Annotated in this window: 50 protein-coding genes, 1 tRNA gene and 1 pseudogene (1 of these 52 running past the window's edge); 29 read left to right on the top strand and 23 right to left on the bottom strand. The window is 69.7% G+C overall.

The window, feature by feature from the left end; translation table 11 throughout:
• Positions 1–68 precede the first annotated feature (68 nt).
• From pknB to ACFQ7F_RS12055, 6 genes are all read right to left on the bottom strand, one after another.
• The gene (pknB, locus tag ACFQ7F_RS12030; protein WP_383269515.1) at positions 69–2060 is read right to left on the bottom strand and encodes a Stk1 family PASTA domain-containing Ser/Thr kinase; all 1992 of its coding nucleotides are present in this window, start codon (positions 2058–2060) and stop codon (positions 69–71) included.
• 168 nt (positions 2061–2228) lie between these two features.
• Positions 2229–3683 carry a peptidoglycan D,D-transpeptidase FtsI family protein gene (locus tag ACFQ7F_RS12035; protein WP_383269516.1) on the bottom strand — a complete coding sequence of 485 codons (1455 nt, stop codon included), beginning with the start codon at positions 3681–3683 and terminating at the stop codon, positions 2229–2231.
• The gene (locus ACFQ7F_RS12040; RefSeq protein ID WP_383269518.1) at positions 3680–5104 is read right to left on the bottom strand and encodes an FtsW/RodA/SpoVE family cell cycle protein; all 1425 of its coding nucleotides are present in this window, start codon (positions 5102–5104) and stop codon (positions 3680–3682) included. The genes ACFQ7F_RS12035 and ACFQ7F_RS12040 overlap by 4 nt, the downstream gene beginning before the upstream one ends.
• Positions 5105–5130: 26 nt before the next feature.
• The gene (locus tag ACFQ7F_RS12045) at positions 5131–6684 is read right to left on the bottom strand and encodes a Stp1/IreP family PP2C-type Ser/Thr phosphatase (protein WP_383269520.1); all 1554 of its coding nucleotides are present in this window, start codon (positions 6682–6684) and stop codon (positions 5131–5133) included.
• 120 nt (positions 6685–6804) lie between these two features.
• Entirely contained in the window at positions 6805–7332 is a 528-nt protein-coding gene (locus ACFQ7F_RS12050; RefSeq protein ID WP_383269522.1) for an FHA domain-containing protein, read from the bottom strand.
• 10 nt (positions 7333–7342) lie between these two features.
• Positions 7343–8245: an FhaA domain-containing protein gene (locus tag ACFQ7F_RS12055; protein ID WP_383269524.1), complete on the bottom strand. Its 903-nt coding sequence runs from the start codon at positions 8243–8245 to the stop codon at positions 7343–7345.
• 415 nt (positions 8246–8660) lie between these two features.
• Between ACFQ7F_RS12055 and ACFQ7F_RS12060 the strand changes: the two genes are divergently transcribed.
• Positions 8661–8747, top strand: a tRNA-Leu gene (locus ACFQ7F_RS12060).
• A 198-nt stretch (positions 8748–8945) separates the two neighbouring features.
• Here ACFQ7F_RS12060 and ACFQ7F_RS12065 read toward each other — a convergent pair.
• Entirely contained in the window at positions 8946–9578 is a 633-nt protein-coding gene (locus ACFQ7F_RS12065; RefSeq protein WP_383269526.1) for a ScbR family autoregulator-binding transcription factor, read from the bottom strand.
• A gap of 153 nt (positions 9579–9731) precedes the next feature.
• On the opposite strand from ACFQ7F_RS12065, the gene ACFQ7F_RS12070 reads away from it, so the two are divergent.
• From ACFQ7F_RS12070 to ACFQ7F_RS12080, 3 genes and pseudogenes are all read left to right on the top strand, one after another.
• Positions 9732–10721 carry a ScbA/BarX family gamma-butyrolactone biosynthesis protein gene (locus ACFQ7F_RS12070; RefSeq protein ID WP_383269528.1) on the top strand — a complete coding sequence of 330 codons (990 nt, stop codon included), beginning with the start codon at positions 9732–9734 and terminating at the stop codon, positions 10719–10721.
• A gap of 41 nt (positions 10722–10762) precedes the next feature.
• Complete coding sequence (locus ACFQ7F_RS12075; RefSeq protein WP_383269529.1) at positions 10763–11083, top strand: LysR family transcriptional regulator; 321 nt, start codon at positions 10763–10765, stop codon at positions 11081–11083.
• A 94-nt stretch (positions 11084–11177) separates the two neighbouring features.
• Positions 11178–11729 (top strand): annotated as a pseudogene (locus ACFQ7F_RS12080) (HAD family hydrolase); the annotation flags it as partial.
• A gap of 67 nt (positions 11730–11796) precedes the next feature.
• On the opposite strand, the gene ACFQ7F_RS12085 reads toward ACFQ7F_RS12080, so the two are convergent.
• Positions 11797–12435: a TetR family transcriptional regulator gene (locus ACFQ7F_RS12085; protein WP_383269530.1), complete on the bottom strand. Its 639-nt coding sequence runs from the start codon at positions 12433–12435 to the stop codon at positions 11797–11799.
• 153 nt (positions 12436–12588) lie between these two features.
• Between ACFQ7F_RS12085 and ACFQ7F_RS12090 the strand changes: the two genes are divergently transcribed.
• Both ACFQ7F_RS12090 and ACFQ7F_RS12095 read left to right on the top strand, forming a co-directional pair.
• The gene (locus ACFQ7F_RS12090; protein WP_383269532.1) at positions 12589–13731 is read left to right on the top strand and encodes an acyl-CoA dehydrogenase family protein; all 1143 of its coding nucleotides are present in this window, start codon (positions 12589–12591) and stop codon (positions 13729–13731) included.
• A 306-nt stretch (positions 13732–14037) separates the two neighbouring features.
• Complete coding sequence (locus ACFQ7F_RS12095; protein WP_383269533.1) at positions 14038–14637, top strand: MarR family transcriptional regulator; 600 nt, start codon at positions 14038–14040, stop codon at positions 14635–14637.
• On the opposite strand, the gene ACFQ7F_RS12100 is transcribed toward ACFQ7F_RS12095, so the two are convergent.
• A complete protein-coding gene (locus ACFQ7F_RS12100; protein WP_383269535.1) occupies positions 14634–15125 on the bottom strand; it encodes an FBP domain-containing protein in 492 nt (163 codons plus the stop codon). The genes ACFQ7F_RS12095 and ACFQ7F_RS12100 overlap by 4 nt on opposite strands.
• 105 nt (positions 15126–15230) lie before the next feature.
• Between ACFQ7F_RS12100 and ACFQ7F_RS12105 the strand changes: the two genes are divergently transcribed.
• Together ACFQ7F_RS12105 and fusA are read left to right on the top strand one after the other, a co-directional pair.
• Complete coding sequence (locus ACFQ7F_RS12105) at positions 15231–16670, top strand: DHA2 family efflux MFS transporter permease subunit (protein WP_383269536.1); 1440 nt, start codon at positions 15231–15233, stop codon at positions 16668–16670.
• 66 nt (positions 16671–16736) lie between these two features.
• Positions 16737–18857, top strand: coding sequence for an elongation factor G (gene fusA / locus ACFQ7F_RS12110; protein WP_383269538.1), 2121 nt, complete (start codon positions 16737–16739; stop codon positions 18855–18857).
• Positions 18858–18938: 81 nt separating this feature from the next.
• On the opposite strand, the gene ACFQ7F_RS12115 is transcribed toward fusA, so the two are convergent.
• The 11 genes from ACFQ7F_RS12115 to ACFQ7F_RS12165 all read right to left on the bottom strand — a co-directional run bounded on the left by ACFQ7F_RS12115 (position 18939) and on the right by ACFQ7F_RS12165 (position 31554).
• Entirely contained in the window at positions 18939–19553 is a 615-nt protein-coding gene (locus ACFQ7F_RS12115) for a dTDP-4-dehydrorhamnose 3,5-epimerase family protein (protein WP_383269540.1), read from the bottom strand.
• A 45-nt stretch (positions 19554–19598) separates the two neighbouring features.
• A complete protein-coding gene (locus tag ACFQ7F_RS12120) occupies positions 19599–20636 on the bottom strand; it encodes an alpha-ketoacid dehydrogenase subunit beta (protein WP_383269541.1) in 1038 nt (345 codons plus the stop codon).
• Positions 20637–20669: 33 nt separating this feature from the next.
• Complete coding sequence (locus ACFQ7F_RS12125) at positions 20670–21647, bottom strand: thiamine pyrophosphate-dependent dehydrogenase E1 component subunit alpha (RefSeq protein ID WP_383269542.1); 978 nt, start codon at positions 21645–21647, stop codon at positions 20670–20672.
• Between the two features lie 26 nt (positions 21648–21673).
• Positions 21674–23155, bottom strand: a complete 1482-nt coding sequence (locus ACFQ7F_RS12130) for an NDP-hexose 2,3-dehydratase family protein (protein WP_383269544.1) — start codon at positions 23153–23155, stop codon at positions 21674–21676.
• Positions 23155–24435: an activator-dependent family glycosyltransferase gene (locus tag ACFQ7F_RS12135; RefSeq protein ID WP_383269545.1), complete on the bottom strand. Its 1281-nt coding sequence runs from the start codon at positions 24433–24435 to the stop codon at positions 23155–23157. The genes ACFQ7F_RS12130 and ACFQ7F_RS12135 overlap by 1 nt, the downstream gene beginning before the upstream one ends.
• Positions 24436–24452: 17 nt before the next feature.
• Positions 24453–25523, bottom strand: coding sequence for a cytochrome P450 (locus ACFQ7F_RS12140; protein ID WP_383269546.1), 1071 nt, complete (start codon positions 25521–25523; stop codon positions 24453–24455).
• On the bottom strand, positions 25511–26806 hold the full coding sequence (locus tag ACFQ7F_RS12145; protein WP_383269548.1) for an FAD-dependent monooxygenase: 1296 nt from the start codon (positions 26804–26806) through the stop codon (positions 25511–25513). The genes ACFQ7F_RS12140 and ACFQ7F_RS12145 overlap by 13 nt, the downstream gene beginning before the upstream one ends.
• A gap of 4 nt (positions 26807–26810) precedes the next feature.
• Entirely contained in the window at positions 26811–28799 is a 1989-nt protein-coding gene (locus tag ACFQ7F_RS12150; RefSeq protein ID WP_383269549.1) for an anthranilate synthase family protein, read from the bottom strand.
• A 4-nt stretch (positions 28800–28803) separates the two neighbouring features.
• Positions 28804–29463: an isochorismatase family protein gene (locus ACFQ7F_RS12155; protein ID WP_383269551.1), complete on the bottom strand. Its 660-nt coding sequence runs from the start codon at positions 29461–29463 to the stop codon at positions 28804–28806.
• A gap of 31 nt (positions 29464–29494) precedes the next feature.
• Positions 29495–30310 carry a 2,3-dihydro-2,3-dihydroxybenzoate dehydrogenase gene (locus ACFQ7F_RS12160; protein WP_383269624.1) on the bottom strand — a complete coding sequence of 272 codons (816 nt, stop codon included), beginning with the start codon at positions 30308–30310 and terminating at the stop codon, positions 29495–29497.
• An 86-nt stretch (positions 30311–30396) separates the two neighbouring features.
• A complete protein-coding gene (locus ACFQ7F_RS12165; protein WP_383269552.1) occupies positions 30397–31554 on the bottom strand; it encodes a 3-deoxy-7-phosphoheptulonate synthase in 1158 nt (385 codons plus the stop codon).
• Positions 31555–31960: 406 nt separating this feature from the next.
• Between ACFQ7F_RS12165 and rfbB the strand changes: the two genes are divergently transcribed.
• From rfbB to ACFQ7F_RS12210, 9 genes are all read left to right on the top strand, one after another.
• Positions 31961–32989 (top strand): dTDP-glucose 4,6-dehydratase, encoded by a 1029-nt coding sequence (rfbB, locus tag ACFQ7F_RS12170; protein WP_383269553.1) that lies wholly within the window; start codon positions 31961–31963, stop codon positions 32987–32989.
• A gap of 35 nt (positions 32990–33024) precedes the next feature.
• Entirely contained in the window at positions 33025–33894 is an 870-nt protein-coding gene (rfbA, locus tag ACFQ7F_RS12175) for a glucose-1-phosphate thymidylyltransferase RfbA (protein ID WP_383269555.1), read from the top strand.
• Positions 33895–33977: 83 nt separating this feature from the next.
• Positions 33978–35186, top strand: a complete 1209-nt coding sequence (locus tag ACFQ7F_RS12180; RefSeq protein ID WP_383269557.1) for an acyltransferase family protein — start codon at positions 33978–33980, stop codon at positions 35184–35186.
• A gap of 71 nt (positions 35187–35257) precedes the next feature.
• Positions 35258–36382, top strand: a complete 1125-nt coding sequence (locus tag ACFQ7F_RS12185; RefSeq protein ID WP_383269559.1) for a nucleotide disphospho-sugar-binding domain-containing protein — start codon at positions 35258–35260, stop codon at positions 36380–36382.
• Between the two features lie 4 nt (positions 36383–36386).
• Entirely contained in the window at positions 36387–36836 is a 450-nt protein-coding gene (locus ACFQ7F_RS12190; RefSeq protein WP_383269561.1) for a VOC family protein, read from the top strand.
• Between the two features lie 50 nt (positions 36837–36886).
• On the top strand, positions 36887–38512 hold the full coding sequence (locus ACFQ7F_RS12195; protein WP_383269563.1) for an FAD-dependent monooxygenase: 1626 nt from the start codon (positions 36887–36889) through the stop codon (positions 38510–38512).
• Positions 38513–38562: 50 nt separating this feature from the next.
• Positions 38563–39333: an SDR family NAD(P)-dependent oxidoreductase gene (locus tag ACFQ7F_RS12200; protein WP_383269565.1), complete on the top strand. Its 771-nt coding sequence runs from the start codon at positions 38563–38565 to the stop codon at positions 39331–39333.
• Positions 39334–39453: 120 nt separating this feature from the next.
• A complete protein-coding gene (locus ACFQ7F_RS12205) occupies positions 39454–40542 on the top strand; it encodes a ketoacyl-ACP synthase III family protein (protein ID WP_383269567.1) in 1089 nt (362 codons plus the stop codon).
• Between the two features lie 14 nt (positions 40543–40556).
• Complete coding sequence (locus tag ACFQ7F_RS12210) at positions 40557–41696, top strand: ThiF family adenylyltransferase (RefSeq protein ID WP_383269568.1); 1140 nt, start codon at positions 40557–40559, stop codon at positions 41694–41696.
• Between the two features lie 225 nt (positions 41697–41921).
• On the opposite strand, the gene ACFQ7F_RS12215 is transcribed toward ACFQ7F_RS12210, so the two are convergent.
• Both ACFQ7F_RS12215 and ACFQ7F_RS12220 read right to left on the bottom strand, forming a co-directional pair.
• Positions 41922–43289, bottom strand: a complete 1368-nt coding sequence (locus ACFQ7F_RS12215) for an aminotransferase class V-fold PLP-dependent enzyme (RefSeq protein ID WP_383269570.1) — start codon at positions 43287–43289, stop codon at positions 41922–41924.
• Between the two features lie 95 nt (positions 43290–43384).
• Positions 43385–44212, bottom strand: a complete 828-nt coding sequence (locus tag ACFQ7F_RS12220; protein WP_383269572.1) for a LuxR C-terminal-related transcriptional regulator — start codon at positions 44210–44212, stop codon at positions 43385–43387.
• A gap of 250 nt (positions 44213–44462) precedes the next feature.
• Between ACFQ7F_RS12220 and ACFQ7F_RS12225 the strand changes: the two genes are divergently transcribed.
• From ACFQ7F_RS12225 to ACFQ7F_RS12270, 10 genes are all read left to right on the top strand, one after another.
• Positions 44463–45941, top strand: coding sequence for a hypothetical protein (locus ACFQ7F_RS12225; RefSeq protein WP_383269573.1), 1479 nt, complete (start codon positions 44463–44465; stop codon positions 45939–45941).
• A gap of 5 nt (positions 45942–45946) precedes the next feature.
• On the top strand, positions 45947–47383 hold the full coding sequence (locus ACFQ7F_RS12230; protein ID WP_383269574.1) for a class I adenylate-forming enzyme family protein: 1437 nt from the start codon (positions 45947–45949) through the stop codon (positions 47381–47383).
• Between the two features lie 23 nt (positions 47384–47406).
• Complete coding sequence (locus ACFQ7F_RS12235) at positions 47407–47679, top strand: hypothetical protein (RefSeq protein WP_383269576.1); 273 nt, start codon at positions 47407–47409, stop codon at positions 47677–47679.
• A complete protein-coding gene (locus ACFQ7F_RS12240) occupies positions 47672–48424 on the top strand; it encodes a dihydrodipicolinate reductase C-terminal domain-containing protein (protein WP_383269577.1) in 753 nt (250 codons plus the stop codon). Before ACFQ7F_RS12235 ends, ACFQ7F_RS12240 begins: the two co-directional genes overlap by 8 nt.
• Positions 48421–49170, top strand: a complete 750-nt coding sequence (locus tag ACFQ7F_RS12245) for a class II aldolase/adducin family protein (protein WP_383269578.1) — start codon at positions 48421–48423, stop codon at positions 49168–49170. The genes ACFQ7F_RS12240 and ACFQ7F_RS12245 overlap by 4 nt, the downstream gene beginning before the upstream one ends.
• Positions 49167–49892, top strand: coding sequence for a 4'-phosphopantetheinyl transferase family protein (locus ACFQ7F_RS12250; protein ID WP_383269579.1), 726 nt, complete (start codon positions 49167–49169; stop codon positions 49890–49892). Before ACFQ7F_RS12245 ends, ACFQ7F_RS12250 begins: the two co-directional genes overlap by 4 nt.
• A 44-nt stretch (positions 49893–49936) precedes the next feature.
• Positions 49937–51070: an acyl-CoA dehydrogenase family protein gene (locus tag ACFQ7F_RS12255; protein ID WP_383269626.1), complete on the top strand. Its 1134-nt coding sequence runs from the start codon at positions 49937–49939 to the stop codon at positions 51068–51070.
• Positions 51071–51113: 43 nt separating this feature from the next.
• Complete coding sequence (locus tag ACFQ7F_RS12260; protein ID WP_383269581.1) at positions 51114–52727, top strand: GMC oxidoreductase; 1614 nt, start codon at positions 51114–51116, stop codon at positions 52725–52727.
• Positions 52724–53710, top strand: a complete 987-nt coding sequence (locus ACFQ7F_RS12265; RefSeq protein ID WP_383269583.1) for an aldo/keto reductase — start codon at positions 52724–52726, stop codon at positions 53708–53710. Before ACFQ7F_RS12260 ends, ACFQ7F_RS12265 begins: the two co-directional genes overlap by 4 nt.
• A gap of 81 nt (positions 53711–53791) precedes the next feature.
• Complete coding sequence (locus ACFQ7F_RS12270; RefSeq protein ID WP_383269585.1) at positions 53792–54568, top strand: class I SAM-dependent methyltransferase; 777 nt, start codon at positions 53792–53794, stop codon at positions 54566–54568.
• A 61-nt stretch (positions 54569–54629) separates the two neighbouring features.
• Here the strand turns inward: ACFQ7F_RS12270 and ACFQ7F_RS12275 are convergent, their stop codons facing one another.
• On the bottom strand, positions 54630–55235 hold the full coding sequence (locus ACFQ7F_RS12275; protein ID WP_383269586.1) for a TetR/AcrR family transcriptional regulator: 606 nt from the start codon (positions 55233–55235) through the stop codon (positions 54630–54632).
• Between the two features lie 219 nt (positions 55236–55454).
• On the opposite strand from ACFQ7F_RS12275, the gene ACFQ7F_RS12280 reads away from it, so the two are divergent.
• Complete coding sequence (locus tag ACFQ7F_RS12280; RefSeq protein WP_383269588.1) at positions 55455–56897, top strand: DUF2252 domain-containing protein; 1443 nt, start codon at positions 55455–55457, stop codon at positions 56895–56897.
• Positions 56898–57034: 137 nt separating this feature from the next.
• On the top strand, positions 57035–57263 hold the start of the coding sequence (locus ACFQ7F_RS12285; RefSeq protein WP_383269589.1) for a hypothetical protein. It continues 650 nt past the right edge of the window; the window shows 229 of its 879 coding nt (coding positions 1–229); it begins with the start codon at positions 57035–57037; the stop codon falls past the right edge of the window.

Consider the following 57263-nt stretch of genomic DNA (forward strand, 5'->3'; position numbering starts at 1 on the left):
GCGGTGACCGGGGCTCTTCCCATGTACTGCAGTAAGTACTGCGGCGGGTCAGGCGGGGGTCAGGCGGTTCAGTCCTCGTCGTGGCGGGAGAAGCCCGCGTTGCCTCCGAGGAAGCCGCCCCCGTCGTTCCCGCCGCCGTTGTCGCCCTGGTTGCCGCCTGCCGTGGTCAGGTTGACCCCGGAGCCGGGGTCGACCTCTTCGTTGGCAGCCGGCTGGGAGAGGACGACAAGGGCGTCGTCGTCCTGCGGGCCCGTGATCGTGCCGACCGTCAGACCGGCGTCCTCGATGGCCTTGCGGGCGTCCTTGAGCTTCTGGCCGGTGAGGGTGGGCACGGTGGCCTTCTCGGCGGCCTTGGCGACCTTCAGCGTGACCGTGGAGTTGGGGTCGGCCTCGGTCTGCGGGGCGAGGCTCTGCGAGATGACCTTGCCTGCCTCGACGTCCGCGCTCTCTTCTTCCTCGCACGTACCGACGAGGTCGTTGCTCTCCAGCTGGGCCTTGGCCTCGTCACACGTCTTGCCGGTGACGTCGGGGACCACGGACTTGGCGGCCTTCTTGGCCACCTCAAGGGTGATCTTGCTGCCCTTCTCCACTTCGGTACCGAAGACCGGGTCCGAGTCGAGAACCTCGCCCGGCGTACCGGAGGACTCCACAGGCTTGGTGCTGACGTCGAACTGGTACTTGTCGCTCTCGAGCTTCTCCGTGGCGGTGTCGACGTCCAGGCCCACGACCTTCGGCACCGCGACCTTCCGCGCCCCCGTAGAAACCGTCACCTTGATCGTGTCGCCCTTGTTGACCGTGGCGTTCGCACCCGGGTCCTGCTTGCAGATCTCGCCCTTCGGGTACTTCTCGCACGGCTTGTGCTCGGAGTCGTCGAGTACGAGGTCCACGTTCTTGGCCGACTGCTTGGCGTCGGCGAGCTTCTCGCCGACGAAGTTCGGTGCCTTGATCGAATCGTCGCCACCGCCCCCGGTGAACGCCCACTTCCCGATCAGGATCGCGCCCACCAGGACAAGGAGACCCGCGAGCACCAGAAGGATCGTGGAGGTATTGCTCTTCTTCTGGCGGCGGCGTGAATGGTCGTCGTAGCCGTCGTCCGGGCCGACCGGCGGCATCATCGATGTCTGGCCGCCGCCGTTCTGCGGGCGCAGCATCGCTGTCTGCTGGTCGTCCGGATGGCCGCCGTAGCCGACCGCGCCCATGGCGGCGGTGGCCTGCACGGGCTGGCCGTCGAGGCAGGCCTCGATGTCGGCGCGCATGTCGTCGGCCGACTGGTAGCGGTAGTCCGGGTCCTTGGTGAGGGCCTTCAGGACGATGGCGTCCATCTCCGGCGTGATCTCGCCGTCGAAGACGCTGGGGGCCTGGGGCTCTTCCCGTACGTGCTGGTAGGCGACCGCGACCGGTGAGTCGCCCACGAACGGCGGGCGAACGGTCAGGAGCTCGTAGAGCAGGCAGCCCGTCGAGTAGAGGTCGCTTCGTGCGTCCACCTGCTCGCCCTTGGCCTGCTCCGGCGAGAGGTACTGCGCGGTGCCGATGACCGCCGCCGTCTGCGTCATCGTCATCCCGGAGTCGCCCATGGCGCGGGCGATGCCGAAGTCCATGACCTTGACCTGGCCGTTGCGCGTCAGCATGACGTTCGCGGGCTTGATGTCGCGGTGGACGATGCCGTTGCGGTGGGAGTACTCCAAGGCCTGGAGGATGCCGATCGTCATCTCCATGGCGCGCTCGGGCAGCAGCTTGCGCCCGGAGTGCAGCAGCTCGCGCAGGGTGGACCCGTCGACGTACTCCATCACGATGTACGGGATGGAGACCCCGTCCACGTAGTCCTCGCCGGTGTCGTAGACCGCGACGATCGCAGGATGGTTGAGCGAGGCGGCCGACTGGGCCTCACGGCGGAACCGGGCCTGGAACGACGGGTCACGCGCGAGGTCGACCCGCAGCGTCTTCACCGCCACGGTGCGTCCGAGGCGGGTGTCGTGCGCGAGGTAAACCTCCGCCATCCCGCCTCGGCCGAGCACCTGGCCCAGCTCGTACCGCCCGCCGAGGCGACGCGGCTCTTCCATAGCTATTCCAGCCCTCTCCGTCGGTCCCGACCGCACCCTTGTGTGGTCCGGCGGTGTGCTGTCCGGGCATACCGTACCCGGCTCGCCTTACGTGACCCGGCCGCCACCGTCACCCGATACAGGACCGGTATCGCAACGTGCACTGATGTGAAGGGGCCGTGACGGGGGTCACTTCTTGCTGTCGAGAACCGCCTGCATCACGTCCTTGGCGATGGGAGCGGCCAGACCACCACCGGAGATGTCGTCGCGGCCGGCCTTGCTGTCCTCGACGACCACGGCGACGGCCACCGGTGAACCGGAGTCGGTCTTGGCGTAGCTGATGAACCAGGCGTAGGGGTTTTCGCTGTTGTCGACGCCGTGCTGGGCCGTACCGGTCTTGCCGCCGACGGTGACGCCGGGGATCTTGGCGTTCTTGCCGGTGCCTTCGTTGACGACCGTCTGCATCATGTCCTGGAGCTTCTGCGCGTTCTCCTCGGAGAGAGGCTGGCTCATCTCCTTGGGCGAGTGCTTCTCGATCACGTCCAGGTTCGGCGCCTGCAGCTCGCTGACCATGTACGGCTCCATCAGCTTGCCGTCGTTGGCGATGGCCGAGGCGACCATGGCCATCTGCAGCGGCGTCGCGGCCGTCTCGAACTGGCCGATGGAGGAGAGCGCGGTCTGCGGCCTGTCCATCTTCTTGGGGAAGACGGAGGCGTTCGAGCGGACCGGCACGAACTGCTGTTCGTTGAAGCCGAACTTCTCGGCCGTCTCGAGCATCTTGTCCTTGCCGAGGTCCGACCCGATCTTGCCGAAGACGGTGTTGCACGACACCCGCAGCGCCTCACGCAGCGAGGCGTTCTTGCAGGGGATGTTGCCCTCGTTCGGCAGCGGCTGCGTGGTGTCGGGCATCGTCCAGGGCAGCGGGGACTTGGTGGGCGCGTCGATGTCGCTGTACAGGTCGTGCTCCAGGGCCGCCGCGGCGGTGACCGCCTTGAAGGTGGAGCCCGGCGGGTACGTCTCGCGCAGCGCGCGGTTCAGCATCGGCTGGTCTTTGTTCTTGTCCAGCTTCTGGAAGGCGGACCCGTCGCTTCCGGCGAAGCTGGAGGGGTCGTACGAAGGAGCGGATGCGAGGGCCAGGATCGCGCCGGTGGAGGGGTCGAGCGCGGCGACCGCGCCCTTGCCGAGGCCCTTCAGACCCTTGTACGCGGCTTTCTGCGCGTCCGAGTTGAGCGTCGTGACGACGTTGCCGCCCTCCTTCTTCTCGCCGGTCAGCAGGTCGAGGCTGCGGCGGAAGAAGAGCCGGTCGTCGTTGCCGGTCAGGATGCCGTCCTCGATGGACTCCAGCTGCGTCGCGCCGACGGTCTGCGAGGCGAAGCCGGTGACCGGGGACCACATGGGGCCCTCTTTGTACGTCCGCTTGTACTTGAGGTCGCTGCCGCCGGTCTCCTTGGAGCCGGTGACCGGCTTGCCGTCCACGATGATGTCGCCGCGTGGCGTGGCGTACCGCTCGATGGTGACGCGGGGGTTCTTCTCGTCCTTGGCGAGCGTGTCGGCCTGGACGTACTGGAGCCAGTTGTCCCGGGCGAGCAGGGCGAGGACGAGAAGCCCGCAGAAGATCGCGATCCGGCGCAGGGGCTTGTTCACGGTCGGACCACCTGCGTCATTTCGGCGTCGGGATTCGGAGCGGGGGCGGGCGCGGGGCGGCGGGCCGTGTCGCTGATGCGGATCAGGATGCCGATCAGCGCCCAGTTGGCGATCACCGATGAACCGCCGTACGCGAGGAAGGGCATGGTCATACCCGTCAGCGGGATCAGGCCCATGACGCCGCCCGCGACCACGAAGACCTGGATGGCGAAGGCGCCGGACAGGCCGATCGCGAGGAGCTTGCCGAACGGGTCGCGCGCGGCGAGGGCCGTGCGCACACCGCGCTCCACGATCAGCCCGTAGATCAGCATGATCGCCATGATCCCGGCGAGGCCGAGCTCCTCGCCGAAGGTGGCGAGGATGAAGTCCGAGTTGGCGGCGAACTTGATCAGGTCGGAGTTGCCCTGGCCGAGGCCGGTGCCGAGGGTGCCGCCGGATCCGAAGGCCCACAGGGCCTGCATGGCCTGCTCGGAGTGCCCGACCACGCCCTGCTGGCTCAGCTCGAACTCGTGCAGGGGGTCGAGCCACGCGGCGACGCGCTGGTTGACGTGCGGCTCGAAGGAGGCGACGCCGACCGCGCCGACCGCGGACATCAGCATGCCGAACACGATCCAGCTGGTGCGCTCCGTGGCGACGTACAGCATGACGACGAACATGCCGAAGAACAGCAGCGACGTACCGAGGTCGGTCTCGAAGACCAGGATCAGGATCGAGATGACCCAGACGACGACGATCGGGCCCAGGTCACGGCCACGCGGCAGGTACAGGCCCATGAAGCGGCGGCTGGCAAGCGCCAGGGCGTCGCGCTTCACCATCAGATAGCCCGCGAAGAAGATCGCGATGACGATCTTCGCGAACTCACCGGGCTGGATGGAGAATCCGCCGACGTGGATCCAGATCTTGGCGCCGAACACGTTCATGCCGAGCCCGGGAACCAGGGGCAACAGCAAGAGGACGATGGAGCCGACCATCGAGATGTACGTATAGCGCTGCAGGACGCGGTGGTCCTTGAGCAGGAGCAGTACGCCGACGAACAGGGCGATGCCGATCGCGGAGTACATGAGCTGGTTCGGCGCGGCAGCGCTGAAGTTGGGAAGGTTCTGCAGCCGCTCCGACTGGTCGAGCCGCCAGATGACCACAAGACCGAGGCCGTTGAGAAGCGTGGCCAGGGGCAACAGCAGCGGATCGGCGTACGGCGCGAATTTGCGCACCACGATGTGGGACACGGATGCGAGCAGCCCGAGACCGCAGCCGTAACCGAGCATGCCGGTCGGCATCTTGCCGTCGATCGCGAGGCCTACGTTGATGTAGGCGAACAGCGGGATGACGACGGCGAACGCGAGGAGCGCGAGCTCGGTGTTGCGCCTGCTCGGCGCTCCGATCGCGCCGATGGTCGACGTGTGTGTAGTGCTACTGCTCATGGCGTGCAAAGGCCCCCAACGGCTGCTTACTGCTTACCGCACAGCGGGACCAGCTTCTCCTCGTCCTGGGAGAGACTGGGGCCGGGTGTGGGAGTCGGTGCGGTCTTGGACTTGTTCTTGTCGGTCGTGCTGTTCTTGTCGTTCTTGTTCGTGTCCGACGGATCGGTGGGATCGGTCGGATCGTCGGTGGGGGCCTTGGCGGCCAGACCGGTGGCACCGCCCGCCTCGCCCTCGCCGGGCTTGGCGTTCTCCCGCTCGGCCTCGCGGCGCTTGGCGTCCTTCTCGCAGGCCGAGGCCTGCAGGCCGAGCTCCTCGATCTTGTTCTTGGCGTCGTCGAGGTTGCCCTCTTCGATGGTCGCCTCGACCTGCTTGCGCTGGTACGGCGGCAGGTACTTGAGTTCGATCTTCGGGTAGTTCTCCTCGACCTTCGACAGGCTGACCCACGCCAGATCCTGGTCGATGCCGCGGTACAGGGCGACATTCTTGTCGCTCGTGCCTACGAAGTACTGGGTCTGGGTCCAGCGGTAGCCGCCGTACAGGCCGCCGCCGATGACCGCCAGGGCGAGCACCGTGTAGAGCGATCTCTTGAGCCACTTGCGGCCGCCGCCGGGCTTCACGAAGTCCTCGTCGCTGTACGCGCCGAAGTTCCCTTCGGGAACGTATCCCGTCGTGTCTCCGCTCCCGGGCGGCCCGAAGCCGCCTCCGGAGGGCTGCGGCGGCACCGGACGGCCGAGGCCGGACGCGCGGCCCGCAGGGGTCTGCATGGCGCCGTCGTCCTGCGACTGGAGCTGGTTCTCGGCGACCGCGCCGACGACCACGGGGGTGTCGGAGAGCTGTCCCGCCAGGGTGTCGCCGCCGTCGATGTCCAGGACATCGGCGACGATCACCGTGATGTTGTCGGGTCCGCCGCCGCGCAGCGCGAGCTGGATGAGCTCCTGGACGGTCTCCTGCGGGCCTTGGTAGCTCGCGAGGGTGTCTTCCATCGTCTGGTGCGACACGACACCGGAGAGACCGTCGGAGCAGATCAAATAGCGGTCGCCGGAGCGGACTTCACGGATGGAGAGGTCCGGTTCGACGTGCTCGCCACTGCCGAGCGCGCGCATCAGCAAGGAGCGCTGCGGGTGGGTGGTGGCTTCTTCCTCGGTGATCCGGCCCTCGTCGACGAGGCGCTGCACCCAGGTGTGGTCCTGGGTGATCTGCGTGAGGACGCCGTCCCTGAGGAGGTAGGCGCGTGAATCGCCCACGTGTACGAGGCCCAGGCGCTGGCCCGTCCACAGGAGGGCGGTCAGGGTCGTCCCCATGCCCTCGAGCTGGGGGTCCTCCTCGACCATCAGGCGCAGTTGGTCGTTGGCCCGCTGCACGGCGGTGCCGAGCGACGTGAGGATGTCCGATCCCGGTACGTCGTCGTCGAGGGTGACGAGCGTCGAGATCACCTCGGAGCTCGCCACCTCACCCGCGGCCTGGCCCCCCATGCCGTCGGCAATCGCGAGGAGACGTGGACCGGCGTAACCGGAGTCCTCGTTCCCCTCCCGGATCATGCCTTTGTGCGATCCGGCGGCGAAGCGCAAAGACAGACTCATGCGCACCTCGCCCGTCGGCTCCGGGTACATCCGCACGGTGCCCACCCTCCGGTCGGGAGCGCGCTGGCGTCCAGTGTGTGGACCGCGTCGGCTCGCTCGCTCCGCTCGCTCATTGTCGTACTACTTCCGCAGCTCGATGACGGTCTTGCCGATGCGGATCGGCGCGCCCAGCGGAACGGGCGTCGGGGTGGTGAGTCGGGTCCGGTCCAGATACGTGCCGTTGGTGGACCCGAGATCCTCGACGATCCACTGACCGTCACGGTCCGGGTAGATCCTGGCATGCCTGCTTGACGCGTAGTCGTCGTCAAGCACGATCGTCGAATCGTGCGCCCGGCCCAGCGAGATCGTCTGGCCCTGCAGGGCGACCGTCGTGCCCGCGAGGATCCCTTCGGATACGACCAGCTTGCTGGGGGCGCCACGGCGCTGCCGCCCGCCCCCTTGCTGCTGGCGCTGGGGAGGTGGTGTTGCCGCCGCCTGCTGTTGCTGGCGAGCGGCTTGCTGCGGTCGCGCGTTCTCACGGCGCGAGCCGCGCTGTGTGACACGTGTTCCAAACAGGTCGCTACGGATGACCTGGACGGCCACGATCACGAACAGCCACAGAACGGCTAGGAAACCCAGCCGCATGACCGTCAGGGTCAGCTCTGACATTGCCCCCGCTTCACCCTTCGGCTTGCCGGTAAACGATGGTGGTTTGGCCCACGACGATCCGCGAGCCGTCGCGGAGCGTAGCGCGGGTGGTGTGCTGCCCGTCTACCACGATGCCGTTGGTAGACCCGAGATCCTGGATCGTCGAGGGCGTTCCGGTCCGGATCTCACAGTGCCGGCGCGATACGCCGGGGTCGTCGATCCGCACATCGGCGTCGGTGCTGCGACCCAGCACCAGCGTCGGGCGGGAGATCTGATGGCGATTGCCGTTGATCTCGATCCAGCGCCGCACCTGTGCACCCGGAAGAGCCCCGGCGCCGGGCCCCTGAGGGCGGCTCGGTGCCGGTGAGGCCCCGCCGGGACGGCCGCCCGGGGGCGGCGCGGCGGGCATGGGAGGAGGCGCGTTGGAGGGCTGAGGGGGCTGTGGGTAGCCATAGCCGCCGCCTGCGCCTCCCGCGGGGGGCCTGGCGGGGCTGTGGCCGGCGCTCGCGGCGCCCGGGCCCGAGGGGCCCGTGGGGGCTTGCTCGGGGCTCTGCGAGGTGCTGGACGCGAGCGTGCGGCTGCGCACTCGGTACAGACCCGTGTCGAGGTCCTCGGCCTTCTCCAGGTGGACCTTGATGGGGCCCATGAAGCTGTACCGCTGCTGCTTGGCGTACTCGCGCACCATCCCGGAGAGCTCGTCGCCGAGCTGTCCCGAGTACGGGCTCAGGCGTTCGAAGTCGGGCGCGCTGAGCTCCACGATGAAGTCATTGGGGACGACGGTCCGCTCGCGGTTCCAGATCGTCGCGTTGTTGTCGCACTCGCGCTGGAGGGCGCCGGCGATCTCGACGGGCTGGACCTCGGACTTGAACACCTTGGCGAAGGTGCCGTTGACGAGACCTTCGAGTCGCTGTTCGAACTTCTTCATGACTCCCATGGGGCACCTCCTCCGTCGTAGTCATCCTGGTACTGCTTACTGATCGTATCCACGCGCCGGGAAATCGGCTGGTTCCCCCTGTCCGCCCAGTCGATGAGTGTCGCCTCTCACAAGGCATGCCCGCACCAGGGTTCCGGGATCCTTCCGGGTTCCTCTCAGGCTCCTCTGACAGGGATCGTAGAGGGGGCCTCAAACCAGTGTCCCGCACCCGGCTGTGCAGCTTCGCCGACTACGGCGGAAGTCGGTCGGTCGGGCCCGTATCTCGCCGGATCACCTGGGCAGGTGCCCCCGAATACGGATGTGAATCCACCCCCGGCAGCGTGCTAATCTTCTGGATGTCGGAAGGCGCTCGCACCGAAAAAGTGTTCGCACGAAGCGGTCACGAAGCGGTGACAGAACCCAAGACAACACCCATGCGCGGGTGGCGGAATAGGCAGACGCGCTGGATTCAGGTTCCAGTGCCCGAAAGGGCGTGGGGGTTCAACTCCCCCCTCGCGCACCATGAAGAACCGATGAGACGGGTCTTCACCAAGGACGAAAGTCCTGGTGGGGCCCGTTTCTCGCGTTCTGGGCGGGCTGCGGCCCGCAGGATGAAGAGACGGGGCCCCGGTGGTGAGCTATCTCACTGCCGGGGTCCTGCTCTGTTGTGCGGGGGTGGGTGCGGCGTCGATGACGGACTCCGGCGGACACACCGGACGGTTCAGGCGACGACGAACCCCTTGAAGAGGACATCGCGCATCTCGGCGTAACGCTCCATGAAGTCGTCGCGCCCCGTCAGTACATCCGAGATGTGCTGCACGCCGAAGAAGGAGGAGACGACGACCCGGGCCAGGGTCTCCGGGTCGGTCTCGGCGCGCAGTTGTCCGGCCTCCTTCGCCGCGGCGATGAATCCGACGAGCAGCTTGGACCACCCGACGTAGGGCTGGGGCAGATCGGCGCCGATCAAGGAGCGCTCGATCTGCAGCCGGGCACCGGCCTGGACGATGCTGTCGGTGTGGAAGGCCTCGGCGGTGCGGTCCAGGATGGCCAGCAGGGTCTGGAGCGGCGGTAGTTCCATGGCCTGCACCTGTTCGACGAGGGGTGGCCAGCGCGCGTAGTGCCCTTCCATGACGGCGATGGCCAGCGCCTGCTTGTTGGCGTAGTGGAAATAGACGGCGCCCTTGGTCATCGAGGCACGTTCGGCGACGGCCTGCAGGGTGACTGTCGGGTATCCCTGTTCCGCGAAGATTTCAGCCGCAACCTGCAGGATCTGGGCCTTGGTGCGTCGTGAACGCTCCTGTTTGGGCTGGCTGGTGGCCTGTTGGGTCGTGCCCGACCCGTTCGTGTTCTGCACCGGCTCCGTCCCTTCCTGAGTCAGCACTCCGGGATCCCGATGAGTGTGCTGCGGTTGCATTGCACCTTGTAATATACATTCGAGAAGGTATATTTTCCTTCCGCTAGCCGATTGGTAGTCCCACATGTTGGGACTGGGCGGGGGGGTTCATCCATGTCGATCAGCACGTTTCCTGAAATCTGTACCGAGGGCGTGAAGCCGGTACGTCATCTGCTCACGTACGACCAGACGGTGCCTCGCACCCTGGTCCACCGTGCGGCCGTGACCGAGGTCTTCCTGACGGACGGGTGCAGGATGGAGGACGCGGAGCGTGTCCTCATAGCCGCACAGTGGCCGCGCAGCCACGCACTGTACGAACCGGACGCGGCGGCGTTCAGTGATCCGGTGCTGCTTGTCGAGACCGTGAGACAGGCGGCCATCTACACCGCACACCGCTTCCACGATGTTCCGCTGGCCCACCGTTTCATCTTCTGCGACCTCGACTTCCAGATCGAGGACCCGGCCCCGCTGCGCGTGGGCGGTGCCCCGCTCCGGGTCGTGCTCGACGGGCGGTTCACGCCCGACACCAACCAGTCCACCAAGCGCTTCGGCGCCCGCTACGAGACCGCGCTCAAAGTCAACGGCCTGCACTGCGGCCGGGCTTCGGTGCGGCTCCTTGCGGTGGGCGACGAGCTCTACGCCACACTTCGTTACCGCAGTACCCCTGCCGGCGGTCTGCTGCCGCCGCGGTCCCGGACCCTGCTCCCGGCCGCCGATGTGGGGCAGGTCCGCCCGGAGAACGTCCTGTTGAGCAGCGAGGGACCGGGGAAGTACGGGATGCACCTGGACGCGAAGCACCCGGGCTACTTCGAGCACGCCAGCGACCACGTTCCCGGCATGGCCCTCGTCGAGGCATTCCGTCAGGCGGGACACCAGCTGCTGCGTCAGTCCGGCGACCCGCGGACCCATCTGATGACGTCGTGCGAGGTCAGCTTCGACTGCTTCGGCGAACTGGACGCGCCCGTCACGGTCGAGGCGCACGAAGGGCTCACGGACGCCGCCCCAGGTGATCGGCTGGTCCGGCTCACGGCCACCCAGGGCGAACGCACCCTTGCCCGCGCCACCTCCGTGTACCGGCCGCACCGCGTCGTGTCGGCCTGTTGACCGGCACCCGGTACCGAGCGCGTATCCCCAGGGGGCAGGCGATGGAACTTCAGCAGCTGCGTGTCTTCCGTGAGGTGGCACGGGAATTGAGCTTCACCCAGGCGGCCAGGAATCTGCACTGCGCCCAGTCCACCGTCACCGGCCAGATCAAGAGTCTGGAGTCCTCGCTCGACGCCGTCCTGTTTCTGCGTCGCGGGCGCTGCCCCATCGAGCTGACACCTGCGGGCGCGGTGCTGCAGGGCCGGGTGGACCAGATCCTCCAGGCGGTCGACACGACGGGCAGGGAGGTCCGTGGAGCGGTCGGCCGCCGTGGCGACCTCGGCCGGCGCCGGGACTGCCATGCGCACCCCTACCCGGTGTAGCGCGCACGGCGTTTCCTCTCCGTCGTTTCCGTTCTCTTCCGTCCGTCCTCTCCTGACTCGATGCCGTCCTTCCGCGGGCGGTGGCAAGGACTCCATGAACGCCGCTTCACCAACCGTCGCATTCTTCGATGTGGACGAGACGCTCATCACCGTCACCAGCCTGTCCCGCTTCCTCGCCTTCTACTGGGAGCGGGTGGGCGAGAACCGGGCCCGCTTCCTGCGGGCCCGCGATGAGCACCTCCGCGATCTGGCGGCCGGTATACCGCGCAGCCGGCTCAACCGGTCGTTCTACCGCCACTTCCGGGGGGCCTCCGTCGCCGAGCTTGACCGGGCCGGACGTGCCTGGTTCGCCGTCGAACAGGCGCAGGGAGGCGTCTTCCACCAGCCTGCCGTCGATGCCTTGCGAAGCCACCGGCGCGCCGGAGCCCTCGTCGCGCTGGTCTCCGGGTCTTTTCTGCCGTGCCTGGCACCGATAGCCGAGGAGCTGCAGGCCGACGTGGTCCTGTGCACCACCGCCGAGGAACACGACGGTGTCCTGACCGGGAACGTGGACACGCCGGTGATCGGGCCGCGGAAGGCGGAGCTGGCCCGATCGACGATGGACGACCACCGGGCGTCGCCACGTGACTGCCACGCCTACGGTGATCACGCCAGCGACGTGGATCTGCTGCGGGCCGTCGGCCATCCGGTGGTGGTCGGCGACGACCCGGTGCTCAACTCCCTTGCACAGCGCGAGGGATGGGGGCGGCTGCCCGGGCCAGGCCCATCACCGGGTGGCGCATGGCGGGCAGCAGTGTCTTCCACAGCTGCTGCGTCTGCCGGCCGTCCTGTTCCGGCGGCCCGGCGGTAACCGTGTGGCACTGCCCGAGGAGCACGGCGAGGAACAGCTGGCTGAGCACCTCGGGCCGGTGGCCCGGGTCGATCCCGCCGCTTTCCTGTGCGCCCGCCACCAAGTGAAGGAGCAGCGCACGCAGTTGCTCGACCTGTTCCGTGCTTGTGCCCTCGGCCCAGCCCTTCTCGGACACCAGCCGCAGGCCCGCACGGAACCGCACATCGTGCTGCGCGTGGTCGGAGAGTTGAGTCAGCAGCAGGTCGAGCACCCGCAGGGGCGGCGCCCCGGAGCCCTTGGCCGCATTGAGCAGCGCCTGCCAGTGCTCCTCGAACTGCCGGGTCAGCTCGGCGGCCAGCTCGGCCTTGGAGGCGAAGTGCCCGTAGAGCGCCCCCTTGGTGAGGCCGGTATGCCGTGCGACCACCTGCAAGTTGGTGGCGGCGAACCCCTGCGCGGCGAACTCCACGGCGGCCGCATCCAAGACCAGCCCGCGTGTACGCCGCGCTCTGTCCTGCTTCCCCATGGCCAGGCCCCCAGTTGGCACCGTCACTCTCTCAAAAATTCCTACGCAACGGAATCTTTTCTTGCGGAGGCGCCGAAGGGCAAGTCGATCCCGTAATTCCGATCATAAATAGCTCCGATTCAGACAATCTGTCTGTAAGAAGGGGGCAGGTTGATGCCCACCACCATCCACGCCGCACTGACGCGCACCGTCCGGACCCACGACATCGCCGCTCTGGGGGCCCGGTACGCGGCGGAGTCGGAGCAGGCGCGCACCCTGCACCCGGCCGTGGCCGACGCCGTGGTCAGGGCCGGCTTCGCGCGCCATTTCGTTCCCGCCGAATTCGGCGGCGCCACCGGCACCTTCGCCGAACTCCTCGACGCCGTCGCCGTGGTGGGAGAAGGGTGTACCTCCGCGGCCTGGTGCGCCGCGCTGCAGGCCGCCCACGGCAGGCTTGCCGCCCACCTTCCCCGCCAAGGGCGGGCCGACCTGTGGGAATCCGGCCCGGACACCCCCATCGCGGCTGCCGTGGTGCCACCTGCCGGGGAGCTCACCGCGACACCCGGCGGCTATCTGCTGACCGGGCGATGGGACTTCGCGAGCGGAGTCGACCATGCGCGATGGATCCTGCTCGCCGCCCCGGAACCCGCCGACGGTGGTCACCGCCAGCGGATCCTCGCCGTGCCCCGCGCCGACTTCTCGATCCACGACACCTGGCGCAACAGCGGCCTGCGGGGCACCGGAAGTCATAGCGTCACGGTCGACGCCACCTTCGTGCCCGAGCACCGCACCGTCACGCGCGAGGCTCTTGCCGCAGGGCGCGAGGAGAAGGACGCCGCGCGCTGTCACCGCATCCCGTACACCCTGGTCGCGTCCCTCATCTTCGCGGCGCCCGCGCTCGGCGCGGCGCGCGGCGCCCTGCGCGCCTGGACCGCTTTGGCCGCCGGACGCACCACGGCGGGCGGCGGCCGCTTCTTCGATGACGCCGTCGCGCAGCAGACCCTGGCCCTCTCCTCCGCCGAGGTCGACGCGGCGTATCTGCTGCTGCGGCGCGCGGCCGAACGGGCCGACCAGGCCCCGCTGGACGACCTGCCGGTGGCCCTGAACATGCGCGACGCGGTGGTTGCCGTGGAGATGCTGGTCGGTGCCGTGGAGCGGCTCATCCGCAGTGGCGGCGCGCGCGCTCAGGTCGACGGGGAGCCACTGCAGCGGTTCTGGCGTGATGTGCATGCCCTCGCCGGTCATGGCGCCCTGCGGCTGCAGCCCGCCGCGGCCGCCTACGGCCGGTGGGCGGCGGCCGAGGCTGGCGTGCGCTGATTCCGCGGGGCGTGCGGTGAGGCCGTGGCCCCGCGATTCGCCGGCCCGCACCTTCCCGACGAACGGCCCCCGGTACTGCCGGGGGCCGTTCGCGTATCCGCGTGTTCGTGTGTCCGATCGCGCTGTCGGGTGCCCAGGTCTCGTGTTATCAGGATCTCTGATCAAATTTGAAACCTTCTCGAAGGAATGATTTTCTCGTTGTCGGCACCGCCCTCACTCCCCTCGTTACGGCGAGAGGTCCGGGGGCACGACCTGGCCGTGAGCTGTTCTCCCCGGCCGGCATCGACCGAGATTGGGTGATCCTCTGTGACGGCATATCCCGGACCGTCCACCACGCTCGCCGCGCACCGCCCGGTCCACCCGGGCGATCAGGGTGGCGGCCATTCCCGCCGCCCCGCCCCCCGCGTCGCGCTCGCCGCCCCGGCCTGCGGCGACGGAGACAGCAGGGCGGGTGCGTCGGCCCTGCTGGAGGTGCCCGGCCGGCCAGGCTCCCGTGGCGGCGCACGTGAGGCGTCCGAGGGGGAGCTCTCCTGGTGGCGGCGCACGGAGGAGCTGCGCTGCCACTTCGAGCGGGCGCTGACGCGCGAGCTCGGCCGACTCGGGCTTTCCCCGTCGACGTATCTCGCCCTGGAACAACTCGCCCAGAATCCCGGGCAGTTGCGCATCGCGGAACTCGCCCAGGAGATCCGTCTCAGTCCGTCGTCGACATCCCGGGTCGTCGACCGCCTCGTCCGGGACGAGCTGGCCGTGCGCATGCCGAGCACCGGTGATCGGCGCACGGTGCACGGCCGGATAACCGAGCGGGGGCGCGACCTGTACGAGGCCGCGGTGCCCGCCTATCGGATGGCGCTCGCCCACACGTTGGACGCCCTGCGCGGCGACCCGGGTGCCCCGCAGCGCCACTAGAACAGCTTGTTCAGGAAGTCGGCGAGCTTCGTCTTCATGCGCTCGACCTTCTCCTCCTCGGTGAGGGACTCCTTGAGGCGGCCCCCGGGCTGGGCCCGCTTCTTGCCCCGCACGTACAGGGAGCAGGCCAGATTGCTGCAGATGTACTCGCCCACCGTGTCGTCGCTGTTGCCGGTCTCGCGTGCCTTGCGGGCCGTCATCAACGTCACCCCGCTCGCAGGGTGGGTGGTCAGACAGATGGAGCACATGGCGCGGTGGTACGAGTTCCCGGTGCGGGGCGCCAAACGGAGGCTGAAGCCCACAAGGCGGCCCTCGTGCTCGGCCACGATGTAGCTGCGCTGCGGCGCACCGGGGTCGCGCCATCCGAGGAAGTCCAGGTCCTCCCAAGGCAGTTCGGAAAGATCTCGCGGCACGGCGAGCCGACTGGCCTCGCCCTTGGTGCAGTTGACGAACGATGCGCGGATCTGCGGGTCGGTCAATTCCTTCATGATCCCGGACCCTAGCAATGCCTGTGTATATTAGGCAAAGCCCAAGGGGGTCTAGGTTACAGCCACGCGTCACTGCCCTGACGCTGTACAGGAAAGGAAAAGTTCATGTCCGAGGAGATCAGCACCACGAGCGCCAAGGAGGAGGCGCCGGCCGAAGCGGCCGCTCCACCGGTGGAGCGCTCACCCGTCGTCGTGGCTCTCGTCCTCGCACTGGGCGCGTTCGTCGCCCTGCTCGACACCACGATCGTCGGCGTCGCCATGCACTCGTTCACCGAGTACTTCGACGCCGGCCTCGCGGACGCTCAGTGGGCGTCCACCGCATATCTCCTCGCGATGTCGTCGGTCATCCCGGCGACCGGATGGGCGGCCCAGCGCTTCGGCGCGGTCGCCACCTGGACCGCCTCGCTCTCCGTCTTTCTGCTGGGCTCGGTCCTGTGCGGAGCCGCCTGGTCACTGGGCAGCCTCATCGCCTTCCGGGCGGTGCAGGGCTTCGGCGCCAGCATGCTCTTCCCGCTGATGCGGATCATCGTCGTCGAGGTCGCGGGCCGGGCCCAGATGGGCCGGATGATGACGATGATGGCTGCCCCGCTCCTGGTGGCGCCGGTACTCGGCCCCGTGCTTGGCGGCACGGTCATCCAGGAGTTCTCCTGGCGGTGGGCGTTCCTCCTGAACGTGCCGATCATCGTCGCGGTGATCGTCCTGTCCGTGCGATACCTCCCGAACACCAAGGGACAGGCGCCGGGGCGTCTCGACCTCGCCGGACTGCTCACCATGGGCGGTGGTCTGGCCGCCGTCATCCTCGGCTTCAGCAACCTGGCCAAGGGCACGTCGCTGACGAGCACACCGGTACTCCTGCCGGTCGTGGCGGGCGTGGTCCTGCTCGCCGTGCACGGAGTGCGGGCCGCCCGGGCCCAGACCCCGGGCGTCGTGGACTTCTCGCTCTTCCGCGACCGGATGTTCACGGCCTCCACCTCCATCACCCTGCTCAACAACTTCGGTCTGTACGGAGTCGTCGTGCTGGTTCCGCTGTTCTTCCAGCAGGCCGGTGGCAAGGGGCCGCTGGGCGCCGGAGCGATCATGGTGGCGCAGGGTGTGGGAACGGCTGCCGCGGTGCTGCTCGTCGGGCGGGTCATCGACACCAAGAGCAACCCCCGGGCCCTGGTCCTCTTCGGGCTCCTTCTGGTCGCGGCGGGCATCACGACCTTCGCCATGGCCGACACCGCCGAGGTGAACGCCCTGCTGCTCGCGGCCCTGTTCGCCCAGGGCATCGGCCTGGCCCTGGCATCGGCGCCCATCATGGTCACGCTGTACCACTCACTCCCGGCCACCAGCGTGCCGACCGCGACCACGGCCAACGCGGTCTCACAGCAGCTCGGTGGTGCCGTGGGCACCACCGTCGTCGCGCTGCTCCTGCAGCACTACGTCTACTCGGCCGACGGCGGGGGCGGGGACTTCGGCCCCGTGTTCTGGTGGGCCCTCGTCTTCGTGGCTGTCACCGCGATCCCCGCGCTGTTCCTCCCGTCCGGCGCCTCCAAGCAGGCCTGAGAAGGCCTCGGCAGGCTCGAGCCTCCGGAACCCGCCCCACCCCTCCGTTCAGGAAAGTACTCAGTCATGGCTATCACTTCGCTTGGCCTGGCCAAGGTCCGCAACATCGGGATCATGGCCCACATCGACGCGGGCAAGACGACGACCACCGAGCGGATCCTGTTCTACACCGGTGTCTCGTACAAGATCGGCGAGGTCCACGACGGTGCCGCCACGATGGACTGGATGGAGCAGGAGCAGGAGCGTGGCATCACGATCACGTCCGCCGCGACGACCTGCCACTGGCCGCTCGAGGACGTCGATCACACCATCAACATCATCGACACCCCGGGCCATGTCGACTTCACCGTCGAGGTCGAGCGCAACCTCCGGGTGCTCGACGGTGCCGTGACGGTGTTCGACGGCGTCGCAGGGGTCGAGCCGCAGTCCGAGACCGTCTGGCGTCAGGCGGACCGCTACGGCGTGCCGCGGATCTGTTTCGTCAACAAGCTCGACCGTACGGGTGCCGAGTTCCACCGCTGTGTCGCCATGATCACCGACCGTCTCGGTGCGACTCCGCTGGTCATGCAGTTGCCCATCGGGGCAGAGGCTGACTTCAAGGGTGTCGTCGACCTGGTGACGATGCAGGCGTACGTCTGGTCGGCCGAGGCCGCCAAGGGCGAGGCGTACGACACCGTCGAGATCCCGGCGACGCACACCGAGGCCGCCGACGAGTGGCGCGGCAAGCTGCTCGAGGCCGTTGCGGAGAACGACGACGAGCTCATGGAGCTGTACCTGGAGGGCCAGGAGCCTTCCGTGGAGCAGCTGTACGCCGCGATCCGTCGTATCACCATCGCGTCGGGCAAGTCCTCGGACACCACGGTCACCCCGGTGTTCTGCGGTACCGCGTTCAAGAACAAGGGTGTGCAGCCCCTGCTCGACGCGGTCGTGCGCTATCTGCCGTCCCCGCTGGATGTCGAGGCCATCGAGGGCCGCGCGGTGAAGGACCCCGAGGAGGTCGTGCGGCGCAGGCCCGCCGACGACGAGCCGCTCTCGGCGCTCGCCTTCAAGATCGCCAGCGATCCACACCTGGGCAAGCTCACCTTCATCCGGATCTACTCCGGTCGCCTGGAGGCAGGCACCGCGGTGCTCAACTCCGTGAAGGGCAAGCGGGAACGGATCGGCAAGATCTACCGGATGCACGCCAACAAGCGCACGGAGATCGACTCGGTGGGCGCCGGTGACATCGTCGCCGTCATGGGCCTGAAGCAGACCACCACCGGTGAGACGCTGTGCGACGACAAGAGCCCGGTCATCCTGGAGTCCATGGACTTCCCGGCGCCGGTCATCGAGGTGGCGATCGAGCCCAAGTCCAAGGGTGACCAGGAGAAGCTGGGCGTGGCCATCCAGCGCCTGGCCGAGGAAGACCCGTCCTTCCGCGTCAAGACCGACGAGGAGACCGGCCAGACCATCATCGCCGGTATGGGTGAACTCCACCTCGACATCCTCGTAGACCGTATGAAGCGCGAGTTCAAGGTCGAGGCGAACGTCGGGAAGCCGCAGGTCGCCTACCGCGAGACGCTGCGCAGGACGGTCGCGAAGCACGACTTCACGCACAAGAAGCAGACGGGTGGCTCCGGCCAGTTCGCCAAGGTGCAGATCGCACTCGAACCCCTCGACGGCGACGGCTACGAGTTCGAGAACAAGGTCAGCGGGGGCCGTGTCCCGCGCGAATACATCCCGTCCGTGGACGCCGGCTGTCAGGAGGCCATGGACTTCGGTGTGCTCGCCGGCTACCCCCTCACGGGTGTCCGGGTGGTCCTCCTCGACGGCGCTTACCACGAGGTCGACTCCTCCGAGATGGCCTTCAAGATCGCCGGTTCGATGGCCTTCAAGGAGGCCGCACGCCTGGCCTCCCCGGCCCTGCTCGAACCGCTGATGAAGGTCGAGGTGACGACGCCCGAGGAGTACATGGGCGATGTCATCGGGGACATCAACTCCCGCCGCGGTCAGATCCAGTCCATGGAGGACCGTCACAGCGCCAAGCTCGTCACGGGGTTGGTGCCGCTGTCGGAGATGTTCGGCTACGTCGGCGACCTCCGCAGCAAGACGTCGGGCCGGGCGAACTACTCGATGCAGTTCGACAGCTATGCCGAGGTTCCCCGGAGCGTCGCCGAGGAGATCATCGCGAAGACCAGGGGCGAGTAGCCCGCCCCGGAACCCTGAACGCCGTAGCGGGAGGCCTCCTTGAAGGGAGCCTCCCGCTACGGCGTTCGTTCGTTTCCGCTCTCAGCTGCTCCGCGCAGTGGTCGATCTCGCCTCGAGACGCAGGCTGTCCGCGTAGTCGGGGAGGATGCCCAGCTCCTTCGCCTCGGCCAGTGTCGGGGCCGCGCGGTCCCGGTCCGACAGGAGGAGGTCCAGGCCCTCCGGGTAGGGCAGGGCGATTTCGGGGTCCAGCGGGTGGATGGCGTGCTCCCGCTGCGGTTCGTAGCCGGTGGAGAGCAGGTAGGAGATGGTGGTGTCGTCCTCAAGGGCGACGAACAGGTGCCCGACGCCGATCGGGATGTGGACCGACCGGCGGTTCTGCGGATCGAGCTCCACCGAGTCCCACATGCCGAAGGTCGGGGATCCCACCCGGGTGTCGATGATGTAGTCGACAGCCTTGCCGCGCGTGCAGTAGGCGTACTTCCCCATGCCGGGCGGAACGGCGGTGAAGTGAATACCGCGGACGACGCCCCGCTTGGAGACGCTGTAACTGGACTGCACCACCGGGTAGAGCGGGCGTCCCACGGCCTCGGTGAACACGTCCTCCTGGTAGGGCGACAGGAAGACGCCGCGGGCGTCCTCGAACACCTGGGGGGTGAACTCGTAGGCCCCTTCGATCTTCAGCTGGCGTACCTGCACCGGTTTCTCCTCATGTAGTGACGATGTGCCGTTCCGGGACGGCACTCAGAACGGCCCCTGAAAGCCGGCGGACACATCGGCCAACTGCGGCAGCACGGCGTCCCTCTCGCCGCACACGTCAAGGCAGGCGGACACGATGCTGCTCGCGCCGGGGTGGAAGGCCTCCTCCAGCGGGCGCGACACGGGTGCCGGGCTGTCCGGCAGGGACACCCGGCGTACCGGTGCGCGCAGCACGTGCGGCACGTGTTCGGCGACCACCGCGGCCACCTCGGCGGTGAACCCGTACCGGGCCCAGCTGGTGTCGGCGACGACGAGCCGGCCGGTCTTGGCGACGGACTCGCAGATGATGCCCTCGTCCAGCGGCCGCAGACTGCGTACGTCCACCACCTCGACGCTGATGCCGCGCTCGGCGAGCTGCTCGGCCGCGCGCTCCGCCTCATGCACCATCAACGACGCCGCGACGACGGTGACATCGGTGCCCGCGCGGGCGATGCGGCCGATGCCGAACGGGGTCGGTATCGGCTCTTCGGGGACCTCGCCGGTGAGCTGGTAGAGGTTGCGGTTCTCGATCAGTACGACGGGTGTGTCACCGGTCAGGGCCTGCACCAGCATGCCCTTGGCGTCGGCCGGGGTGGCGGGGGTCGCCACGTGCAGCCCCGCGTAGTGCGCGAACGTCGCGTGCGGGCTCTGGGAGTGGGTGGAACCCTGCCCCCAGCCCCGCCCGACGACACCGCGGGTCACCACCGGGACGCCGCCCTTGTCACCGCCGTAGGTGTAGCGCCACTTGGCGGCCATGTTCACGATCGGGTCCATGGCGAGGAACATGAAGTCCGCGCGGACGTGCACCACGAGGGGGCGCTGACCCGCGGCGGCGGCTCCGATGGCGAAGCCGGCCGTGGCGTTCTCCGCGTTGGGCATGTCGATCACCCGGCCCGGGCCGAACCGGTCGAAGGCCTCCTTCGTGGTGCCGAAACTGCCGCTCACGTCGTCGACGCCCTCGCCGGCGACGAAGATGCCCTCATCTCGTTCCATGCACTGCACGGTGGCTTCGCTGATGGCCTGCCAGTAGGTCAGGGTGCGCATATCCGGTCTCCTCTTCCCTGGGATGTGCTGTGGTCAGTAGGTCGCGGGCAGATACGCACCGTCGAGCAGACGGGCGGTGTCCGGGAACGGCAGCGCCTTGGCGCGGTCGATTGCCGTGTGGATCTCCTGCTGGAACTCGGTGCGCCAGGCGGACACGGCCGCGTCGATGTCCGGCTCGTCCGCGCGCAGCGTGTCCGCGGCCCGCACGATCGGGCAGGCCGCCATCCAGGACTCGATCTCCTCCTTGGAGCGGTAGCCGTGGTCGTGGTCGAGCCCGGGTCCCACATGGGCGCGCCATCGGTACGTCGCCAGTTCGAGCAGGACGGGTCCTTCGCCACGGCGGGCGTGTTCCACCGCGTCCGTCGCGGCGGCCCGGACGGCGAACACGTCGTTGCCGTCGACCGACAGGGCCCGCACTCCGGCGGCCTCGGCACGCCCGTGCACCGAGGTGCCCTCGGCATGCCGGACACTCAGCGGCGAGGAGATCGAGTACAGGTTGTTCTCACAGACGAAGATCACCGGAATCCGGTGCACCGCAGCGAAGTTCAGGGATTCGGAGAGCACGCCCTCGTCGGATGCGCCGTCACCGAAGAAGGTGAGCGCGACCCGCTCCTCACCGGCGCGGGCGAATGTCCAGCCGGTGCCGACAGCCACAGAGATCATCTCGCCGAGGATGGCGGCCGAGCCCGCGAAGCCCACCGACTGGTCCATCACGTGCATCGAGCCGCCCCGGCCGCGGGAGCAGCCGTCCTCCTTGCCGTAGAGCTCGGCCACCAGCGCTTCGAGGTCGCCCCCCTTCGCGAGGTAGGGCGCGTGCGAGCGGTGCCCCGAGTACACCCAGTCCGCGGTGGTGGTGGCCGAGCACACCCCCACCGCGGTCGCCTCCTGTCCGATGGAGAAGTGCGTGGGGGTGCGCATCTCCTGCTCGTCGCGGTAATAGTCGGCGAGGATCTCCTCCACCGTGCGGATGCGCACCATGTCCCGGATCAGCCGGGCGCGGGCAGACACCATCTTCGAGTCCTTTCGGTGTGTTTCGGTCACTGCGGCCCGGCCAGCAGGCTCCGCAGGCATGCGACGAGGCTGCGGGCTTCCACGTTGAGGTAGTAGCTGTGGCGCAGCAGGTCCGTCAGTTGCCGCAGGGTCACCCAGCGGAAGCCGGGGTGGCCGTCGGCTCCGATGCCGTCGGCTCCGACGTCGTCCGCTTCGACGACCAGGTAGCGGTTGCGGGTGTGGTAGAAGCGGCCGCCCTCTTCGGAGAGGGTGGTGTCGAAACGGATACGCCCGGGGGCGGCGGTGAGCACCTCGTCGAGGAAGGGCGGCCGGGCTTCGGTCGGCAGGACGGCGTAGTTCTGTGGTGTGCACTGCACCGTCGGGGCCAGTTCGATGACGTCGTTGTGGCCCGGTTCGGCCTTCGCCTGTACCAGGACGTGCAGGACGCCGTTGATCCGGCGGGTGAGGAAGGCGATGAGACCCGTCCGTCCGGCGGCGATCATGGGCTGGGCCCACTGGTCCACCTCGCGGCCCCTCGCGCGCACCCGTACGCCCATGACGTCGAAGAAGAGCCCGCTCTCGTGGCTGATCCGGCCGCCCGCCGCATGCCATCCGGTGACCTGGTCCAACGGCACCTGGCGGACCAGGAGTTCAGTGGTGCTGCGCGTCTCGGTGATCCAGTTCAGGATCTCGGCCGTGGTGTGCCGGCCGCCGTCAGCGCCGATCTCGCAGGACCTGAGCAATGCGGCCTGGAAGGCGTCCGGGGCCCAGGCCACGGCCTGGGCGAGGCCGGGGCCCGTGAAGGGCAGGCAGGACAGCACGGCGCGGGAGTCCATGTTCACCATGTCGTCCAGGGCGAGCAGCTCGTGAATCTGACCCAACGTCATCCACCGGAACCCGTCCCGCACTTCGACGGGTTCGCGCACCTCGACGATCATGTTGCGGTTGCGCTTCCGGTAGAACCAGGCGCCCTGCTCGGACTGGCGTACGTCAGCGATGACCGTGTGCCGTGCGGCGTTGCGGAAGTACTCGACGTAGGGGACCGGGCGCCCGCGGTGGGCGCCGGTGTAGTTGCTGCGGGTGGCCTGCACCGTGGGTGACAGCTGGAGCCCGTTGTGGTTGCCCGGTTCCACCTTCGCCTGCATCAGGAAGTGCGCGATGCCGTCGAACTCGGACATCAGGATGCCGAGGATGCCGGTCTCGGGCTGGTTGATGACCGGTTGGCTCCAACCGGGGGCCGCGGCGCCGGGCCGCTCGACCGCTACGCCCCCGACGGAGAAGAAGCGCCCGCTGTCGTGCACGAGGTTGCCGGTACCCGGCTCGCGGTGCCAGCCGGTCAGCTCGTCGAGCGGGACGGGCTCCACCTCGGTGAAGGACCGTTCGGCGCACGCGGCGAACCACTGGTGGTAGTCGGAAAGAGCCGTCACACCGTCGGTGCGGGCCGCTGCGGAACGGGCCAGGCGGCGGCTCAACAGCTCTTCCGCGTACGCCGTCGGAGCAGGTGCGTACGGGGCTGTGGGCGCCGTCATCAGGCTGCCTCCGCCTGCTCGCCCACCAGGCGTTCCAGAGTCGCGACCATGTCGGCGGGGGACGGCTGGGCCAGCAGTTCGTCGCGCATCCTGGCTGCGCCAGCGGCGAAGCGGGGCTCGTCCAGGAGCCGGGCGACGTGGTCGCGGACGGCGTCGGCGGTCGCGCTGTCGGCGGGCAGGGCAAGACCTGCCTCCAGCTCCTCCTGGCGCCGGGCGATCATCAGGGTGTCGTAGCCGTGACCCAGCACCAGTTGGGGCACGCCGTGGTGGACGGCGGTGAGGCGGGAGCCGATGCCACCGTGGTGCACGATGGCCGCGCAGGTGGGCAGCAGATCGTGGAGCGGTACGAAGTCCACCAGGCGGACGTTGTCGGGGAGTCGGCCGATCCCGGCCGCGTCGTCGGCGCTCAGGGTGGCGACGACCTCCACGTCCAGATCGGCCAGTCCGGCAAGGATGTCGCCGACCGTGGTCGTCGTGTTCTCGATCTCGTTGGAGAGGCCCAGAGTGAGGCACACCCGCTTGCGTTCGGCCGGTTTCCGCAGCCAGTCGGGCACCACAGAGGGGCCGTTGTAGGGGATGTACCGCAGGCTCTCGACCGGGCCCGCGGAGTCGAGCCGGGTGCTGGGCACCGATGTGCTGATGGTGAAACCGCCGGTGCGCAGCCGCTCGGTCCATGTGCCGCCGAGCCGGTGCATGGTCTCTTCAAGCCACTCGCGTGTGGGGTCCTCGCGGTGCGCCACGGGCTGCTCGTCGTGTCGGTGCAGGAACTCCTCGCGGGCCCGGCCGATGAAGTCCAGGCCGTACACGAACCGGGCGTGCGGTACGCCGATGAGTTCGGCGGCCACGGCGCCGGCGACGGTGAGCTGCTCCCAGATGACGAGGTCGGGCTGCCAGTGGCGGGCATAGGCGACCATCTCGTCGATCACCGGGTCGTTGTTGATCCCGGCGTAGAGGGCGGAGATGAGGACCTTCTCCAGGCCCAGCAGTCCCTCCCAGCTCCAGGCCGCGGCGTCGGTCATCGGCCAGTCGAAGGTGCCCAGGAAGTCGGACGCGCCGTTGCCCATCAACTGTCCGTACAGCTCGGGCTCGTAGGTGTCGTTGCGGTACCAGCCGGGCTCACCGACCGGCACGGCGGTCATGCCGCTTCCGGTGGTGGTCTCCGTCAGGTCGGGGTGCCCCATGACGCGCACCTCGTGCCCGGCCGCGCGCAGCGCCCAGGCGAGCGGCAACATCGGCTGGAAGTGCGTCGGATGGGGCATGCTGGCGAACAGAATCTTCATGTCGTGTTCTTCCTGGCTCAGACCGTGGCCACGGGGCAGGCGACCAACGACGGGGACACCGGGGCGGCGGCGCGGCGGACGAGCGGCCCGGTGGTGACCGGGCGGGGGCGGCGATCGGCGAGGGCGCGCAGTCCTTCCTGGGCGAAGGCCTCGGCGAAGGTCAGCACCGACGACCGTGTCGTGCACGGCACGAGGACGGCGCCCTGTTGCTCCAGGGAGCGGTCCGGGTCGAACCGGTCGGGGTCGGGGAACACCTCGGGGTCCCGGTGGGCGGCGCCAAGGACCGTCACCACGCGCTCACCGGCCTCGATGCGCTGCCCGCCCAGCTCGCAGGGGGCGTCGGCGGTGGCAACGTGCAGTTGGAGGGGAGAGGCCAGGCGCAGGGTCTCCCGCACCACCCGCTCGGCGTGGCCCGGCCGCGCCGTCAGCCGGTCCCACAGTTCGGCGGCGCTGTGGCCGGTCGCGGCACCACGGGCGACCGCGTTGGCCACCAGGTCCGTCGCCACCGGGATTCCGGCCACGGCGACATCGAGTCCGGCGGGGACGAGGGCCCGCAGGGTCGCCAGGCCTTCAGCGATCTGCCGGGTGAGGGCCGGGCTCTGCGGATAGAAGGGGGCGTCGAGCGCACCCCGGGTCTGCAGGACGGCGTGGTGCAGGGCGTGTTCCGCGGCCTCGTCGAGCCCGCAGGCCCGGGCCAGCGCGCCGACGGCCGCGTCGCGGGCGACGGCGACCAGGTCGGCTTCGTCGGGCGTCCGATCCAGTGTGTCTTTCCACGAAGCCGCGACGTATCGCGCCGCGGCTGCCGCGGTGTCGGGCCGGGAGACGTCGTCGGGCGCGTCAAAAAGGGGTCGGCCGCGCAACTCGGGTGTTGTCAGGGCGGCGTGTGCGACCGGATGCCGCGCGGCGACCCAGCCTCCGGTCGTGCTTCGGGACAGCGGCTGTGCACGCAGAGCGCGCCATTGGTCCCGGGGGTCGATGTCGAGTCCCCGCAGCAGAGCCGCGTAGGGGTCGCCCTGTGCGGCTGCGAGCCAGATGAGGCCCTGCTGCAGTTGCAGCCGACGCCCCAGACCTCGGTCTATGTGTGACACGTTCGAAATCTCCTGTCCAGAGGGAAGCGGGGTCCCTGGTCGCTTGCTGCGGAACGCCCGGAAGCAGGCCGGGGTCGTACGGCCGCTACCGGCGGGCCGGCGGAGTCATGGGCGTGGAGCCAGTCCATGGCTTCCATCAGGCCGTCGGGGGAGAGCGAAGCGAGCAGCGCGTCGCGTGCGTCGGCTTCGGCACCGTCCGGGTGGTAGAGGGCGTGGCCCATCCACCGGGACACCTCCTGGACCCGCGCGGTGCGCTCCCGCCGCAGTGCGGCGAACCGGGCGAGGCGCCCTGCGACGTCCGGGCCGACGGCGTGCGGGGATGAACCGTCCAGCGTCTCGCCGAGCACCACCGCGTCCTCCAGCGCCATACAGGCGCCCTGGGCGGCGTACTGCAGCATGGGGTGTGCGGCGTCTCCGATGAGGCAGACCCGCCCGTCGGTCCAGGTGTCGGTCGGTGCACGGTCGCAGAGCACCCAGGTCCGCCATTTCCGGCCGAGTTCGAGCAGGCGGCGGGCGTCCGGGTGCAGGTCGGGGAAGCCTGCGAGCACCTCGTCCCGGCCGGTCGGTACACCGGCCACCGCGTCCCGGGCGCCGTCGTCGCGGGTGATCGCGAGGTTCAGCTTGTCGCCGCCCGCGATCGGGTAGTGCACGAAGTGCCAGCCGGGGCCCGCCCAGAGGTTCACGGAGTTCCAGCGCAGCGCGGGCGGCACCTCCGCCATCGGTACGACCGTGCGGTGGATGGTGTGGCCGGAGACCTGCGGCGGGCCGTCGCCCACCAGCTGGGCGCGGACTCTGGAGCGCATCCCGTCGGCCCCGATCAGGGCGTCCGCCTCGATGCTGCGGCCGTCGGCGGTCAGGACGTCCACCGCGTCGGGGGTGTTCCGGTAGCCGGTCACCGTTACGCCGGAGAGCAGCGTGACGCGGTCGTGGGCATGGCAGGCACGCAGCAGCGCGGTGTGCAGATCGCCGCGCTGGACCACGGAGTAAGGGCTGCCGAACCGCCGCTGGTACGCGTCGCCGAGCGGCAGCGAGACCAGGGCCGCACCGGAACGGCCGTCCATGAGCCGCAGGGCGTCGACGTGGACGGCACTGGCGCGTACCGGTTCTGCGACGCCGAGCCGGTCCAGGGCGCGGAAGGCGTTGGGTGCCAGCTGGATACCCGCGCCGAGCTCGGCGAACTCGGTGTTCCGTTCGAGGACTTGGGCGGTGTGGCCGGACCGGGCGACGGCCAGGGCGGCCGCCAGGCCGCCGATCCCGCCGCCCGCTATCGCGATGTTCAGCACTTCTCTACCTTGTGGCTGGCAGGGGCAGGGGCAGGGGTTCACGGTGGGGTGGCGGGGCCGGTGCGTGGTGCTCAGCCGCAGCCAGCAGGGCGGTGACCGTCTCCCTGAGCACGGCGGCCCCGTCCCGGCTGAGCAGTGACTCCGGGTGGAACTGCAGAGAGGCGAAGCCGGGGCCGCGCAGGCCGTGCACCTGACCGGTGGCCGGGTCGCGGCTCACCTCGACAGTCCCGGAGACCGCGGGAGAGTCGATCGTGTCCTCGGTGCTGCTCAGGGCGAAGGTGTTGTAGAAGCCGACGACGACCGGCCTCCCGAAGAGGTCGATCTTCTTCTGCACGCCCTGGTTGGGGCGTTCGCGGCGCACGATGTCAAGCCCGAGCACCGTGCCGAGCATCTGGTGGCTGAGGCAGACGGCGAGGAAGGGTGTCGGCGCGTCGAGCAGGTGCCGGATCGTCTCGCGCAGGGAGCGGATTCTGGCGTCGCCGATGTCACGGGGGTCGCCCGGGCCCGGCCCCATGACCACGAGGTCGTACGCCGTGGTGGCATACGGCGCGTCGAAGCGGCGTACGTCGACGTCGAACCCCACCGCACGCAGCAGATGGGCGATCATCGCGGTGAAGTTGTCCTCGGCGTCGACCACGAGTACGCGCCGGCCCTCGGGAACCCGACCGACCCACGGATCGTCGTCGGCCGGGGGCGAGCTCAGCCAGAACTGCGCGAGGCTCTCGTTGCGGTCTTCGAGCGCACCGAGGACCAGGGGATGGTCGGCCAGTGTGAGGGCCACCGCTTGGCGGGCGGACGTGGGTTCGGTGATGCCCAGCGCGCGCAGCACACCGCGCGCCTTGGCGTGCGTCTCGGCCACTTCGGAGTCGGGCTCGGAGTCGCGCACCAGGGTGGCGCCCACCGTCAGTTCGAGCCGGCCGCCGGTGATGGCCGCCGTACGCAGGAGTATCGCCGAATCCAGGGACGTACCGCCGTTGATGTCACGGCTGACCAGCGCGGCGACTCCGCTGTAGTAGCCGCGTCCGCCGCGTTCGTACTCGCGGATCACCCGGCACGCGCTCTCCAGAGGGCTGCCGATGACCGTGGGCGCGAACATCGTCTCGCGGAGGATCTCGCGCACGTCGCGGGTGGTGCGGCCCTTGATGAGGTACTCGGTGTGCGCGAGGGTGGCCATCTCCTTCAGGTACGGGCCCACGACCCGGCCGCCCTCGTCGCAGATCCGGGCCATCATCTTGAGTTCCTCGTCCACCACCATGTACAGCTCACCGGCCTCCTTGGGGTCGGCGAGGAACCGCATCACGTCGGCGAGCGCGGGGCCGTCGGGCGGATAGCGCAGGGTGCCGCTGACGGGGTTCATCACGGCGGTCCCGTCGAAGAGGCTGACGTGCCGCTCGGGAGTGGCGCCGACGAAGGTGCGGTCCCCGGTGTGCACGACGAACGTCCAGTACGCACCGCGCTCACCGCCGAGCAGCCGGCGGAACAGGCTCAGGGCCACGGCGGGGGACCAGTTGGTGACGTCGGCCGTGAAGGAGCGGCTGATGACGAAGTTGGCGCCCGTACCGTTACCGATCTCGCGCTCCAGGACCCGGCGCACGATCGAGGCGTACTCCGCGTCGTCGGTGTCGAAGCGTGCGTTCGACATGTCGACGGGCACGTCGGGCAGTAGCGCCAGGGCCTCGTCCAGGGGACGGGCGGATTGGTCGGTCACGGTCAGGGTCAGCAGCGGTGCGCCGTCGTCGTGGCAGACGAAGCCCCGCTCGGAGACCTGGCGGTAGGGCACCAGGACCAGAGTCTCGTGGTGTGGTCCTGGCGGGCCTTCGCCGGGCGCGGTGAGCGGTATGTCGGCCAGACGGGCCACTTCGTTCACGTCGCCGAGCAGGAGCTCCACCCGGTCCCCGACCGCCTCGGGGCGGTACAGCAGGGCGAAGGCGGGGGCGTCGGGTCCGAGCACGCGTCCCAGGAGGTCGGTGAACCGACAGTCGTCGGGCGCCATCGCGTCAGTCCTGCCCGACGAGCTCGCCGGCGCCCAGCCGGCTGAGCACCGTGTCGGTGGACACGACGACCGAGCACCGGGACGCGGCGTAGTCGAGTGCCATCCGGTGATGGTCCGCGGAGAAGTCGGCGACGGCGTCCGCCACCAGGAAGGTCTCGATGTCGTGGGTGAAGGCCTCGACGGCCGTCATCAGGCAGCCGACGTGGGCGTAGACACCGCAGATGATCAATTGATCGCGACCGCTGCGCCGCAGATGGTCCATCAGGTCGTTGCCGTGGAAGGCGCTGTAACGCCACTTCGTGAAGACCGCGTTCTCCGCGGTGGGCGCCACCTCGTCGATGATCGCGCGATGTTCGGGCGTCGTCTGCATGCCCGGACCCCAAAAGTCCTTGAGCAGTCCGCGCTGGTCCCCCGTCATGTCCCCCGGCTGCGCGGTGTAGGCGACCGGGATGTCCAGGGAACGGCACAGCTCGACCAGTTTGCGGGCGTTGCCGACCAGGCTGAGTGCGGGCTCCTGGGAGGCGGGGAAGGGGGCCACGAAGTACCGCTGCATGTCGTGCACGAGGAGAGCCGCGCGCCGGGGGTCGGGTCGCCACGAGGCCGTGTTGACGGGCAGGGATTCCTGGCGGGGCATGGGGTAGGGGGCGATGCCGGGTATGGCCATGAGGGAGTTCTCCTGGAGGTGCGATGCGGGCCTAGCGGCCCAGGGCGGCGCCGCCGTCGACGTGGAGGTCGTGCATGGTGATGTGCGCGGCACGGTCGGAGAGCAGGAACGCGACGGCGTCCGCGATGTCGTCGGGGGTGGCGAACTTGCCGAGCGGAATGCCGACCCGGTACTCGGACAGCACTCCGTCGAGTGAGTGGGCAGGCCCGGACTCGTCCTCCCACAGGGAGCGGAGCATGGGCGTGTCGGTCGAGCCGGGACATACGGCGTTGCAGCGGATGCCGTGTTGCGCCAGCTCAAGGCCGAGGTTCTTCGTGAACGCGACGGCCGCGGCCTTCGACGCGCTGTACGCGGCCATGTGGACCCGTGGAACGACGGCGGCGTTGGAGGCCACCGTGACGATGGAGCCCCGGTGCCCGCGCTGCGTCATGCGACGGGCGACGGCGGTGGAGACCCGGAAGACACCGGCGGTGTTGACCGCGAAGGTCTGCTCCCAGTCCTCCTCGGTGAGTGAAAGGACCGGCGCGGCGCGCAGGATGCCCGCGGTGCTGACGAGCTGGTCGATCGGGCCCAACTGCTCCTCCACGGCGGAGATCACGGACTCCACCTGGGCAGCTGAGGTGACATCCGCGGAGCAGCTGACCACGGACAGGCCCTTCTCCCTGGCGGTCCGTTCCAGTTCTTCGAGTGCCACCGCGTCGAGGTCGACCGCGGCGACCGAGGCACCGGCCTCGGCGAGCGCGTACACGACCGCCCGCCCGATACCTCCGGCGGCTCCCGTCACCAGCGCCACCTTGCCGGCGTGCTCCGTGCCGGCGTGCTCCGTGCCGGGGCGCGCCCTTGGGATGTGCTCCTTGCCCTTCAACGTCGTTTCTCCTTGGGTCGCAACAGATCGAGTCACTACAGATCGGGTCACTGCGGACCGGCCGTGGATCAGGCGTGCCAGGTGAGTGCGAGGTGCCGGGCCTGCGTCAGATTGAGCCGCGGGTCGCACAGCGTGGTGTACGCGGCGCCCGGCACGTCGTCGGGGGCCCAGACGCACTCGGCGACCAGCTGGGCGGTTGCCTCCAGATGCAGGCCGCCCGCGACACCACGCTCGGCGAGCACCACGTCCTGGAAGGCCTCGACCTCGTCGATGAGCGTGGCCACGATCCGTGTCTTGCGTCCGTCCGCCGCGCGGACGGTGTTGCCGTGCATGGGGTCGCACAGCCAGATCACCGGGTGCCCCGCAGCGCGTACCGCCCGTACCAGCCGCGGAAGTTGGTCGCGGACATGGGCGGTGCCCATGCGGGTGACGAGGGAGAGCCGGCCGGGGGTGCGGCCGGGATCCAACGCGGCGCACAGCGCCAGCAGTTCGTCGGCCGTCATGGTGGGGCCGACCTTGCAGGCCACGGGGTTGACGACCTGGGACAGCAGCTGGACGTGGGCGCCGTTCAGCTGCCGGGTGCGCTCACCGATCCACGGCAGGTGGGTGGAGGCCAGCAGCAGCCCGCCGTCGTCAAGCCTGCGCAGCAGCGGCCGTTCGTAGTCGAGCAGCAGCGCCTCGTGGCTGGACCACACGGCAGACCCGGCGTCCGCCGCCGGTGCGCGGCCCTGTTCCGCCACGGCCGACTGGACGGTGCGTGACAGGTCGTAGCCCATCAGCAGCCGCCGGGGGTCGGGCTCCCGTGCGACCAGGTCGGCCTCGGGCGCGTTCACCATGGGGCCCCGGTAAGCGGGGAGTTCGAGGCCTCCGACCCGGTCGAAGGGCTGAGAGCGAGGCTTGGCGAACTGGCCGGCCAGCCGCCCGACCCGCAGCACCTCACGTCCGGTGCCGTCCCGCATCACGTCGGCGAGTTCGTCGAGCAGGCGCACGGTGCGCCGGACGCCGGGCGTGGTGCACTCGGCCGGGTCCTCGGCGCAGTCGCCCGCCTGCAGGATCCGCCGGTCTCCGGTGACCACCTCGGCGAGGAGCTCCCGCAGCCGGGCCGTGTCGTCGGCGGTGACGAGGCCGGGGCGCCCGCGCAGGTTCGCGCGGACCCGGTCGAGCAGCCACCGGTCACGCCAGACGGGCTGCTGCTCCGCGGCCGGGGGTGGGGGGACCTCTTCCACGTTCGCGGCGTGGACTGTGGCCGTATCTCGCCCCACGTAGCTCCCCCTCTTTTGGATATAGCAGAACGTCCGATCCGGTGATCGGAATTCGGGCTTCGAATTAAGTGGTTGCCGAATTCGTGACGGGTCACTTTCGGCAATGTGGCACGCAATGGATCTGCAAGATATGCAGATGTAACGGCCTTCGTCAAGCGATCATTGATGTGCTTCAAATGCCTGCAGGGCCCCGGTTTTAATGCGGTTGCGCGCATCTTTCGAAACGTGTGCGGTTACATGCACTGCTTTGCTTCGACTTGACTCGCCTATCGGTAGGTTAAGGCTTTACAGCCGCCACCTAATGACATTAGGTTGACGTCGCCCTGCCGTATTGGCGGCCCGTTTTACTATTCAGTTTCAGGGGGAGTACATGCAGAAGGGCACGCACCTGCTCGTCACGGGGGGCGCGGGTTTCATCGGCTCCCACTACGTCCGTACGCTGCTGCGTTGCGCGGACGTGGACGTGCGCACCGTCACGGTCCTGGACAAGCTCACCTACGCGGGCAACCTCGCCAATCTGGCCGACCTGGCCGGCGACGACCGGCTGCGCTTCAGGCAGGGCGATATCTGCGACCCCGGTGTCCTCGACGCACTGATGCCCGGCGTCGACACGGTGGTTCACTTCGCCGCCGAGTCCCATGTAGACCGCTCGATCGAGGACAGCGGCGCATTCCTGCGCACCAACGTCCTCGGCACCCAGAGCCTGCTGGACGCCTCGCTCCGGCACGGCGTACGCACATTCGTGCACGTCTCCACGGACGAGGTGTACGGGTCGATCGAGCACGGGTCCTGGGACGAGAACTGCCCCCTGCGGCCGAACTCCCCCTACTCCGCGTCGAAGGCCTCATCCGACCTCCTGGCATTGGCCGGCCACCGCACCCACGGCCTCGATGTCCGCATCACCCGCTGCTCGAACAACTACGGCCCGATGCAGCACCCGGAGAAGGTGATCCCCCTCTTCGTCACCCGCCTCGTCGACGGGCTGTCCGTGCCGCTGTACGGCGACGGCAGCAACGTCCGCGACTGGCTGCACGTCGAGGACCACTGCCGCGGCATCGAACTCGTGCGGCGGGCGGGCCGTCCCGGAGAGGTCTACAACATCGGCGGCGGTACGGAACTCACCAACCGGCAGCTGACCGAACGGCTGCTGGTGGCCACCGGCGCCGACTGGTCGTCCGTGCGCCCGGTGCCCGATCGCAAGGGACACGACCTGCGCTACTCGGTCGACTGCCGAAAGGCCCGGGACGAACTCGGCTACCGGCCGCTGCGCGACCTCGAATCCGGACTGGCCGCCACCGTGGCCTGGTACCGGGACCACCCCGACTGGTGGCGCCCGCTCGGCACCGATCCGTTGCCCCGCACCGCGCCATCCGTCGCCCTGACCGGAACCGCCCACTGACCGCCGACCGCCCCTAGGCAAGGAAACCCATCGCGATGCGCGGAATACTGCTGGCCGGCGGTTCAGGTACCCGGCTGCTGCCGCTGACCACCATCAACTCCAAACAGCTGCTGCCCGTCTACGACAAGCCGCTGGTGTACTACCCCCTGTCGGTGCTGATGCTCGCCGGGATGCGGGAAATCCTCGTCATCACCAACAGCCTCCACATCGAATCTTTCCGCTCCCTGCTCGGCGACGGCAGCCACCTCGGCCTCGACCTGCAGTACGCCGTCCAGGACGAGCCGCGGGGAATCGCCGAATCTCTGTTGATCGGACGGGAGTTCGCCGGTGACGAAGACGTCTGCCTGATTCTCGGCGACAACATCTTCTACGGACAGGGCCTGCCCGCCGCGCTGCACAACGCTGCGGAGACCGTCGACGGCTGCACGGTCTTCGGCTACCCGGTCTCCGACCCCGAGCGCTTCGGCGTCGCCGTGCTCGACGGCGACGGTGAACTCGTCGACATCGTGGAGAAGCCCACCGCTCCGCCGTCCAACATCGCCGTCACCGGCCTGTACATGTACAGCAACGACGCCCTCGGCTACGCCGAGAAGATCTCGCCGTCCGCCCGGGGCGAGCTGGAGATCTCCGACGTCAACCGGCTGCTCGTCCAGGAGGGACGGGGCCGGATCGTCCAACTCGGCCGCGGCAACGCCTGGCTCGACGCCGGCACCCACGACAGCCTCCTGGAGGCCAGTCAGTACGTACAGGTCCTGCAGAAACGGCAGGGCATGCAGATCGCCTGCCTGGAGGAGACCGCGTTCCGCATGGGCTACATCGGCATGGACCAGCTCAGTGAACTCGCCGACCGGCTCTCCACCGGGTCGATGTACGGCAGGCACGTCAGATCTCTGGTCGAGGCCTGATCCATCCCAGGCACCCCGCCACCGGAAGCCCGAACTCCCGACAGGACGCACGAAGGAACGGGCCATCAAAACAGGAGACATCTATGGAGAGCGCTGCCGGTGCTCCGCGCAACCACCGTCTTGATTCCCTCACCGGAGCGCGCTTCGTCGCTGCGGGCCTCGTGTTCCTGTGCCACATAGCGACCGGAGGCCTCTTCGCCGCCGGGTCGGGCGCGGCCGACGGACTGATGACGGCGACCAAGACCGCCGGGACCATCGGCGTCTCGTTCTTCTTCGTCCTCAGCGGCTTCGTACTGACCTGGTCGGCCCGCCCGGGCGAGTCCTACGGCAGCATGCTGCGACGCCGCCTGGTGAAGATCCTTCCCAACCATGTGGTGACCTTCGCCCTGGCGATGGTCGTGTACGCCGCAGCCGCCACCCCGCTCGGTACGGCCGTCCTCAACCTGCTCCTTCTCCAGTCCTGGTCGTCCGACCCGGCGGTGTTCCTGAGCGTCAACGGCGCGAGCTGGTCGCTCTCCTGCGAGCTGCTCTTCTACGCGCTGTTCCCGGTGCTGCTGCCGCTGGTCGGCCGGATCCGCTCCGTACGGCTGTGGTGGTGGGCGGCCGGTGTCGCCGCGGCGGTCATGGTGCTCCCGCTCGTGGCGTCGGGCCTGCTGCCGCAGTCCCCCGCCTTCCCCGCGATGGGCTCGTGGCTCGACGGCGTATCCATCGAGCGCCTGTGGTTCGTCTACATCTTCCCGCTGACCCGGCTGCTGGAGTTCGTACTCGGCATGCTGATGGCGCGCATCGTGCTCAGCGGCCGGTGGATCGGCCTGAACGCCGCCTGGGCTGCGCTGCTGACTGCCGTCGCGTACGTCGTGGGGATCTACACGCCCATGCTGTTCACCGTCGCCGCCGTCACCGTTGTTCCGCTGGCGCTGTTCACCGCCGCGCTGGCGGCTACCGACGCGGCCGGCGGCCGTACGATCCTCGCCGGACCGGTGACGCGTCGCCTCGGTGAGGCTTCGTTCGCGTTCTACCTCGTCCACGGGATCGTCCTGGCCTACGCCGGGGAACAGATCGCGGGTGCGGGCCGGCCGCTGACCACGCTGGAGAGCGTGCTCGTCTCGTTGCTCGCCCTTGCGGTGAGCCTGGGCCTCGCCCTGGCCATGTACCACTGGATCGAGACGCCCGCGACGCGCCACTGGGGCCGCCGCCCCGGGCCCCGGGCAGCCGCCGCGCCGTCCGGTTCCGCGGCGGTGCCCGAGCCGTCGCCGGGCCGCACGGACGAGGGCGCATCGCCCCGCGCATGACCTGAGCCGGGCCGCATCGCACTCCCCGCCTCCCTCCCCCTTCCGCTCCGACACCGACTGAGGTCTCTTCCTTGCGCATCCTTTTCGTCACAGGCGGCAGCCCGGCCACCGCCTACGCACTCACCCCGCTGGCGACTTCCGCCCGCAACGCCGGTCACGAGGTCCTCGTCGCGTCCAACAAGGAGACGATGGAGGCGATCGCCGGAGCCGGGCTCCCCGGCGTCTGCGTGTCCGACGTCCCGATCCGGCATCTCATCACCACCGACCGCGCCGGCGATCCCGTCCCGAAGTCCGACGACCCGGACGAGCAGATGCGGTCCATCGGCCACGCTTTCGGCCGGATGGCGGCGCTCTACCAGGAGCCCCTGCACGAACTGGCCCTGTCCTGGCGTCCCGATGTGGTCGTCGGCGGCACGCTCACGTACTCGGCCGCGGTCCTCGCCGCCCGCATCGGCGTGCCCTACGTAAGGCAGTCCTGGGACTCCGGCGAGCCGCAGGTCGTCGACGTGGCCGCCGAGATCGAGATGCGGCCGGAACTCGATGCACTGGGCCTCGGCGGCATCCCCGACTCCACCCTGTGGATCGACGTCTGCCCGCCGAGCGTCCGGGACCCCGAGGCCCCGCAAGGGACAGGCATGCTCTGGGTCCCCTGCAACTTGCAGCCCCAGCTGGAGCCGTGGATGTACACGAAGGGCTCCGCGCCCCGGGTCGCCATCACCGCCGGCACGAAGACCGCCCCCGGCTATTTCTTCGACTACCTGGTCCAACTCGTGCACAAGCTCCGGCCCTTGGATGCCGAGCTGCTCGTCAGCGCACCGCCCGCGGTGGCCGGTGAACTCAGCGAGGCGACGGGCACGAAGGTCGGCTGGCTGCCCTTCGACACGGTGGCCCGCAGCTGCGACCTGCTCGTCCACCACGCGGGCGGCGGCACGGCGCTGACCGGCATGGTCTATGGCATCCCCCAGCTGCTCGTCCCCAACATGCCCAAGCTGGTGGCTCCTTCGGAGCGCCTCGCCGCCTATGGCGCGGCCCGCTCGATCCTGCCCGGCGACGACACCCCGGACGCGGTGGCGACGGCGGCGGAGGACCTGCTGACGAAGGAGACCTACCGCGAGCGCGCCCGGTCGCTGGCGGCTGAGGCCAACGCCATGCCTGCGCCCGCCGAGGTGCTGAACTTGATCGAGAAGCTGGTCTGAACCCGTGTTCTACCACGTGTGTTTCGTCGTACCGGACATCGAGCAGGCGATGAGCGACCTCACCGAGAGCGTCGGCGCGCAGTGGTCCGGAGTCCTGGAGGATTCCCTCGGGGAGTGGGACTACCGGCTCGCGTTCACCCGCGGCGGCCCGCCCTACATCGAACTCGTCCAGGGACCCCCCGGCAGCCCCTGGGACTCCACCCTGGGGGCCCGCTGCCACCACCTCGGCTACTGGACCGAGGACGTGACCCGGAGCGCGGCCCGGCTGTCCGACGCGGGCTTCACCCAGGAGTTCAGCGCCTGCCCGTTCGGGCGCCCGTACACCTACCAGAAGGTGCGCAGCCTCGGCATCGACCTGGAAATGATGGACATCTCCCGGCAGCGGAAGTTCGTCGCGTCCTGGGACCCCGGGGCCCCGCCGATGCCCGCCTTCGACGCGGCATCCGACGTGTGACTCACGCCGTCGCAGCGCCTGTTCATCCGTACGAATGGAGCAGAAACCGAATGCCCAGCGAGAATCCCGATGTACTGATCGTCGGGGGCAGCACGGTGGGGCTGTGCACAGCCCTTTTCCTGTCCCGGGCCGGGATGCGCCCCTTGGTCGTCGAGCGGCGCCCGGCACCCCTGACGCACCCGCGTGCCATGGGGATCGGCCCGCGCACCGTGGAGATCCTGCGCGCGGCCGGGCTCGCCGACGCGGTGGACGCCCAGTGCGTGGACATGACCGGCGACGACCTCCAGATGTTCGCCACGCCCACCCTCGCGGATGCCGACCTGGACGCCCTTTCCCGGCAGGCACCGCCCCGCGCGGACGCCTTCGGGCGGCTGACACCGCAGACCCTGCGCGGCACCTGCCCCCAGGGCCGCCTGGACCAGGTGGTCGTCGACGAGGCCCGGGCCGCGGGCGCGCGCATCGAGTTCGGTACCGAGCTCATCGACTTCGTACAGGACGACGAAGGAGTCACCGCACGGGTTGCGGGGGCCGACGGTGTCCGCGAGATCCGGGCCCGCTACCTGGTGGCCACCGACGGCGCCCGCAGCGGAGTACGAAAGCGTCTTGGCATCGCCACCAGCGGCCCCGGTGTGCTCGGCGACCCCCTGATCAGCGTGCTCTTCCATGCCGACCTGACGGAACTGACGCACGGCCACACCTTCGTCGTCTGCGACATCACCACCCCGAAGGCTCCCGGCGGATTGCTGCCGGTCGACGGCAGGAGGGAGTGGATCTACCACTTCCGCTATTCGCCCGACTCCGGCGAGAAGGCAGAGGACTTCACACCGGAGAAGTGCGCCGCACGGATCCGGGAGGCCATCGGACCCGCCGCCGACGTGGAGCCCGAGGTGGTGAGCATCCTGCCCTGGCAGGTACGCGGACTGATCGCCGACCGGTTCCGCTCCGGCCGTGTGTTCCTCGCCGGGGATGCCGCCCATGTGATCCCGCCGGTCGGTGCCTTCGGCATGAACACCGGAGTGGCCGACGCCCACAACCTCGCATGGAAACTCGCGCACGTGGTGGAAGGGAATGCGGGCGACGCCCTCCTGGACACCTACGAGGCCGAGCGGGCCCCGGTGGCAAGGACCGCGCTCGAGCAGTCGATGCTGCGGCTCGAGGACCCCTCCCTGCACTGGGCGTCCGGGCAGGAAGGCCGCGAGCGCAGGGCTCGCGCCGGGGCGCTCAACGCCCCGGTGGTCCACCTCGGCTACCGCTACGAATCCGCGGCCGTGCTCGACGCGCACCCCGAGCTGCCGTCCGGTGAGGACGTGGAGCCGGATCTGGACGGATCTCCCGGTTCCCGCCTCCCGCACCACTGGCTGACGGGCAAACGCGACCGGGTCTCCACACTCGACCTGATCGACTACCGGTTCACACTCCTCACCGGCGCACGCGGGCAGGAGTGGCTCGACGCCCTCGGCAAGGTGGCGGCCCGTCTCGGCGTGGCGGTGGACGGACATCGCATCGAGGACGGCACCACCTGGACCGCACAGGTCGGGGTCGAGGACTCCGGTGCCCTGTTGGTACGCCCCGACGGGTTCGTCGCATGGCGTGCCCCGAGCCTCGACGACGCGCCTGAAATCCGTCTCGAACAAGCCCTGGCCGCGCTCCTCGCCCGCCAGGAACAGCCTTCCTGAGGCGCAATCAGCTCACCATCCGACCTCAACACACTCTTCGGGAGGGAACCGTGGCAGCGGACACCGCACCGCGTACCGCTCTGGTGACCGGCGGCAGCAGGGGCATCGGCCGGGCCGTCGTCGAACGCATCGCCCGCTCGGGCGCCGTGGTGGCCATCCACTACGGACACGACACCGCCGCGGCGGACGAGGCCGTGGCCGCGGTACGCGCCGCGGGCGGGCAGGCCTTCCCGGTACGCGCCGACCTGACCGAGGAAGGCGCCGTCGACGTGCTGGCCGCGGGCGTCGAACAGGGCCTGGTCGAGCACACGGGCTCCAGCGGGCTCGACGTCCTGGTCAACAACGCGGGCGTCGGATGCCGCGCCGACATCACCACCCTCACCGGTGAGGACATCGACCGGGTCTTCGCGATCAACGTGAAGGCTCCCGTGTTCATCGTCCAGCGGCTCCTGCCGCTGCTGCGTGACGGCGGGCGGATCGTCAATGTCTCCTCCGTGGCCAACCGGATCGCCCACCCGCACGTGCTGGCCTACGCCATGAGCAAGGGCGCGCTCGAGGCGTTCAGCCGCTCACTGGCGGCGCAGCTCGGCCCCCGTGGCATCACGGTCAACACCGTCGCACCGGGCCTGATCGAGACGGACTTCCACCGCGCCCGGCTGCGCGCCCACCCCGAGGACGCCGCCGAGGCATCGGCGCTCACCGCGTTCGGACGCCTTGGCCAGCCGGAGGACGTGGCGGATGCCGTCGCCTTCCTCGCCTCGGAACAGGCGCGGTGGATCACCGGAGAGCGTGTGGAGACCACCGGTGGTGCCTATCTGTGAGATCCATCCACCGCCGTTCCGTGAGGCCCGTCGCCCGCTGCTCCATGCGGCCGACCGCCTGCTGCGCCGCCCCGTCGGGGCCGGCTGCGAACCGCCGCTGTACCTCAGAAAGGTCTGGACTTGCTCCTCAACGACATCTACCTCACATCCCTCGGTGTACGTCTGGGCCGGCGGCTGGACCTCGAAGAGGCCGTGGCTGACGGGCGTTACGCCTCCGCCGAGTACGTGGCCAACGCACTCCTCGGCGTGACCGTGTCGGACGACGTCTTCGCCCCCGACCTGGCCGTGGAGGCGGCCCGCCTGGCCCTCGAACGCGCCGGGGACGATCTGGCCCCCGAGGACGTACGGCTGCTGCTGCACGCCAGCGCGTACTTCCAGGGCCAGGACATGTGGACGCCGGCCTCCTACATCCAGCACCACACCATCGGTGGCGACGCCCCGGCCGTCGAGGTCGACCAGAAGTCGAACGGGGGCATGGCCGCGCTGTCGCTCGCGGCCGGGTTCCTGGCGGGCTGCGACGACGACGCCGCCGTCCTGGTCACCACCGGCGAGCGGTTCTGCCTCCCGGGGTTCGACCGCTTCCGCACCGAGAGCGGCACGGTCATGGCCGACGGAGGCACGGCCCTCGTACTCGGTCGGACCCCCGGCTTCGCCAGGGTCGTTTCCTGCGTCCTCACATCGGACTCCTCGCTGGAGCACATGTACCGCGGCCGCGGGCTCAAGGACGCACCGGCCTCCGGCGACAAGCCCCTCAACATGCGCGCCCGCAAGACGGACTTCATGCGCAAGAACCTCAACGACCTCGAGTCGATCTCCTTGCAGATCGCCGGGGGCATCGGTGACTGCATCCAGCAGGCCCTCGACGAAGCGAAGACCGAGGTCGCCGACGTACGGCGCTTCGTCATGCCTCACAACGGACAGACCGTGCGCTGGTGGAACATGCTCGCCGACATGGGCGTCGGACAGGAGCGCACCACCTGGGAGTTCGGGCGCCAGGTCAGCCACCTCGGATCCGGCGATCAGAGCGCGGGGCTCGAGTACCTGCTGACCACCGGACAGCTGGCACCCGGGGACCGTGTGGTGCTCGCCGGTACCGGCTACGGCTTCAACTGGGGCGCCGCGGTCATCGAGATCCTCCACCTCCCCTCCTGGGCCACCGCCGATGCCGACGAGGCACAGGCCGCGACGGCTCCCGTACCCCAGAAGTGAAGAGGAGCCCCGTCATGCCATTTGCGCCTCTCGCACGGCCTGAGTCCGATCTGCCCGAAGCCGAAGTCCGGCGGCACGCACACCAGTTGATCCTGGCCGGCCACGGCGCCCCGGGCCAGCGTCGGCTCGCCGCCGGCCGGGTCCTCGTCGTCGGCGCCGACGAGATCGGAGCGCCGCTCGTCGCCCACCTCGCCGACTCGGGCGTCGGGTTCATCGGCATCTCCGACGGTTCACCGCTCAACCCCTGGGACCGCTATCTCGGCATTCCGGGCGAGGAGCCCTCCGACCGGGCATCCGCCTGGGCCCACGCCCTGCGGCGTACCCACCCGTCCGTGCGGACGGTCATCGAGGGGCGGTTCGACGTGACCTCGGCGCGGGAACTGGTCGACGGCTACGACCTGGTGGTGTGCGCGGGCGAGGACCAGGCCCGGTGCCAACTCGTCGACGACGTCTGCGCACAGGCCGGCATCCCCTTCGTGTGGGGCTCCATGGAGGCCACCGGGGGCCGCGCCTCCGTCTTCTGGGACCGGCACGGGCCGGGCTTCCGGGACCTGTACCCCGAGCCCCCGGCCCCGTACTTCCGCGGGATGGCCGGGACGCTGAAGGTGGTGGGGGCCTGGCTCGCCGTGACGCTGGCCACCGAGGTCGTCAAACTGCTCACCGGCGCGGGCGAGCCGCTGGTCGGCCGCGTGATGAAGTACGACGCGATGGCGGCCACCTGCGTGACCGTGCCGCTGCGCCGGGACACGCGCACCCGGCGGCCGGCCGAACTGACGGCCGCTGAGCCCTTCTTCGGCCTGTTGTCACCGGAGGCGGCCGAGGCCGCGCGGGAATCCACCGTCTCGGCGGAGGAACTCAAAGCCCTGCTCGACGAGGGCGAGCCGGTCACCCTGGTCGATGTCCGTGAGCCGGACGAGTACGCCTTTGCCCACCTGCCCGGCTCGGTGCTCATCCCGCAGGGGGAGTTCCTGCGCGGTGACGCCGCCGAGCGGTTGCCCAAGGACCGCAGGACCGTGTTGCTGTGCCGGGCGGGCATCCGCTCGGCGGAGGTGCTCGCGGTGGTCAAGAGGAGCGGCCACCCGGAGGCGGTTCATCTGGGCGGCGGCATTCTTGCCTGGGCCGAGCGGATCGACACCGCCATGCCCTCCTACTGACCCACCCCACCCCACCCGAGGGTGACTACTCTCCGTGTTGATTTTGGTGTCGGAGAGGCCCGATGGCGCGAAACTCCCGTACGCGCCGAGAAATCCAGGAACCGGATTTCTGGATTCTTGGATCCGGCGGTACGTGAAGAATGCATTCGCATTCAATCGGCATCTCCGATAACAGTGTGTGCCCGCCCCCCTTGTGGCAGGCGGGCACACAATGCGGCAGCCCTCTCAGCGCACCGGAACGCAGCGCCCCGCCTCGGTGCGATAGGTCCACCGCGCCCCGTCGCGGGCGAGCTGCGCGACCGAGGCCACCAGCCGGTCGAGGTGCTCGACGGGAGTGCCGGCGCCGAAGCTCGCCCGCACGGCGTTCACCGGCCGCTCGCCCGGCGCAAGCGGCTCCGGGGCGCCGCACTCGTCCGGCTGGTCGGGGGCGTTCCCGAGCAGGTTGCGCACCAACGGATGGGCGCAGAACATGCCGTCACGAACCCCGATGCCGTGCTCGGCGGACAGCACCGAAGCCAGGTGCGAGCTGTTCCAGCCCTCGACCACGAAGCTGATGACACCGACCCGCGGAGCGGAATCGTTCAGCAGCGACAACACCTTGACCTGCGGAATCGCCGCCAGGCCGGCCAGGGTCCGGCGCAGCAGCGCCTCCTCGCGCGCCATCAGCGAGTCGAAGCCCTCCGACTGGAGCGCGCGGCAGGCCGAGGCCAGCGCGTAGGCGCCGACGACGTTCGGCGACCCGGCCTCGTGCCGCGCGGAGCCCTGCTGCCACTCGACGGAGAACCCGTCGTCGCCGCGCACGACCCGCCTGCTCGCCCCGCCGCCGGCCAGATACGGCTCGGCTTCGCGCAGCCAGTCCGCGCGCCCGGCCAGCACACCCGCTCCGAAGGGCGCGTACATCTTGTGCCCGGAGAAGGCGATGTAGTCCACGCCCAGTTCTTGGATGTCGACCGGGCGGTGCGGTACGAGCTGGGCGGCGTCCAGGACGACCCGCGCCCCGGCCGCGTGCGCTACCTCGCTGATCTCCGCGACCGGCCACAGCTCGCCGGTGACGTTGGAGGCGCCGGTGACACAGACGAGGCCGGGCTGCTCCGGGTCGTGGCCGGCCAGCGCCTCGGCCACGATCTCGACGGCCTCGTGGCGGGTGCTAGGGGCCCTGAGCAGGGTGAACTCCGTGTCACGCCAGGGCAGCAGGGCGGCGTGGTGCTCCGTCTCGAAAACGTAGACCCGCGTCCCCGCGGGAAGTATCGCCGCCATCATGTTGAGCGAGTCGGTGGTCGACCGGGTGAAGACGACCTCGTCCTCACCCCGACAGCCGAGGAACTCCCGTACGGTTTGCCGGCTCTGCTCGAACAGGTCGGTGGACAGCTGCGACAGATAGCCGGCGCCGCGGTGCACGCTGCCGTAGTACGGCACATACGAGGCCACGTCGTTCCACACACTGCGCAGGACCGGGGAGCTGGCCGCGTAGTCGAGGGCGGCATAGGGCACTTCGCCCCCCGTGACGAGCGGCACCGTCACATCGGCGCCCAGCACGGGCAGCGGGTCACCGTATTCCACCTCGGTGGTCGGCAAGGACGGCTGAACAGACATGTCGCACTCCTGGTGGGTGAACTGAACAGGGAACGGCCGTGAGGCCCGGAGGGAAAGCGGTAAGAGGGGGAGCGGCCGGGTGCGGCCGCACGCGGTCAGGACGGCAGCGGTACGCGCTCGGTGTCCTCGGGCAGCTGATGCGTGAGCGCGGCCACGACACCGGCCTCGAAGCGGCTGTTCACTCCGAGCCGGCGCAGCAGTGCGGACACCATGCGGCGCAGTGTGCGGGTGGATACCCGCAGCTCACGGGCGATGTCGGGGTCCTGGCGGCCCTTCGCCCACAGCCTGAGGATCACCAACTGCTGCTCGCTCAGGGGGACCGTGCCCACTCCGGGCGGGGTGCCGAGCGCCTTCATCTCCCGGTGCGGTGTGTCCGCCGACGGCTTGTACAGGTCGCGTGCGTCGTCCCAGCAGAACTCGAACATCCGGGCAAGGAGCTGCAGCAGGGCGGGCTGTCGCACCAGCAACGTCGTGTCCGGCGGGCAGACCAGTGCGAACGTCTCGTCCACCATGATCAGGCGAAACGGCAGCAGCGGCGCGACTCGGACGCGCACTCCACGCCGGGCCAACCGGTCCAGGTAGGAGGCGGCCCGCTCGCCGTGCAGCAGGGAACTCTGGTGGATCGTGCGGACTTCGATGCCGCCCTCGAGCCCGTACCGGTCGTCGCCCAACCAGTCCGCGATCAGGTGACGGGCGACGACGGACGGCTGGATGACACGGATCTGGTGGCGGGTCATCGCGGCCACGGAGTCCAATACGGCGCGTATCCGCCCAGGGTCGTCGAGCTCCTCGACGCCCGTGACGGCCGTGTCCTGAGCACCGCCGTGGTGCAGGGAGAGGGCGGACAGCTGCAACTGCAGGGAGTGGGTGACCTCTCCGGCCTCCACCAGTGCCCGCTGCTGCCTTCCCACCAGTTTCGACAACGTTTCCAGAGTGGCGCTTTCTCCATTTGTATTTGCCTGCAGGAGCACTTAATTAATCCTTTCCCCCGCATGTCCTTTTCCGGTCACGACCGGTGTCGGTCACTAAAGGGTCTACACGGTTCTGCTCTTATCTGGCAAGATTGCGGCTGTTGCTGGAGAAAGCATTGGACCTGCTTTTTGCCATTACTGTGTGTAGTCGCCGAGTAAGTGCACGTCGAGCCCGCCTCGGCAGGAAGGAGAAGCGATACCGGTGAAGGACAAAGGCTCCGTCATGGACGACCGGTCCGCCGACCGCCTAGAGGGCGGCGCCGCGGACACGGCCACCGGACCTCGTGCCCACCCCGCGGACGCGGAGCGGGACGCCCTGCGCTTCTGGCAGCAGATGGCGCTCGCCGCCGCTCCCGACAGCGCCCCCCGGCCCCAGCGGATATCCGTGCCCGCCGAACTGCGCGGTGCGCTGGCCCTGTTCGAGGCGTCCGCAGAGGGGTCCCTCAACGGCGGCCCCTCCGTGCCGTCGGCCGGCGCTCTGTACCCGTACGAGCAATATGTGGTCACCGGCGGCCCTGCGGGCCCGACGGTGTTCTCCGTGGACGTCACCCGGCGCAGCTGCCGTCTGCTGCACCGGGGCGAGCAGGTGGCCAGAGCGCTGGAGAGCGGTGGGCTCACCCTGCCGGGCCCGGACGCCTTCCTGGTGCTGATCGCGGTGCGCCCGTGGTTGTCCATACGCAAGTACGACGACCGGGGCTATCTCTACGCCCAGTTGGACGCCGCGCACCTGGGCACGCACCTGCTGTGCCTGGCGGAGCGGAGCCACCGCAGGGCGGAGTGGCTGACCCGCGCGGCTTTCGGCCCCCTCAGCGGCCTGCTTCGCCTCGGCGACAACCACGTCTTCCCGCACAGCGTTCTGCTGGCAGCCGACCCCGTCGCCAACTACGAGCGTTGCCTCGGCACATGGACGTGTACGGACTGGCGGAGCGTGCCACCGGTACACCGTCTCGCGGGTGGCTCCGAGGGACGATGTTGGCGGGGTCTGGTTTCCCACCTCCAACTTCCACCGGCCCAGTCCACCGCCCCCCGCCCCCGCCCCCTGCTGACCGGCCCGGGCCGCGTGGACCCGGGTGACCCCGTGCCCCATCCGGCGCTGGCGGACCTCACCGCCTGGCGGCGCTCGGCGAAGGACTTCGGCGACGCCGAACTGCCTGCGAACCGGGTGCGGGAGGCGCTTGCCGTCCTCGGTACACCGCTGACGACCGACCTGGCCCCGTCCGGCGGCTTCGGCGCCACCCTCATCGCTCGCCGGGTCACCGGGCTCGCCCCGGGCGCGTACCCGATCCGTGGCACCGGTGAGATCGCCGACGAGCCCGCCGGAACCACCGCGGCGACCGGTGACGACATCGTGCGGATCTGCATGGGGCAGGAGCAACTGCGCCACACCTGCGCCGCCGTCGTCTTCCACGCCCGGCACCAGGACATCTTCCGGCTCGGCATGCGCGGCGTCGATGAGGCCTTGCTGCGTGCCGGTAGCCTCGCCCACCTCCTCTACCTCGGTGCCACCGGAACGAGCATCGCCGTCACCACCATCGGCGGCTTCGACGCCGGACGCTGGCACTCCCTTGCGGGCCTGGCGGACGAGGACGAGGTCCTCTACGTGGCGATGCTCGGCACCCCCGGCACCTCCGCGGTCAAGAGCGACCGTCTTCAGCCCGCCCACGCCCACGGGCAGAGGTGACACCGATGCTGATCGAGGTCATCACCCGGGCTCTGCGCGCCCACGGCGACTCCCCGGCCGTGGCCGACCGCCGCTCGGCGCTCGGCTACCGGGAGCTTGACGAGGCCAGTGGCCAACAGGCCATCGTCGTACGGGAACTGCTGCCCGGCCGGGACCGGCCGCGCGTCGGCATCCAGGCCGGCAACTCCGTCGCCTACGTGGTGACGTACCTGGCCGCTCTCAAGGCCGGATGCGTACCGTTCCTCATCGACCGGGCCGCGGGTCCGCAGGAGACCAGGGGCATCCAGGAGGACTGCGGGCTCGACCTGCTGATCCACGAGGAGAGCACGCCGGTCCCGGAGCACGGCACCCCGTGCGGCACTCTCGGGCCCCTGCACGCCACCCGCTTCCCGGTCCGCGACGACCGTCCCGCCCTGCACGACGAGACGGAGGTCTGCCGCTTCACCTCCGGATCCACGGGTCGCCCGAACTGCATCGAGTTCCCGGGCCGGGCCGTGCACCGTGCCGCCGCCAACTGGGCCGAGGGCACCGGCCTTTGCGCCGACGACAGCATCCTGTGCTTCGCCTCGCTGTCCAACGGCCTCGCCTTCAACACCTCCCTGTTGTCGGCGTTCCTCGTCGGGGCGCGGCTGCACCTCGGCAGCGGACTGCCCACGGCAGGCGCGGTCTCCCGGATGCTGCGGACCAGCGCCGCCACCCGCCTCGTCGGCTTCCCCGCGCTGTACGAGTCCCTGGTGCGGCGTCCCCTGTCGCCCCAGGAGCTGCCCGATCTGCGGATGGCGATCTCCTCGGCGGCGCCGCTGAGCCCGAAGACCAAGCAGCAGTTCGTGGACAGCACCGGCGTACCGCTGCAGAACTACTTCGGCATCGCCGAGACAGGACCCCTCACCTTCGCCACCGACCCGCTGACCGACCCCGGCCTTGGGCAGCCGCTTCCCGGCGTCGAGCTGCGGGCCGGCAGCACCGGGGAGCCCGGTGTCGTCGAGGTCAGGAGCGAGTCCATGGGCACCCGCTATCTCAATGCCCCCGGACTGCTGGAGAGCCGTACGGGCGGGGACGGCTTCTACCGCACGAGCGACACGGGCCACCTGTCCGACGGAAGCCTCGTGCTGACCGGTCGCACCAGCCAGGTGATCAACGTCGGCGGCCGCAAGATCGACGCGGTCGAGGTCTCCGAAGCCCTCGCCGGGGCACCGGGGGTGAGGGACGCAGTCGTCCTGGAGGTCGCCGACCGGCACGGGGCCGCCGCCCTCGCCGCGGTCCTCGCCGCCGCCCCCGGCCTCGACCCGGCCGGGCCGCGCCGGCACCTGGCCGAACGCCTGGCCCCGTACAAGGTCCCCAGCCTCGTACGCATCGTGCCGGAGATCCCCCGCAGTTCCAGCGGCAAGCCCGCCACGGCGGCGCTGCGCCGCATGTTCGACGACACCGAGGACATCCAGTGACCACGCTCAAGGAGAACGCAGCCATGCCGGCCTCCCCGAACGACATCCGTTCGCGCATCGTGCGCATCGTGCTCAGCTCGGCAGAGGGCGACCTGACCGAGCGGGACCTGGCAGCCGCGAACTGGTCGCTGCCCGAGGTGAGTTACTCGTCGCTTGCCTACATTCGCATGATCGACACGGTGGAGAACGAACTCGGGGTCTATCTCGACCCCGAGGAGGAGAGCGAGCGCTTCGAGACCATCGACAGCCTCGTGGAACTGATCAGTCAGCATCTGCGGGAGTCGGCCGATGTCTGAGCCCGCCATCGGCGTCTTCGGGGCGGGCCGCCTCGGCCGGGCGATCCACCGGACCGCCACGGCGGAGGGGCACTCCGTCCACCTGTACGACCCGCGGCGCCCGGACCACTGGGACTCGGCGCCGGCGCCCGACGTTCTCGTCGACTGCTCCGCACCCGCCGCCGTGGCACAGGCCGTCGACCTGAGCGGCCGCCTGGGGGTGGCCCTCGTCGAGTGCGTCTCCGGCCTCGACGAGGACCGGCTCCGGCTGCTCGACGCACACGCGGCCAAGGTTCCGGTGGTCCTCGCGCCCAACTTGTCGCTCGGAAACTACCTGCAGACCCGTGCCCTGCGGCACGTCGCGGAGGTGGTCGCCACCATGGAACGGGCCGGCATCACCGGGGCCGTGCCGGAAGCCGCCGTCCTGGAACGGCACCCGGCCACCAAGGCGCACCGGCCGAGCACGACGGCCTCCCGCCTCGCCCGGGAATGGCTGCGGCACACCGGCCGACCGGCCGCCGACGTCGCTTCGCTTCGCTGCGGTCCGGCCGTCAGCGACCACGAGGTCCGACTCGAATGGCCCGAGCAGTCCCTGACCGTCATCCACCAGGTTCATTCCGTCGACGCGGCCGCGGCCGGTGCCATCGGAGCCGCCGGCTGGAGCGCGGGCCGCGCCCCCGGCACGTACAGGATCCACGAGGTGTTCGACGACCTGTTGGCAACGATGGGCGCCGCGGTGACCGCCGGACAGGAGGACGAACGATGACGCCCACCGCTGCGGACGGCCGGCCTACCCTGCCGCGCGTACCCATCCGGCTGGCCGGGCAGATCGCCGCGGGGGCCCGCATGCTCTCCCTGGACGGGCACGACGACTTCAACCAGGGCCAGATATCGGCGCGGATGCCGGGCTCCGACACCTTCTTCATCAAGAACGCTCTGTGCGGTTTCGACGAGGCGACCCCCGACCAGATAGTGGCCGCGTCCATCGCCGCGGACGCGCCGGTCGACCCGCTCGCCCCGCCCGAACTACCGCTGCACCAGGCGATCTACCGGGCCCGCCCGGACGTCAACGGCATCGTGCACAGCCATGCCCCGCACACCCTGGTCTTCGGCGCCACGGACCTGGAGCTGCGGCCCGTCTCGCACGACGGCGCGCACTTCACCGGCGCCCTCGGCCTGTTCACACAGACCAGCAACACGGTGCTCGACCAGGAGACCGGCGACGCCATCGCCGAGTCGCTCGGCGACGCGGAGGGCATCCTGCTGCGCAACCACGGCGGGGTGATCGTCGGGAAGAGCGTGCGGCACGCCGCGGTCTTCGCGACGGTCCTGGAACGCGCCTGCCGACTGCAGTTGCTGGCGGAGCAGAGCGGCGCCCCCTATACGTGGGCCTCCGAAACGGACGTCGCCCTCAAACGGGACTTCATCTACGCGGACCTGTCCGTGCGCTCCTACTGGGACTACGCCGTCCGACGCATTCGGCGCGTCTGGCCCGAAGCCGCCACGTGGTGACCGGAGATCCGCGCCACGACATCCTCGTGGCGTGCGCGCCGACCGCAGCCGCGGCGCGGCACGCGCACCTGCTCAGCGCGGAGGAGTCGCTCCAGGCGGAGGCCTTCGCGCCGCGCAGGGCCCAGGAGTTCACCGCGGGCCGGGCCCTGCTGCGCTGGGCATTGGAGCGCAGCCTGGGGAGTTGGACGCGGGCCTGCCGGGTCGGTCGCACCGGCCGGGGCAAACCTCTTCTGGAAGACCTGCCGTCCACCGGAATCAGCGTTTCGCACAGCGGCGAGACGGTCGCCGTAGCCGTCGCCGTGGGCCGCGCCGTGGGCGTCGACATCCAGGATCCGGTCCCGCCCACCACCGGTCTGCTGAACCGCTGTTGCTCGCCGGAGCAGCAGCGCGAACTGGCCGTGCTTCCGCCCGAGCGGCGGGCGGCGGCCCTTGCCCGGCGCTGGACGATCCACGAGGCGTGTGCCAAGGCCACCGGAACAGGGCTGATGCGCGGGCCCGAGACCTATCCCGGAGCGTTGCTGGCGGACGGCGGGAGCTGGCGGGGTCTGCGGTGGCGGGTGCTGCAGCCCCTCCCCGGGTCGGCCCTGGCCGTCGCCTTCGACCAGCCGCACCGCCCTGCTGTGATCCGCCTCGCCGTGATGGCCCGGAAACCGGTCCCCTTGACTCCGCCCCCGCCCTCGTCCCCGCCCCACGCACCAGAAAGAAGACCGGTGTCACGATGACAAGCCCTCCGTTCACCGAAGCCCCCTCGACGGGCGGGCCAGGGATGCAGGACGAAGAGGTCCGCGATCTGATGGCGCTGGCCGGAGAGCTGGCGGAGAAGGAACTCGCCCCGAACGCCGACGACTTCGAGGCCCGCTCGGAGTTCCCGCGGGAGATCCTGCGGACCCTGGGCCGGGCAGGGCTGCTCAGCCTGCCGTACCCCACGGAGCACGGCGGCGGCGGCCAGAGCCACGAGGTCTACCTCACCGTCCTGGAGATCCTGGCCAAGCGGTGGCTGTCCGTCGCACAGTCCGTCAACATCCACGTCCTGTCGTGTTATCCGCTGGCCATGTACGGCACCGACCGCCAGCGTGAGCGGTGGCTGCCCGGCATGCTCGGCGGCGAACAGCTGGGCGCCAACTGCATCTCGGAGGCCGAGGCGGGATCCGACATCGCGGCCATCGCCTGCACGGCACGCCAGTCCTCCGATGACGGCGGCTACACGGTCGACGGCACCAAGGCATGGACAAGCCACGCCGGGCAGGCCGACCACTACAACGTCTTCTGCCGTACCGGGGGTCCCGGCATCCGCGGTCTCTCCGTGCTCCTCGCCGACGCCGAAACTCCGGGCCTGCAGGTCCAGCGGCTCGAGAAGAAGATGGGGGTGCGTTCCTCGCCCACCGCGGCGGTCGTGCTGGACGGGGCTCAAGTCCCGGCCGAGCGGCTGATCGGCCGTCCGGGCAAGGGGTTCCTGATCGCGACCGGCCTGTTCGACCGGGGCCGCCTGGGCATCGCCGCCTGCGCGGTGGGCCTGGCCTCCGCAGCCCTTGACCACGCAGTCGCCTACACCAAGACGCGGCGGCAGTTCGGCCGTCCCGTGGCGGACTTCCAGGGCCTCGCCTTCATGCTCGCGGACATGGCCACGCAGGTCGACGCGGCCCGCGCCCTGGTGCGGGAAGCAGCCCGCACGCTGGACTCCGGTGCGAGCGCCTCGGCCGTCACCGCTGCGGCGGCCCGCGCCAAGCTCTTCGCCACCGACACCGCCATGCGCGTCACCACGGACGCCGTACAGGCCCTGGGTGCTTACGGCTACGTCCAGGATCACCCCGTCGAACGCTGGATGCGCGAGGCGAAGCTGCTCCAGATCATCGAGGGCACCAATCAGATCCAACGCATCGTCATCGCCCGCTCGCTGTAGAGCCATGGAGCCGGACAGCCATAGAGCTGGAGAGAGGAGCAGCGTGTCAGTTCAGAAGTCCACCGAGACGACCGAGAGCACGAGCGACGTCACCGTAGTCATCATCGGCAGCGGTCCGACGGGCGCGACCTACGCCCACCAGATCCACGAGGCGCACCCCTCGGCCGGCGTGCTGCTGGTCGAGGCAGGCCCCGTCCTGACGGATCCGCCGGGCATGCACATGACCGCCATTGCCGACATCGAGGAGCGGGAGCGCGCCCGGGTCGCCGCACAAGGGCCGTTCCAGCGGCCGTACGGCATCGCCACGGCGTCGGCCATCGCGCACAACCAGTCCCGGGAAGAGCGGGGGCGTGCCCTTGTCACCCGGCCGGGTATGTTCCCCGTCGGGTCGGGTGACACGTCCGGCGACGGGCTGCCCGCGGCACAACAGTCCTGCAACGTGGGAGGCATGGGGGCGCTGTGGTTCGGGGCCTCCCCCCGGCCGGGCGACGCCGAGCGTGTCGACTGCGTGGACCGGGACGAGCTCGACGAGGCGTACGCGGTCGCCGAGCGGCTGCTCCGGGTGTCCGCCACCCAGTTCTCCGACTCGGCCTTCGCCACCCATCTCGAACGGGTCCTGGGCGAGGAGCTCGACGAGGGCAGGTCGCCGGACCGGAGGGTGCGGGCCATGCCCATGGCCGCCGTCCGTACCGGGAACCAAGTACGGCGCAGCGGCACGGACGTGATCCTGCGGGAGCTGCCGACGGGACCCGCCGCGGGCGTCGAACTGCGCGCGGACACGCTGTGCGAGAAGGTGCTCGTGGAGGACGGGCGGGCCGTCGGAGTGCGGCTGCGCGACCGGGCCACGGGAGCCGTCAGCGTGGTGCGCGCCGACTACGTCGTCGTGGCGGCCGACCCGCTGCGCACCCCGCAGCTGCTCTTCGCCTCCGGTGTACGCCCCCAGGCCCTCGGCCGCTACCTCAACGAGCACCCGCAGGTCTCGGTCATCGCCGAGGTCCACGGGCTCGGCGGCCCCGAGGAGGGGGAGGGCGGGGAAGAGGTTCCGAGCGGGGTGACCTGGATCCCGTACGAGGGCGAGAGATATCCGTTCCACTGCATGCTGACCCGGATCGACCCCGCCACGGTCGCGGACACCGCAGACAGTGGCCGGGCGGGCAGACCGCTGGTCTCGGTACACCTGTTCACCTCACAGCAGCCGCGAGCCGACAACCGCCTGGAGTTCAGCGACACCGAGCGGGACTGGATCGGCATGCCCGCGATGACGATCCACCACACCCTCGACGACGGGGACCGCGCGATGCTCGCCGAGGCCGAGACCGAGGCGCTGCGCCTGAGCAAAGTCCTCGGCCGCCCCGCCGACGGCGAGGCGCCCTGGATCCTCCCGTCGGGCAGCTCCCTGCACTACCAGGGGACCGTGCGCATGGGCGCCGTCGACAACGGCACCAGTGTCTGCGACCCCCGCAGCCGGGTGTGGGGGGTCGACAACCTGTACGTCGCGGGAAACGGCGTCATACCGATGCGGACGGCCTGCAACCCCACCCTCACCAGCGTCGCGCTTTCCGTCCTGGGAGCGCGTGACATCGTGCGCCGGATCCGGCGCGGCGCGGCCGACGCGGCACCGGGGGCACGGGTGCCGGACGAAGGGAAGCACGCGTGATCCACACACAGCTGGGCCGCACCGGGCTGCGCGTCAGCAGGCTGGCCCTCGGCACCGTCAACTTCGGCGGCCGGGTGGAGGAGCCGGAGGCGCACCGCCTCATGGACCATGCCCTGGAGCGGGGCATCAACCTCGTGGACACCGCCAACACCTACGGGTGGCGGGTCCACAAGGGCCACACGGAGGAGGTCATCGGCCGTTGGCTCGGGAAGAGCCCCGCCCGACGTGACCAGGTCGTGCTGGCCACCAAGGTGGGCGACCCGATGGGCGAAGGACCGAACGACCACGGTCTGTCGGCCCGCAACATCGTCGCGGCCTGCGAGGCGTCCCTCAGGCGTCTGGGCACGGACTGGATCGACCTGTACCAGATGCACCACATCGACCGATCCGTGGCCTGGGAGGAGATCTGGCAGGCGATGGACCTCCTGGTCACCCAGGGCAAGGTGCGCTACGTCGGCTCGTCCAACTTCGCGGGCTGGGACATCGCCTCCGCTCAGGCGGCCGCACAGCGCAGGAACACCCTGGGCCTGGTCTCGGAGCAGTGTGTGTACAACCTCGTCACCCGGTATCCGGAGCTCGAGGTCATGCCTGCGGCCCAGGCACACGGACTCGGTCTGCTGGTCTGGTCACCGCTGCACGGCGGCCTGCTCGGCGGTGTCCTCCGCAAGAAGCGGACCAACTCCGCCGTCAAGTCGGCGCAAGGCCGTGCGGTGGCGGCCCTGGACGAACACCACGACACCATCGAGGCCTACGAGAAACTCTGCGCCGATCACGGCTTGGACCCGGCGGTGGTCGGCATGGCCTGGACGCTGTCCCGCCCCGGCGTGACGGCCGCGGTGATCGGGCCTCGTACGGAGCAGCACATCGACGGCGCGTTCGAAGCGCTGGAGTGCGCCCTGCCCGAGCCCCTGCTGGCCCGGCTCGACGAACTTTTCCCGCCGATCGGTCGTGGTGGCCCGGCCCCCGACTGCTGGCTCTCCTGAACCGAACTGCCCTGACCTGCCCTGACCTGCACTGACCTTGCCCTGCACTTGCCCTGAACTTGCACTGAGAGGAAACGTCCCATGGCTGAGAACAGCTACACCGATCCGCGGATCGTCCCGCACGAGTCGGCGCAGGACCGCGAGGCGCGCGAGCGGCTGACCAAGCTGCTCGTCGACTCACCGATCCCGCCGGAGTACCTGATCGACAACCTGTCGGTCTACATGCGAAGGCACCAGCTGGCCGACCTGCTGTCCATGGACGCGCTCTACCGAATGCTGCCCGAAGTCCCGGGCACCATCATGGAGTTCGGCGTCCTGCACGGCCGTCACCTGGCCACGATGACGGCGTTGCGCAGTATCTACGAGCCCTACAACTCGCTGCGCCGCATCGTCGGCTTCGATACCTTCACCGGCTTCCCCGAGGACATCAAGGACGTCGACAAGGTCAGCACCAGCGCCGTCCCGGGACGTTTCGCGACGCCCGACGGTGAGGTCGACCACCTGCGCGAAGTCCTGGCCGCCCACGAGGCCACCGAGCCCCTCGGGCACATCCAGCGCTCCTTCGTCGTCCAGGGCGACGTACGCGAGACCGTGCCGCGGTACCTGGAGGAGAACCCGGAGACGGTCATCGCCATGGCCTACTTCGACCTCGACCTGTACCAGCCGACGAAGGAGCTCCTAGAGGCGATCAAGCCGCACCTGACCAAGGGCAGCATTCTCGCCTTCGACGAGCTGGCCCACCCCAAGTGGCCCGGCGAGACCACCGCTCTGCGGGAGGTCTTCGGCCTGGACCTCGGCCCCCTGCGCCAGCTCCCCGGCCGCGAGCCGCCGGTCATTTACATGAAGTGGGGCGAGTGACGGGAAGCAGGCAGGCGCGACAGGGCACGTCCCTCTGTCGCGCCATCGTCTGCCGAGGCCGTCACCGGGAAGCTTGAGACCGGCCCTGGGCTGCCTTGGTGCGGGGCCACTGCCGGAGCACCGAGTGCACCGCCGCGACGGTCCTGCGCCAGGACGCGTCGATGCCGCGCGGATGCCCGAACCCGCCGACCGCCTCGATGTTGATGAAGCCGTGGAACGTACTGCGCATGAAGCGCACCGCGTCGGTCAGATCGGGCTCTTCCAGGTCGTAGGCGCGCAGCACCGCGTACGTCAGCTCGATGTTGAGGATGAACCCCTTCGCGTCGGCGATCTGATCCAGATCCAGCCGCATCTGTGTCGCCGCGTATCGGCCCGGGTAGCGAAGGGCGAAGTCACGGTAGGCGTCGGCGAAGGCCGCCAGTGCGTCCTCGGCCGAGCGGCCGGCGATGGCGGCGGCGAGTTCGGCGCCCATTTCCTCGGCCGCCAGCAGAGCCACCCGCGTGCGTACGTCCTGAATGTTCTTGACGTGCGAGTACAGGCTGGCATCTTTGACGCCGAAGCTGCGGGCGAGGGCCGAGAGGGTGACCGCTTCGAAGCCGACCTCGTCAGCCAGAGCGGCAGCGGCCTGGATGATCCTGTCGACGGTCAGGCCCGCGCGCGTCTTCATCCGTCTCCTAATGTGTGTAGCTTGCTTCCTTGGACAATAAGGCATGCCTCGCGAAGCGTTAGCCACCCGTCCACCATTGTGATGCCGGTCACCCATGCCTTCTTCCCTGGGCTGCGGGTTGTCCACAGGCTCTGACGCCGGTCGGCGCCCGGCGGTACCTTCATGCCAGGTGGGGCCCGTGCGGGGCCGCCTGCGACGGTCTGGACGGTGGGGGTGGTCATGGCGGGGATCAACGGTGCGCGGCTGCCGTACGTGAAGGGGTTCGCGGAGTGGGCCTCGCAGGAGTCGGCGGATCCGGGGACTTCGGGAGTTTCGCCGAAGCGCGAGGGCAAGGCGCTGCGTGCGCGCGTCAGCCGCGCCTCGCACGAGTGGTTCGCCGAGGATGAAGGACGACCCGATCCGGTCGAGGCCGTGGAGGAGTCCAACCACAGCAGGCTCCCCGAGCTCACGCCGATCCGGATGGGCAGGATGGCCGCTTCGCCCTTCGCCTTCCTGCGCGGTGCCGCCGGTCTGATGGCGTACGACCTCGCGCGGACCCCTGTGACGGGGATAGGCGCCCAGATATGCGGTGACGCGCACGCGGGGAACTTCGGCCTGTACGCGGACGCGCGGGGCGGCCTGATCATCGATCTGAACGACTTCGACGAGACGGGGCACGGGCCCTGGGAGTGGGACGTGAAGCGGCTAGCCGCATCCCTCGTGCTCGCGGGGCGCGAGGCGGGGGCGAGCGAGGACGTCTGCGAAGAAGCGGCGTTCGCGGCGGTGGGGGCCTACCGCCGCACGATGCGGCTGCTCGCGAAGCTTCCGGCGCTCGACGCCTGGAACGCCATCGCGGACGAGGAGTTGGTCTCGCACACGGATGCGCGGGATCTGCTCGGCACCCTGGAGAGCGTCTCCGAGAAGGCCCGGCAGAACACGAGCGCCCGGTTCGCCGCCAAGTCGACCGAGCGCGTCGAGGGCGAGGACGGCCGTGCGGGGCGGCGGCTCTTCGTCGACGCACCGCCGGTCCTGCGGCGGATACCGGACGCGGAGGTGGCCGAGGTCGCCTCCGCGCTCGGGGAGTATGTGGGCACGCTGTCCGAGGACCGGCTGCCGCTGCTCGCGCGGTACGCGATCCAGGACGTGGCCTTCCGCGTCGTGGGCACGGGCAGCGTGGGTCTGCGGTCGTATGTCGTGCTGCTGCTCGACCACCGGGGCGAGCCGCTGGTGCTCCAGGTCAAGGAGGCGCGGCCCTCCGTACTGCTCCCGCATCTGCCCACGGCGGGCTTCGCGGTGCCGGAGGTCGCGCATGAGGGGCACCGGGTGGTGCTCGGGCAGAAGCGGATGCAGGTGGTCAGCGACTTCCTGCTGGGATGGACGACGGTGGCCGGGCGGGCCTTCCAGGTACGGCAGTTCAGGAACCGCAAGGGCAGCGTGGACCCGGCCGCGCTCGCCGCCGACCAGATCGACGACTACGGCCGGATGACCGGCGCTCTGCTGGCCCGCGCGCACGCGCACAGCGCCGATCCGCGGCTCATCGCGGGGTACGTCGGGAAGAACGACGAGCTGGACACGGCGGTGGCGGCGTTCGCGGTGACGTACGCGAACCGGACGGAGGCGGACCACGGGGAGCTGGTGCGTGCGGTCAAGGAGGGGCGGGTGGCTGCGGAGGCTGGGGTGTGAGGAGCTGGGTGGCCGCGGGGAGCGGCGGCGGGTAGGCGGGGTGTGAGGCGTGGGGGTGGACCGGGGACTGAACGGGGTGGGGCGGGCGCTGGATGCCGTACGGCCGGGGCCGTGTCGGCGTGGCCTACGCTGGACGGGTGACGACCCCGGAAGCCGAGCCGACGCAGCCCCAGACGCCTGATCCCGACCCCGTGACCGCTGGTCGCGAAGCCCCTGACGGGGTGACGGGGCAGGGCGGCGCCGCGCGGCCCGAAGACCGTCTTGAGAAGGCGGTCCGGGTGGCCGAGCAGGCGCTGATCGAGTACGAGATCGCCGTGGAGACGTTCCGGGTCGAGGTGGAGAACTTCTCCCGGCTCCATCACCAGA

Origin of the sequence: Streptomyces sp. NPDC056486 (genome assembly GCF_042795295.1) — a bacterium.
In the GTDB taxonomy this organism is placed as follows: domain Bacteria; phylum Actinomycetota; class Actinomycetes; order Streptomycetales; family Streptomycetaceae; genus Streptomyces.

Coding starts and splice junctions, on each gene's coding strand:
- pknB (WP_383269515.1), bottom strand. CDS start 2,060: ATGGAAGAGCCGCGTCGCCTCGGCGGGCGGTACGAGCTGGGCCAGGTG.
- ACFQ7F_RS12040 (WP_383269518.1), bottom strand. CDS start 5,104: ATGAGCAGTAGCACTACACACACGTCGACCATCGGCGCGATCGGAGCG.
- ACFQ7F_RS12045 (WP_383269520.1), bottom strand. CDS start 6,684: ATGAGTCTGTCTTTGCGCTTCGCCGCCGGATCGCACAAAGGCATGATC.
- ACFQ7F_RS12050 (WP_383269522.1), bottom strand. CDS start 7,332: ATGTCAGAGCTGACCCTGACGGTCATGCGGCTGGGTTTCCTAGCCGTT.
- ACFQ7F_RS12055 (WP_383269524.1), bottom strand. CDS start 8,245: ATGGGAGTCATGAAGAAGTTCGAACAGCGACTCGAAGGTCTCGTCAAC.
- ACFQ7F_RS12070 (WP_383269528.1), top strand. CDS start 9,732: ATGTCGATCAGCACGTTTCCTGAAATCTGTACCGAGGGCGTGAAGCCG.
- ACFQ7F_RS12075 (WP_383269529.1), top strand. CDS start 10,763: ATGGAACTTCAGCAGCTGCGTGTCTTCCGTGAGGTGGCACGGGAATTG.
- ACFQ7F_RS12085 (WP_383269530.1), bottom strand. CDS start 12,435: ATGGGGAAGCAGGACAGAGCGCGGCGTACACGCGGGCTGGTCTTGGAT.
- ACFQ7F_RS12090 (WP_383269532.1), top strand. CDS start 12,589: ATGCCCACCACCATCCACGCCGCACTGACGCGCACCGTCCGGACCCAC.
- ACFQ7F_RS12100 (WP_383269535.1), bottom strand. CDS start 15,125: ATGAAGGAATTGACCGACCCGCAGATCCGCGCATCGTTCGTCAACTGC.
- ACFQ7F_RS12105 (WP_383269536.1), top strand. CDS start 15,231: ATGTCCGAGGAGATCAGCACCACGAGCGCCAAGGAGGAGGCGCCGGCC.
- fusA (WP_383269538.1), top strand. CDS start 16,737: ATGGCTATCACTTCGCTTGGCCTGGCCAAGGTCCGCAACATCGGGATC.
- ACFQ7F_RS12120 (WP_383269541.1), bottom strand. CDS start 20,636: ATGCGCACCCTGACCTACTGGCAGGCCATCAGCGAAGCCACCGTGCAG.
- ACFQ7F_RS12125 (WP_383269542.1), bottom strand. CDS start 21,647: ATGGTGTCTGCCCGCGCCCGGCTGATCCGGGACATGGTGCGCATCCGC.
- ACFQ7F_RS12130 (WP_383269544.1), bottom strand. CDS start 23,155: ATGACGGCGCCCACAGCCCCGTACGCACCTGCTCCGACGGCGTACGCG.
- ACFQ7F_RS12135 (WP_383269545.1), bottom strand. CDS start 24,435: ATGAAGATTCTGTTCGCCAGCATGCCCCATCCGACGCACTTCCAGCCG.
- ACFQ7F_RS12150 (WP_383269549.1), bottom strand. CDS start 28,799: ATGGCGCCCGACGACTGTCGGTTCACCGACCTCCTGGGACGCGTGCTC.
- ACFQ7F_RS12155 (WP_383269551.1), bottom strand. CDS start 29,463: ATGGCCATACCCGGCATCGCCCCCTACCCCATGCCCCGCCAGGAATCC.
- rfbB (WP_383269553.1), top strand. CDS start 31,961: ATGCAGAAGGGCACGCACCTGCTCGTCACGGGGGGCGCGGGTTTCATC.
- rfbA (WP_383269555.1), top strand. CDS start 33,025: ATGCGCGGAATACTGCTGGCCGGCGGTTCAGGTACCCGGCTGCTGCCG.
- ACFQ7F_RS12180 (WP_383269557.1), top strand. CDS start 33,978: ATGGAGAGCGCTGCCGGTGCTCCGCGCAACCACCGTCTTGATTCCCTC.
- ACFQ7F_RS12195 (WP_383269563.1), top strand. CDS start 36,887: ATGCCCAGCGAGAATCCCGATGTACTGATCGTCGGGGGCAGCACGGTG.
- ACFQ7F_RS12210 (WP_383269568.1), top strand. CDS start 40,557: ATGCCATTTGCGCCTCTCGCACGGCCTGAGTCCGATCTGCCCGAAGCC.
- ACFQ7F_RS12215 (WP_383269570.1), bottom strand. CDS start 43,289: ATGTCTGTTCAGCCGTCCTTGCCGACCACCGAGGTGGAATACGGTGAC.
- ACFQ7F_RS12230 (WP_383269574.1), top strand. CDS start 45,947: ATGCTGATCGAGGTCATCACCCGGGCTCTGCGCGCCCACGGCGACTCC.
- ACFQ7F_RS12235 (WP_383269576.1), top strand. CDS start 47,407: ATGCCGGCCTCCCCGAACGACATCCGTTCGCGCATCGTGCGCATCGTG.
- ACFQ7F_RS12240 (WP_383269577.1), top strand. CDS start 47,672: ATGTCTGAGCCCGCCATCGGCGTCTTCGGGGCGGGCCGCCTCGGCCGG.
- ACFQ7F_RS12245 (WP_383269578.1), top strand. CDS start 48,421: ATGACGCCCACCGCTGCGGACGGCCGGCCTACCCTGCCGCGCGTACCC.
- ACFQ7F_RS12255 (WP_383269626.1), top strand. CDS start 49,937: ATGCAGGACGAAGAGGTCCGCGATCTGATGGCGCTGGCCGGAGAGCTG.
- ACFQ7F_RS12270 (WP_383269585.1), top strand. CDS start 53,792: ATGGCTGAGAACAGCTACACCGATCCGCGGATCGTCCCGCACGAGTCG.
- ACFQ7F_RS12275 (WP_383269586.1), bottom strand. CDS start 55,235: ATGAAGACGCGCGCGGGCCTGACCGTCGACAGGATCATCCAGGCCGCT.
- ACFQ7F_RS12280 (WP_383269588.1), top strand. CDS start 55,455: ATGGCGGGGATCAACGGTGCGCGGCTGCCGTACGTGAAGGGGTTCGCG.